Below are 57,128 nucleotides of genomic sequence, written 5' to 3' on the forward strand. Positions count from 1 at the left end.
AGTCCGTACTCACAAGCACCCACACGAATTGCTTGATTCAATTTGTTAAAGAGCGTTTGGTTAAGAGCTTTTCGTCTCAACCGAGGCGCGCATTCTACGCTTTCCTCAGAGCCTGTCAAGCGTTTATTTTGAAGTTTTTACCGAGAAACTCGTTTAGCTTCAAACACTTAACTCGCTGCGATCTCTCGTAGCGGGAGGTGAATCATACAGCGTTTAGAAGCGCTGTCAATCACCATTTCAACCGCTTGCGATCATTCGATCGTAGCCCTTGCAGCACCACCTTAACTACTTAACCCATTGAATCTCAAGGAGTTTGTCGTTCCGATGCCGCTGGAAGTGGGGCGCATTATAAGGGGATCTGGAAACGGGTCAAGGGTTAATTTCAGTTATTTGAAATATTCCCGGCGAAGGCCGTATCAAGACCACCAGGTGTCCGCCACAACACGTTCAGCGCTTTGGAGATCGAGCGCCGCCCGCGCGGCGCATCGCGGGCAAGCCCGCTCCTACATTTGTTGCAACGTGCCATGGCCTGATAGGGGATAGTTGTCAGCCTTGTTGGCACGGCGTGATATTTCGGCTGGCGCTGCCGGCGCCCCACTCGTCTTCAGCCATGCGCCAAAGCGGACAACCATGGCCTGACTGGAATGGCACGTTGCAACAAATGTAGGAGCGGCTTTAGCCGCGATGCGCCGCGCGGGCGGCGCTCGATCTCAAGGGCGCCGAATCCTCAAAGCCAAGCACCTCTCAGCCCACCCACAAAACAAAGCGGGGAGGCCTTTCGGCCTCCCCGCTTCTATATAGCTACATAGCTACACCAACAGGCAATCACTCTGCCTTGAGGGTAACCCGGGCAAACGACTTCTTGCCTGCCTGGCACACATGGGTCGCGCCAATCGCAAACACAAAGTCACGATCAACCACCGCACCGTCGACCTTCACCGCACCACCATTGAGAAGATCACGCGCCATTGCCGAGTTTTTCACCAGGCCCGCCCGATTCAGCACAGCAGCGATCGGCAAGCTTTCAGCCGCCGCCACTTCGACCTCAGGCAGGTCTTCCGGCAACTCACCCTCCTTCATGCGGTTACCCGCCGCACGGTGGGCATTGGCCGCCGCTTCTTCACCGTGGAAACGCGCAACGATCTCTTCCGCCAGCTTGATCTTGATATCACGCGGGTTCGCGCCATTGGCGACATCGGCACGGAACTGATCGATCTCATCCATCGAACGGAAGCTCAGCAGTTCGAAATAGCGCCACATCAGCGTGTCCGGGATCGACACCAGCTTGCTGTACATCACCCCCGGCGCTTCCTGGATACCGACATAGTTGCCCAACGATTTGGACATCTTCTTCACGCCATCCAGCCCTTCGAGCAAAGGCATGGTCACGATGTTCTGCGCTTCCTGGCCGTAGGAGCGCTGCAACTCGCGCCCCATCAGCAGGTTGAATTTCTGGTCAGTACCGCCCAACTCAACGTCAGCGTTCAGTGCCACCGAGTCGTACCCCTGCACCAGCGGGTACAGGAACTCGTGGATAGCAATCGGCTGGTTGGTGGTGTAACGCTTGTCGAAGTCATCACGCTCAAGCATGCGCGCCACAGTGTACTGCGACGCCAGGCGAATGAAGTCGGCCGGGGTCAGCGCGTCCATCCAGGTGGAGTTGAAGGCGACTTCGGTCTTGGCCGGGTCGAGAATCTTGAACACCTGCTGTTTATACGTCTCGGCGTTCTCCAGCACCTGCTCACGGGTCAGCGGTGGACGTGTGGCGCTCTTGCCGCTCGGGTCACCGATCATCCCGGTGAAGTCACCGATCAGGAAGATGACCTGATGGCCCAGCTCCTGGAACTGGCGCAGCTTGTTGATCAGCACGGTGTGCCCCAGGTGCAGGTCAGGCGCAGTCGGGTCGAAACCTGCCTTGATACGCAGAGGCTGGCCGCGTTTGAGCTTCTCCACCAGTTCCGACTCGACCAACACTTCTTCCGCACCGCGCTTGATAAGCGCCAGCTGCTCTTCAACCGACTTCATAGACAGACCCGCAAGGCTCAGATTCAAGGGGAGCCAACCATACAAGATCGGCCATCAAATACAAGTTTCGCAATGGAATGTGACCTGACCGCAGGCTTGCGGCGTCTACGCGCCCTTGCGTGAAAATGGATTTGGTTATATTTTATACAGTTATTTCATCTTCATCATGTCATTCATCTTTTCCATATTCATTTTTCTTCAAAAGTCACCTACCTATGACCAACGAAACGCCTAAAGCGCCCCCGCTTTATCCGAAAAGCCATCTGTTGGCCGCCAGCGGCATCGCCGCCCTGCTCAGCCTGGCCCTGCTGGTATTCCCGTCCAGCGAAGTCGAAGCCAAGAAGACCACCCTCAGCCTCGAACTGGAAAGCCCGGCCGAGCAGCTGAAGGACGAGTCCCAGGCCGCACCTCTGGTGCAGGGCCAAGCCGACCACGGTTCACCTTTCGCACAGATCGAAGGCGGCGAAACACAGACCGAGCAAGCAGCCCAGGCAGCCCCAACCCCCGAAAAGAAGCCCGAGGCCAAGGAGCCTGGGCATCGCGAAGTTACCGTGGCGCGTGGCGATACCCTTTCAACCCTGTTCGCCAAGGTAGGCCTGCCCGCCAATGCGGTGCACGACCTACTGGCCAGCAACAAGCAGGCCAAGCAGTTCAGCCAACTGAAGCATGGCCAGGTGCTGCAGATCGAACTCGACAAGGACGGTCAGCTTGCCAGCCTGCATAGCAAGGTCAGCAACCTTGAAACCATCCGCCTGACCAAGACCGCCAAGGGTTATACCTTCGATCGTGAAATCAGCAAGCCGGTGGTACGCACTGCTTACGCCCACGGTGTGATCAAGAGCTCGCTGTCCGCCTCGGCCCAACGCGCCGGCCTGTCGCACAGCATGACCATGGACATGGCCAAGGTGCTTGGCTACGACATCGACTTCGCTCAGGACATTCGTCCAGGCGACGAATTCGATGTCGTCTACGAGCAGAAGGTCATGGACGGCAAGGTGGTTGGCACCGGCAATATCCTGTCTGCCCGCTTCACCAACCGCGGCAAGACCTACACTGCGGTGCGCTACACCAACAAGCAGGGCAACTCCAGCTACTACACGGCCGACGGCAACAGCCTGCGCAAGGCGTTCATCCGTACCCCGGTAGATTTTGCCCGCATCAGTTCGCGCTTCTCCGCTGGCCGCAAACACCCGATCCTGAACAAGATCCGCGCGCACAAGGGTGTCGATTACGCGGCCCCGCGCGGCACGCCGATCAAGGCAGCCGGCGACGGCCGCATCGAGCTCGCCGGCCGCCGCGGTGGCTACGGCAACACCGTGATCATCGCCCACGGCAATAGCTACAAGACGCTCTACGGGCACATGCAGGGCTTCGCCAAAGGCATCAAGACCGGCAGCAGCGTGAAACAGGGCCAGATCATCGGCTACATCGGCACCACCGGCCTTTCCACCGGCCCGCACCTGCACTATGAGTTCCAGGTCAACGGCGTGCACGTAGACCCACTGAGCCAGAAAGTACCGATGTCCGACCCGATCGCCAAAGCCGAGCGCCAGCGTTTCCTGCAGCAGAGCCAGCCACTGATCGCGCGTATGGATCAGGAAAAGGCCACCATGCTCGCAGCGAACAAGCGCTGACGTATGCCGCTTTACCTGGGGGTAATGTCAGGCACCAGCCTCGATGGCCTGGACATCGCCTTGATCGAACAAGGCGAGCAGCTCGAACTGCTCGCCACGCATTACGTGCCGATGCCAAGCGACCTGCGTCAGCAATTGCTTGCCTTGTGCGCCAGCGGCCCTGACGAGATCGCGCGTGCCGCACTGGCGGAAAACCGCTGGGCCAACCTGACGGGCGAAGGTATTCAGCAATTGCTGGCAAAGCAGGGTCTACCGGCTCATGCCATTCGCGCCATCGGCAGCCACGGCCAGACCATTCGCCATGAGCCTGCCCGAGGCTTCACCGTGCAGATCGGCAACCCGGCACTGCTCGCCGAGCTTACCGGCATCAGCGTGGTAGCCGACTTCCGCCGCCGCGATGTGGCGGCGGGCGGCCAGGGCGCACCGCTGGTGCCAGCTTTCCACGAGACGCTGTTCAACCACCTCGGCCAGCGCCTGGCTGTCCTTAATGTTGGCGGCTTCAGCAACCTCAGCCTGATCGAGCACGACAAGCCGGTACATGGCTTCGACTGCGGCCCAGGCAACGTGCTGCTGGATGCCTGGATCGAGCGCAAGCACGGCCAGGCTTATGATGCCGATGGTGCCTGGGCTGCCAGTGGCATTGTGCAGGCCGACCTGCTCAGCACCCTGCTGAGCGACCCGTTCTTCGCGGGCAGCGGCCCGAAGAGTACCGGCCGCGAAGTGTTCAACCTGGCCTGGCTGGATGGCCACCTCGCTCGGCTGCCGCACTACCGTGATCAGGATGTCCAGGCCACCCTGCTGGAGCTGACCGCGCAAAGCATCATCGAGTCCTTGCGTAACGCCCAACAAAGCACCGAAGCGCTACTGGTGTGCGGTGGCGGCGCGCGCAATGGTGCGTTGATGGCCCGCCTCGGCGCGCTGCTGCCCGATGCGCAGGTCGCCAGCACCGGGGCGCATGGCGTGGACCCGGACTGGGTCGAAGCCATGGCCTTTGCCTGGCTTGCCCATTGCTGCCTGGAAGGTATTCCCGCTAACCGCCCCAGCGTGACGGCAGCCAAGGGGTTACGCGTTCTCGGCGCGATCTACCCGGCCTGACCTTGCAAGGACAGTGCAGGCCGCAATGCAAAACGCCGCGCAATTGCGCGGCGTTTTCGTTCAACGCGGCGTCAAATCGAGAAAGACGACCCACAACCACAGGTAGTGGCTGCGTTAGGGTTCTTGATCACGAAGCGAGAACCTTCCAGGCCTTCCTGATAGTCCACCTCGGCGCCCGCCAGGTACTGGTAGCTCATGGGGTCAACCACCAGCGACACACCTTCGCGCTCGACGATGGTGTCATCTTCGGCCACATCCTCATCGAAGGTGAAACCGTACTGGAAGCCCGAGCAGCCACCGCCGGTCACGAAAACACGCAGTTTCAGACGATCATTGCCTTCCTCGGAAACCAGGGTCTTCACCTTTTGCGCGGCGCCGTGAGTGAATTCCAAAGCCGTGGGGGTGAAGGTTTCGACGCTCATGTTGATTCTCCCGGCGCAGTAGCCGCCATAAAACTCGATGACGCGCATTATCCGCTTCTCCGAGAAAATCGGTCAACAATTGTGCGGCTTTAGTCGCGGCAAACAAAAAGGCCCGCACGCGGCGGGCCTGTTCAACCGGCAATCGCTTACGGCAGCAGACCAGCGTGGGACAGCCCCATGCGCTCGTCAAGGCCGAACAGGATGTTCAGGTTCTGCACGGCCTGGCCGGACGCGCCCTTGACCAGGTTGTCGATGACCGACAGCACCACCACCAGGTCACCCCCCTGCGGGCGATGAACGGCAATCCGGCAGACGTTGGCGCCGCGCACACTGCGGGTTTCCGGGTGGCTGCCAGCAGGCATCACGTCGACGAACGGTTCGTCTGCATAACGCTTTTCGAACAGTGCCTGCAGGTCGACCGACGTGTCGGCGACGGTGGCGTACAGGGTCGAATGGATCCCGCGGATCATGGGGGTCAGGTGTGGCACGAAGGTCAGGCCGATGTCCTTGCCGGCAGCCAGGCGCAGGCCTTGGCTGATTTCCGGCAGGTGACGGTGACCTTTGACCGCATAGGCCTTCATGCTCTCGCCTGCCTCACAGAACAGCGAGCCCACGGCAGCACCACGGCCAGCGCCACTGACGCCCGACTTGCAATCGGCGATCAGGCGCGACGGGTCGGCAAGGCCGGCTTCGAGCAGCGGCAGGAAACCGAGCTGGGTCGCGGTCGGGTAACAACCCGGCACGGCAATCAGGCGCGCCTGGCGAATCTTCTCGCGGTTGACTTCAGGCAGGCCGTAGACCGCATCCTTGAGCAGCTCTGGGGCACCGTGCGGCTGGCCGTACCACCTGGCCCACTCGTCAGCGTCCTGCAGACGGAAGTCAGCCGACAGGTCGATGACCTTGGTGCCAGCAGCCAGCAACTCACCCGCGAGGGCATGGGCGACACCGTGCGGGGTAGCGAAGAACACCACGTCGCAGGCAGCCAGAGCCTTGCTGTCGGGCACACTGAATGCCAGGCCGTCATAGTGGCCGCGCAGGTTCGGATACATGTCGGCGACCGCCACGCCCGCCTCGGAACGCGAAGTGATGACCGCCACTTCGGCCTGTGGATGCTGTGCCAGCAGACGCAACAGTTCGACGCCGGTGTAACCCGTGCCGCCGACGATACCGACCTTGATCATAACGCTTGCCCCTTATCAACGAGCCGTCTGGAAAGCGCACGATAATAGGGGCGCAAGGCGCCTGTAACAACTCTTCGGGTGACCCTTCGGGTGCTTGGCCTCTACTATCTGACGACCGTGAATACCTGAAGGAACTCTCTCCATGCTTTACCTATGGATCAAAGCGCTGCACATCGTCAGCGTGGTCTGCTGGTTCGCCGGCCTGTTCTACCTGCCGCGGCTGTTCGTCTACCACGCCCAGAGCCAGGACAGCATCAGCCAGGAACGCTTCACGACCATGGAGCGCAAGCTGTATCGCGGCATCATGAACCCGGCGATGATCGCCACCTATGTGTTCGGCGCCTGGATGCTCTACCTCACCCCGGGCTGGCTGAGCCAAGGCTGGCTGCACGCCAAGCTCACACTGGTAATCCTGCTCACCGGCTACCATCACATCTGTGGCGCCCAGCGCAAACGCTTCGCCAACGGCACCAACACCCGCAGCCATGTGTACTACCGCTGGTTCAACGAGGTCCCGGTGCTGATCCTGCTGGGCATCGTAATTCTCGTGGTGGTCAAACCGTTCTGACGATAACCATCCTGCACCGGAGACTCGCCCATGTCCCTGCCCGCCTCGCTTGAACAACGCCTGCGCTTGCCCGTCGTAGCTGCGCCGATGTTCCTGATATCCAACCCCGGGTTGGTCCTGGCCTGCTGCGGCAGCGGCGTTGTCGGCAGCTTCCCCGCCCTGAACCAGCGCGACAGCGCCGGTTTCAAGGCTTGGCTTGAAGAGATCGAAGCGGGCCTGGCGCAGTTGCAGGCGCCAGCACCGTATGCGGTCAACCTGATCGTCCATCCCACCAACCCGCGCCTGCAGGCTGACCTGGCACTGTGCGTCGAGCATCGCGTGCCGATTGTCATCACCAGCCTCGGCGCCGTGAAGGAGGTGGTGGATGCCGTCCACAGCTATGGCGGCCTGGTGTTCCATGACGTAACTACCCGGCGCCATGCCGAGAAAGCCGCCGAGGCGGGTGTCGATGGTCTGATCGCCGTTGCGGCGGGTGCCGGTGGGCATGCGGGCACCCTGAGCCCGTTCGCCCTGGTAGCTGAAATACGCCAGTTCTTCGACAAGACATTGCTGCTGGCCGGTTGCATCAACCATGGGCATGAGGTTCTTGCCGCTCAATTGCTGGGGGCGGACCTTGCGTACATGGGTACCCGCTTCATCGCTACCCAGGAAAGCCATGCGCAGGATGCCTATAAACAGATGCTGCTCGGCGCCCATGCTGCGGACATTGTCCACACCCCGGCGGTGTCGGGCATCCCGGCCAGCTTCCTGCGCCCGAGCCTGGAACGTGCCGGCTATGACATGGCCGCACTGAAAAACGCCACTGAGCAGGGCAAACTCAAACCCATCGACGATGAAGCCAAGGCCTGGAAGACGGTATGGTCCGCTGGCCAAGGTGTCGGCGATATCCATGACCTGCCCTCTGCCACGGCGCTGATCGAGCGCCTGCACGGCGAGTACCAGTCAGCCCTGAAACACAGCAAATCGATGTGCACCAAGGCCTCGTAGCAAAACGCAACACCTTGCTTGGCCAAGCTGTACACTAGGCGCCCTCTTTAGCCCCCAGGAGCCTTGCATGACCCGTTACGCCATGATCACTGGTGCTTCCAGCGGCCTGGGCCTGGCCCTGGCGGAAGCCCTGGCGCGGCGCGGGCGCAACTTGATCCTGGTGGCACGCCATCGCGAAACGCTTGAACCCGTGGCCATCGAGCTGACCCAGCGCTTCGGCGTCGAAGTACTGTTCCGCGCTTGCGACCTGAGCCAGCCGCTGCGCCTGTCCGGCTTTGTGCTGGAACTGGAAGAAGGCGAGCGGCGCATCGACCTGCTGGTCAACTGCGCCGGCCAGCGAACCTATGGCCCGTTCCTCGCCCACGAATGGGCAGACGAGCAAGACCTGCTGGAGGTCAACATCCTTGCCATGAGCCGGCTGTGCCATGCCATCGGCAACCTTATGGCGGTCCAGGGCGGCGGGCAGATCCTCAATGTCGCAGGCCTGGCCGCCTTCGCACCCGGCCCCTCGATGGCCACCTATGCTGCCAGCAAAGCTTACGTGCTGAACTTCAGCGAAGCCTTGCGCGAAGAGCTCAAGCCCACCGGCATCAGGGTTTCGGTCCTGTGCCCCGGCCCGGTGCGCGCTTCGCGCCGGCCCATTCCCAGGCTCGATGGCAACAGCCGCTGCCTGAGCCCTGAGGAAGTGGCGCTGTATACCGTACGCGCGCTGGCCAAGAACCGTGCGCTGATCATGCCGGTGCGGCGTAACCAGTGGCTGGCCTTCGCTCCGCGCCTGCTGCCCCGCTGGCTGACGCGCAAGCTTGCAGGCTTCATCCACCGCCGCTACTGCCCGGTCGGAATGGAATAGCCACTGGGCGAGTGGCGCCTGGCTCAGTACACTCGGCCGGGACCCTCACCATGGAGCAAGTGCTGTGGACGATTTATTCATCAAGATCATCAACCGGGAGATCCCGGCCAAGATCATCTACGAGGACGACCAGGTTCTGGCGTTCCACGATATCGCGCCCCAGGCGCCGGTGCATTTTCTGGTCATCCCGAAAAAACACATCCGTACCCTCAATGACCTGACCGAGGACGACAAGGGCCTTGCCGGTCATATCCTGTTCACCGCCCAGCGCCTGGCCAAGGAACTTGGCTGCGATGATGGCTTCCGCGTGGTCATGAACTGCAACGAGCAAGGTGGGCAGACCGTCTACCACATCCATATGCACGTGCTCGGCCAACGCCAGATGCACTGGCCACCGGGCTGACCCAAGGCAAGCCCGCCTCGGGCGATTGAGGTAAACTGTCGGGCATCACTTCAGCGGAGGTGCCCGATGGCTACCGAACGTCACTATTCGCCGCTCGACCGCTTGTTGCTGCAGGCCGATACCGCCATGCGCACCTTGCTGCCTTTCAGCGGCCAACCGTCCCGGCCGTCGCCGGCCATCGTCCAGCCGGACGTCGAACTGGACGACAGCCAGACCCGGCACATTGCCGGGCTCATGCGCATCAACCATACCGGCGAAGTCTGCGCCCAGGCGCTGTATCAGGGCCAGGCCCTGACCGCCAAATTGCCGCAGGTGCGCAAGGCAATGGAACACGCTGCCGAAGAAGAAATCGACCACCTGGCCTGGTGCGAACAGCGCATCCGCCAGCTAGGCAGCCACCCGAGCGTCCTCAACCCTTTGTTCTACGGGATGTCGTTCGGCATCGGCGCCCTCGCCGGCCTGGTCAGCGACAAGGTCAGCCTGGGCTTCGTCGCTGCCACTGAGCATCAGGTGTGCAAACACCTGGACGAGCACCTGGAGCAAATCCCCGACGAGGACGAGAAGTCCCGCGCCATTCTCGAACAGATGCGGGTGGATGAAGAGCAACATGCCGAGTCGGCCCTCGAAGCCGGCGGTTATCGCTTCCCCGCGCCCGTCCGCTTTGGCATGAGCATGCTGGCCAAGGTCATGACCAAGAGCACCTACCGCATCTAAGGGCACGCCCATGACGGACCGTATCGACGCCAAGGACCTGGCGCGCGCCGTGCAAGCCGGCATTCTCCAGCCGGGCCAGGATCAGGCCCTGCTGGACTTTCTGCGCCAGCAGCCAGCCACGCGAGGCAGTTTCCAACTGAGCCACGTCGCTTTCTACTTCGGCGCCCTGCTGATCATGGGAGCGATGGGCTGGCTACTCACCGAAGCCTGGATGCGCATCGGCGATTGGGCACTGCTGGGCACGGCCGCGCTTTACATCGCCCTGCTCACCACCTTCGCCCTCAGCCTGCAAAGGCGCCAGCAGCCTATCGCCGCTGGCGTGTTGGCGGCGGTTGCGGTGAGCATCGTGCCTTTGGCGGTCTTCGCCATCGAGCGCCTGGCCGGATGGTGGCCGCTGGATGATCGGCAAACGGACTATCACCAGTATTACACCTACGTGCAGGGCGGCTGGCTGGTGATGGAAGCGGCCACGGTGGTCGCCGGTCTGCTGATGCTGCGCTTGATCCCGTACCCGTTCATCGTGATGCCGATTGCCATCGCGCTGTGGTTCATGTCGATGGACCTTAGCGAATGGGTGTTCGGCTCGCCGTTCAGCTGGGAGCAGCGGCGCACGGTTTCGCTGTGGTTCGGGCTTGGGCTGCTGCTGGTGTTTCTGGTGGTCGACGGCCGTACCCGTGAGGACTATGCCCACTGGGGTTACCTGGCAGGGCTCGCGGCGTTCTGGGGTGGGCTGACAATGATGGAAAGCGACAGTGAACTGGGCAAGGCGTTGTATTGCCTGGTCAACCTTGCGCTGATGGCCATGGCGGTGCTGCTAAGCAGGCCGCTGTTCATGGTGTTCGGAGCGTTGGGGGTGGCGGCTTATCTGGGCTATCTGTCTTACGAGGTGTTTGCCGAATCGCTGCTGTTCCCGGTGGTGGTGACGCTGATCGGGCTGGGGGTCATCGGTTTGGGGCTGGCGTATCAGAAGCGCCGGGAGCACTTGAGCCAGTCAGTGCGACGTCGCGTACCAAGCTGGTTGATGGCCGCTCTGCCTGCCTTGCGCAACTGAGGATCGCCGGGGCCACTGCGCGGCCCCGGACAAGCGGAGTCAACCCAGCTCTACAATCTCGTAGCCGTGGGTAATTTCCACACCGGCGCGCTCCAGCATGATCGACGCCGAGCAGTACTTCTCGGCCGACAGCTCCACCGCACGCTTGACCTGCGCTTCTTTCAGCGCACGGCCCTTCACCACGAAATTCATGTGGATCTTGGTGAACACCTTCGGGTCTTCGCTGGCGCGCTCGGCTTCCAGGAAGGCTTCACAGCTTTCCACGGCCTGGCGCGATTTTTTCAGGATGCTCACCACGTCGAAGCTGCTGCAGCCACCCAGGCCGAGCAAGAGCATTTCCATAGGGCGCACGCCCAGGTTACGACCGCCAGCTTCGGGCGGGCCATCCATCACCACGACGTGGCCGCTCCCCGATTCGCCGAGGAACATCGCTTCACCGGCCCACTGGATGCGTGCCTTCATCTGTCCATACTCCTGGATTTCGCAAAAGGGTGTCAGCTTAAGCCTTGTATGGCTGTCGGAAAAGCTCAACACGCGTCGCATTTGTGCCGAAACATCCTGCAGTGTCTGATAAGCTGGCGCCAATTGACTGACGCGTCGCGTCAGCCAACCTCAAACAAGAGCCTATGCGTCGCATCGAACAGGATTTCGTGATGGTTGCCTCAGCCCTACCCGCCAAGATCAAGAACATCGACAAGCTGCTGGTGCACTGCCAGCGCCGCCGCTACACCGCCAAGAGCAACATCATCTGCGCCGGTGACCGAGCCGAAACGCTGTCGTTCATCCTCAAGGGTTCAGTCACCATCATCATCGAAGATGACGAAGGCCACGAGATGATCATCGCCTACCTCAACAATGGCGATTTCTTTGGTGAGCTAGGCCTGTTCGAAACGGCGGGCAGCGACCAGCAACGCAGCGCCTGGGTGCGCGCCAAGACCGAATGCGAAGTGGCGGAAATCAGCTACGACAAGTTCCGCGACCTGGCCCGGCAAGACCCGGACATCCTCTACGCCCTCGGCAGCCAGATGGCCCAACGCCTGCGCAACACCACACGCAAGGTCGGCGACCTGGCCTTCTTCGACGTGACTGGCCGGGTTGCCCGCTGCCTGCTTGACCTGTGCAAACAGCCGGACGCCATGACCCACCCGGACGGCATGCAAATCAAGATAACCCGTCAGGAAATTGGCCGTATTGTCGGTTGCTCGCGGGAAATGGTCGGCCGCGTCCTCAAGGACCTCGAGGAACGCAGCCTGGTCCAGGTCAAGGGCAAGACCATGGTGGTCTACGGTACCCGTTAATCTTTTGGCAGGTTCGCCAGTACTTCTTCGTAGGCCTGCGACAGGCGCTCGAACCAGGGCGCCTGGGGTGCCACTTCATGCAGGGCGATGTGGCTGTCGGCACGGCAGCGCTGCTCCAGTTCGCAACACTCATTGAAACTGTTGACCGCAGCCACCATCGACTCTCGCTCGTTATCCAGCAACAACGCACCGTGCACCAGTACCACCGGCCGCTTGCCACCCAGGCCCTGGCGCCAGCGCTGGGCGGTGCCGACCAACTTGCGGCCATTGAGGTTGACGTTGAAGCGGCCATCGCAGAAGGCACCGTCGATTTCGCCGACCGAAGCCACACCCCCCCACTCGCGCAGCACATCGCACAACGGCAGGCACAGGCGCTCGTAAGCGTTTTCGATGCGGCCGTGGTCGCCCTCGCTGCGCGGCGCTACGTACACCAGCGCCACATTCACCGTGGCATGCGACTGCGGCACCGGCTCGCCACCGGTTTCGCGAAGCAGCACTGGCCAGCCAGCGATCGCCAGCTCCGAACAGGCCGCTTCGAAGTTGTCCAGCCGGCTCATGCGCCGGGGCATGACCAGGGCATGGTCAGTCGGGCGCCAAAACAACACGCCGTAGTCGCGTTCACCGCGGCATACCGCTGCCAGCAGGTCCTGTTCGGCGTGCAGACCTTGTTCGACGGTCAAAGCCAGGGGTTGGTCAGTCATTGGCCACCTTTGATTCAGGCAAACAAAAAAGCCGGCAAAAGCCGGCTTCGTCTTGATCAGTCCAGTTGCTGAACAGTCTTCTTCACCTGGTCCGGGAAGAACAACCGCTGCAATTCCAGCCCCGGTTGCTCCGCCCGCATAAACGCCTCACCCACCAGGAACGAATAGACCTCGTTGATCGCCATCAATTCGACATCAGCACGGTTCAGAATGCCGCTCTCGGTAATGGCCAGGCGGTCACGTGGGATGCGTGGCAGCAGGTCGAGTGTGGTGTCCAGGCTGACTTCGAACGTATGCAGGTTGCGGTTGTTGACACCCACCAGTGGTGTGTCGAGGGTTTTCAACGCACGCTCCAGTTCATCGCCATCGTGCACTTCAACCAGTACATCAAGGCCGACATCCTTAGCCGTAGCAGCCAGCTCGGCCATCTTCACGTCGTCCAGCGCCGATACGATCAGCAGCACACAGTCGGCACCCAGGGCACGGGCTTCGACGATCTGGTAAGGGTCGACCATGAAGTCCTTGCGGATCACAGGCAGCGAAACAGCGGCACGTGCCTGCTGAAGGTACTCATCCGCCCCCTGGAAGTAGTCCACGTCGGTCAGCACCGACAGGCAGGTCGCCCCGCCCTTCTCATAGCTGACGGCAATTTCCGACGGCACGAAGTTCTCGCGGATGACACCCTTGCTCGGCGAGGCCTTCTTGATTTCGGCGATCACTGCAGGCTGCTTGCGCTTGGCCTGCTCGATCAACGCATTGGCGAAGCCGCGTGGCGCATCGGCCTGCTTGGCAAGCTGCTCCAGCTCGGCAAGGCTGACGCGCGCGCTGCGCTCGGCCACTTCCTGAAACTTGCGGGCGATGATCCGTTCCAGCACCGTCGGGACACTCATGCTTCGTTCTCCACCTTGAATACCGCCGTAAATGCACCCAGCTCCTGCAGCTTCTCCCAGGCCAGCCCGGTATGCAGTACGTCGTGGGCGAGTTCAACACCCTGCGCCAGGGTCATTGCATGGTCGGCGGCATACAGGGCCGCGCCCGCGTTGAGCACGATCATTTCTGCAGCCTTCTGGCCGTTTTCGGTCTTGCGCCGGCCCAGCGCATCACGGATCAGCTCCAGCGATGCCTGTGGGTTCTCGACCGCCAGGCCATGCAGGCTCTGGCTCTTCATGCCGAGGTTTTCCGGCTCGACCCAGTATTCAGTGATCTGGTCATTTTTCAGCTCAGCGACGAAGGTGGGTGCCGCCAGGCTGAATTCGTCCAGGCCATCCTTCGAATGCACCACCAGCACATGCTTGCTGCCCAGGCGTTGCAGCACTTCGGCCAGAGGGCGGCACAGCGCCTGGCTGAACACGCCAACCACCTGGTGCTTCACACCGGCCGGATTCGTAAGCGGGCCAAGCATGTTGAACAGGGTGCGCAGCCCCAGGTCGCGACGCGGGCCGGCGGCATGTTTCATAGCGGAGTGATGGCTCTGGGCGAACATGAAACCGATGCCCAGGCTGTCGATGCAGCGCGCGACCTGTACCGGCGTCAGGTTCAGGTAGATGCCGGCGGCTTCCAGCAGGTCGGCACTGCCGCTCTTGCCGGATACCGCGCGGTTACCATGCTTGGCCACGGTGCAGCCCGCCGCCGCCAGGACGAACGAGGAGGCAGTGGAAACGTTGAAGATGTTGGCACCATCACCGCCGGTGCCAACGATGTCGACGACGCCATCGAGGCTTTTCAGCTCGACCTTGTCGGCCAGTTCGCGCATCACCGACACCGCACCGACGATCTCATCGATGCTTTCGCTTTTCATGCGCATGCCCATGAGGAAGGCACCGATCTGCGCCTCGCTGCACTGGCCGGTCATGATCTGGCGCATGACGTCGCGCATTTCTTCGGTGGAAAGGTCCAGTTGGCCGACGATACGGCTCAACGCGCTCTTGATATCCATGCTCGGTCCTTAGCGGCGGCCGCCGGTCTGCTTGAGGAAGTTGGCGAACAGCTCGTGGCCCTGCTCGGTCAGGATGGACTCGGGGTGGAACTGCACCCCTTCAATATTCAGGGTCTTGTGACGCAGGCCCATGATCTCGTCGACCGAACCGTCGTCATGGGCTGTCCAGGCGGTCACCTCCAGGCAATCAGGCAGCGTTTCGCGCTTGACCACCAGGGAATGGTAGCGGGTTACGGTAAGTGGGTTGTTGAGGCCGGCGAACACGCCCAGGTCACGGTGGTATACCGGGCTGGTCTTGCCATGCATCACCTGGCGGGCCCGGACGACCTCACCACCAAAGGCTTGGCCAATGGACTGGTGGCCCAGGCATACACCAAGAATCGGCAGCTTGCCGGCGAAATGCAGGATGGCTTCGATTGAAACACCGGCTTCGCTCGGTGTGCACGGGCCAGGCGAGACGACAATGCGCTCAGGGTTGAGGGCTTCGATCTCGGCAACGGTGATTTCGTCGTTGCGCATGACCTTGACGTCGGCACCCAACTCGCCAAGGTATTGCACGACGTTGTAAGTGAATGAGTCGTAATTGTCGATCATCAGTAACATCAGGCTAAACCTCTAGAATCTACTGACTTTAAAAGTCGAACCTTCCTACGCCATAAACAGACACGGCGCTGCCACTAAGGGCGCTCGAAATCGGACAGGAAGGCATACAGGGACGGGCCGGGCGGGCCGGCAAGAGATAAAGTCAGGCGCGCCAACGCCAACGGGCGTGGGCCTTGATAACGCGCATCAAGAGTTTGCTGACGATCAACACGGGATAGGTCTCGCTCATACTTGCAGGCACAGTAGCCTACCGGGGCGGCGGGCGCAATATCCCGGTAAACACACGAAACGAATGGACTTGGGAGCTATGCCCCGCGATTTGCTATGGTCGCTCGAGTTGTTCTCATAAAAACAATGAAAAGGATGTTCATCGATGCGAAAACCACCGTTATTGCGCTTTACCGTGGCTACATTGGCGCTGGCGTGCAGCCAGGCGTTCGCTGCCCCCTCCCCTTACTCGAGCATGATCGTGTTCGGTGACAGCCTGGCCGATGCCGGGCAGTTTCCCGACCTGAGCGGCGGTACGGCGGGCATGCGGTTTACCAATCGTGACGAGAATGGCAACTTCGCACCTGTCTCACCGATGATTCTTGGCGGGCGATTGGGCGTAAGCCCGGATGATCTGAACCCGTCCACGTCACTAGGGATACGCCCCGATGGCAACAACTGGGCCGTGGGTGGCTACACTACCCAGCAGATTCTCGACTCCATCACGCAGACTTCCCAGCTCGTCGTTCCTCCCGGCACCAACGGTGCTGGAGCCGTACTTCGAGAGCGCCCCGGCTACCTGGCAAACGGCCTGCGCGCCGACCCCAACGCGCTCTATTACCTGACCGGCGGTGGTAACGATTTTCTGCAGGGCTTGGTAAACAGCCCTGCCGACGCCGCGGCCGCAGGCTCACGCCTGGCCGCCAGCGCCCAGGCCTTGCAACAAGGTGGGGCGCGCTACATCATGGTCTGGCTGCTCCCGGACCTTGGCCAGACACCGAACTTCAGCGGCACCCCGCAACAAAACCCGCTGTCGCAGCTGTCCGCCGTGTTCAACCAGGCATTGGTCGGCCAACTGGGCCAGATCGACGCCGAGATCATCCCGCTGAACATTCCGGTGCTGCTGAGCGAAGCCGTGGCCAACCCGACGCAGTTCGGCCTGGCCAGCGGCCAGAACCTGATCGGCACTTGCTACAGCGGCGACAGTTGCGTGGAAAACCCGGTGTATGGCATCAACGGCAGCAACCCCGACCCAACCAAGCTACTGTTCGATGATTCGGTGCACCCGACCATCGCCGGCCAGCAGTTGATTGCGGACTATGGCTACTCGATCCTTTCCGCCCCTTGGGAGCTGACGCTGCTGCCGGAAATGGCCCACGCCAGCCTGCGCGCGCACCAGGACGAGCTGCGCAACCAGTGGCAGGCACCCTGGCAAGCGGTCGGCCAATGGCAGGCCTTTGTCGCCACCGGTGCGCAAGACCTGGATTTCGACAGCCAGCGCAGTGCGGCCAATGCCGACGGGCGCGGCTATAACCTGACCCTGGGGGGCAGCTACCGGCTCAACGACGCATGGCGGGTCGGGCTTGCCGGTGGTGTCTATCGGCAGAAACTGGAGGCAGGTGAACAGGACTCGGACTATAAGCTCGACAGCTACTTGGCCAGCGCCTTCGCCCAGTTCCGTCACGACCGTTGGTGGGCCGACGCTGCGCTGAGCGCCGGGCACCTGGATTACCGCGACCTCAAGCGCACGTTCGCACTGGGTGTGAATGACCGCAGCGAGAAAGGCGACAGCAATGGCGAAGCCTGGGCGGTGACGGGCCGGCTGGGCTATAACCTGGCGCCCGACAGCAGCACCTGGCAACTGGCGCCATTCGTCAGTGCCGACTATGCGCGGGTCAAAGTCGATGGCTATGACGAAAAGAGTGGGCGCTCCACGGCGCTGGGCTTCGACGACCAGGAGCGCACCTCGCGGCGCTTGGGCGCAGGCCTGCTGGGCAGTGTGCAGCTGGTGCCGGGTACGCGGGTGTTCGCCGAGGTGGCGCGCGAGCATGAGTTCGAGGATGACCAGCAGGACCTGACGATGCACCTGACGACACTGCCGGACAATGACTTCACGCTTACCGGATATACGCCAAACAGCAATCTGACCCGCGCCAGCCTGGGGCTGAGCCATGAGCTGGTGGCCGGGGTGCATTTGCGAGGGAACTACAGCTGGCGCAAGAGTGATGAGTTGACCCAGCAAGGGGTCAGCCTGGGGATAACCCTGGATTTCTAAGCCAACCTGTTACGGCCCCTCGCCGGCAAGCCGGCTCCCACCCTGCCGGCAGTGCCGCTCCGACAAGCCCTGCGCGATACCTGTGGGAGCCGGCTTGCCGGCGATTGGGCTGCAAGGCAGCCCCTGCGCTCTACTCGGCAGGCGTCTGCTCGGCCAGCGCCACTGCGCGGAACATTGCCCGGCGCTTGTTGATGGTTTCTTCCCATTCCAGCGCCGGCACCGAGTCGGCGACGATACCGCCACCGGCCTGCACATGCAGTTCGCCGTCCTTGATCACCGCTGTGCGAATAGCAATCGCGGTGTCCATGTTGCCGTTCCAGGCAAAGTAGCCCACCGCACCACCGTATACGCCACGCTTGACCGGCTCCAGCTCGTCGATGATCTCCATCGCACGGATCTTCGGCGCACCCGACAACGTGCCCGCTGGCAGAATCGCCCGCAGGGCGTCCATGGCGGTCAGGCCCTCAGCCAGCTGGCCGGTGACGTTGGAAACGATGTGCATGACGTTCGAGTAACGCTCGATCACCATCTTCTCGGTCAGGCGCACGCTACCGGTGGACGACACACGGCCCACATCGTTGCGGCCCAGGTCGATCAGCATCAAGTGCTCGGCAATTTCCTTGTCGTCCGACAGCAGGTCGTCTTCCAGCGCACGGTCCGCCTCTTCGGTAGCCCCGCGCGGGCGGGTGCCGGCAATCGGGCGTACGGTAACCAGATTGTCTTCCACCCGTACCAGCACTTCAGGCGAACTGCCGACCACGTGGAAGTCACCGAAGTTGAAGAAGTACATGTACGGCGTCGGGTTGAAACAACGCAGCGCACGGTACAAGTCGATGGGCGCCGCCTTGAAGTCGATCGACATGCGCTGGGAAGGCACCACCTGCATGCAGTCGCCGGCCAGGATGTATTCCTTGACCGTGTCCACCGCCCGCTCGTAGTCACCCTGAGTGAAGCTGGAGCGGAAGGCCGGCTCAGCGGCCATCGGGCGGCTCAGGTCCAGGCCTCGGCGCGGGGTGATCGGCTCACGCAGCTTGGCCAAAAGGCCTTGCAGGCGTGCCTGGCCCTGTTCGAAGGCCTGCTCCTCTGACGGGTCGACCAGGACGATCGCGTGCATCTTGCCGGCCAGGTTGTCGAACACCACCACGGCATCCGAGACCATCAACAGGATGTCCGGCACGCCCAGCGGGTCCGGGTTCGGGCAGGCGCCCAGGCGTTTTTCCACATAACGCACACAGTCGTAGCCGAAGTAACCGACGAGGCCGCCATTGAAGCGCGGCAGGCCAGCGATGTCGGCGACCTTGTAGCGGTCCTTGAAGGTTTCGACGAAGGCCAGTGGGTCTTCCACATCGTGGCTTTCGACTTCTTCGCCATCCTGCAGGATGCTCACGTGGTAACCATGCACCCGCATAACCGTACGAGAAGGCAGGCCGATCATCGAATAACGGCCCCACTTCTCGCCGCCCTGTACGGATTCGAGCAGGTACGAGTTGGCCTGGTCGGCAAGCTTCAGGTAGATGGACAGGGGGGTATCGAAGTCGGCCAGGGTTTCACAGGCCAGGGGGATGCGGTTGTAGCCGGCAGCAGCCAGGCGCAGGAATTCTTCGCGGGTCATGAGTAGCCTCGGGGCAACAGTAAGAGTCAGGCAAACGGACGGGCCGGCAGGCGCCGGCGGGTAGAAGTCAGGCGCGCCAACGCCAACGGGCCAGGGCCTTGATGACTTTCATCCAGAATTTGCCAGTAACCACCACGGTGGGCTCTCTGTCTTGTGAGGCTTGAAGGTCCGCCAACGTTATCCCAGTGTCGGTGACTACGCAACCAGGCAGCAACAGGCGCAAGTCGCCGATTACCAGGGTGGGCGACTCTTCATCGATAGGCCGGCCATGGTTGTAGCCATAGCTCAAGCCAACGCACTGCACACCGGCAGCCTTGGCCGCCAGCACGTCACTGCGCGAATCGCCGACAAACAGCGCCTGGCCTGGCTCGACGCCCGCCATTTTCATGACGAACAGCAAGGCGGCAGGGTCGGGCTTTTTCTGTGGCAGGGTGTCACCGCCGATGATCCAGCGGAAATAGCGGCCGATCTTCATCTGGTCGAGCAACGGGGCGACGAAGCGCTCCGGCTTGTTGGTGATCAGCGCCATCTCCACACCCTGCTTGCGCAACCAGCGCAGCGTGTCGTGCACACCGGGGTAGACCACTGTCAGTTCATGGCTTTCGGCGTACGCCTCCATGAACAGCGCCAGGCCACGTTCGGCCAGTTCGTCATCGACTGCCGAGTGATCGAGGCCACCGGCAAGCGCACGGCGCACCAGCACCGGTGCGCCGTTGCCGACCCAGTGCCGCACGGCATCGAGCCCTGCGGCCGGTCGGCCCAATTCGAGCAGCATGCGGTCGACGGCTGCAGCCAGGTCGGGGACCGAATCGATCAGGGTACCGTCCAGATCGAACATCACCAGCCTGGGCAGCGTCCCCGGGAACAGCTGCTCGAAGCCGCTCATGGGCGCGCCTGAGCCAGTTCGTCGCGCATTTTGGCGATGACTTCACGGTAGTCCGGCGCATTGAAGATGGCCGAGCCAGCCACGAACGTATCGGCGCCAGCGGCAGCGATTTCACGGATATTGTTGACGTTGACCCCACCGTCGATTTCCAGGCGAATGTCACGGCCGCTGGCGTCGATCAGCGCGCGGGCTTCGCGCAGCTTGTCGAGGGTGCCAGGGATGAACTTCTGCCCACCGAAGCCTGGGTTGACGCTCATCAGCAGCACCATGTCGACCTTGTCCATCACGTACTTCAGCGCGTCCAGGCTGGTGGCCGGGTTGAACACCAGGCCGGCCTTGCAGCCACCGTCCTTGATCAACTGCAGCGAGCGGTCGATGTGCTGCGAGGCTTCCGGGTGGAAGGTGATGTAGCTGGCACCGGCTTCGATGAAGTCGCCGATGATGCGGTCGACCGGGCTGACCATCAGGTGCACGTCGATCGGCGCAGTCACGCCGTACTTGCGCAGCGCTGTGCAGACCATCGGGCCGATGGTCAGGTTGGGTACGTAGTGGTTGTCCATCACATCGAAGTGGACGATGTCGGCGCCCGCTTCCAGCACGGCATCGACATCGGCACCCAGGCGGGCGAAATCGGCGGACAGAATGGAGGGGGCAATAGCGTAGGGCTGCATGGCGCACCTGTTGGCAGAATCACGGTGGCGCGCATTGTAACCGTTTTAACCTGTTCCGGCCTCTTCGCGGCTAAAGCCGCCCACACAGATTCTGTGCAAGCTGGCGACCTGCGCAATCCCTGTGGGCGCGGCTTTAGCCGCGAAGGGGCCGGCGCAGGCAGCCCATCATCAGGCGGGCTGTTGAGTCCTGAGCTTCTCGCTGCGCCCGCGTAGCCACTCCAAGGTCAGCAACAGCACCACCGAGAAGGCGATCAACAACGTCGCCGCCGCCGCAATCGTCGGGCTCAGGTTTTCGCGGATGCCGCTGAACATCTGCCGAGGCAGGGTGGCCTGCTCAGGCCCGGCGAGGAACAGCGTCACCACCACTTCATCGAACGAGGTGGCAAAGGCGAACAGTGCCCCCGAGATCACCCCAGGCGCGATCAGCGGCAACGTCACCTTGCGAAAGGCCAGCAACGGCGAGGCGCCCAGGCTGGCCGCCGCACGCACCAGGTTGTAATTGAAACCCTGCAGCGTGGCCGACACGGTGATGATGACGAACGGCACACCCAGCACCGCGTGCACCAGGATCAGTGAGATGAAGCTGTTGCCCATGCCCAGCGGGGCGAAGAACAGGTAGCTGGCCACCCCGATGATCACCACCGGCACCACCATTGGCGAAATCACCAGCGCCATCACCAGCGACTTGCCGGGAAAGTCCCCGCGGGTCAGGCCGATCGACGCCAATGTGCCGAAGACCATCGCCAGCACCGTAGCCGCGGGGGCGACGATGATGCTGTTCTTCAGCGCACGCATCCACTCGGCCGAGGCGAAGAAATCCTGATACCACTGCAGCGAGAAGCCCTGCAGCGGGTAGACCAGGAAACTGCCACTGTTGAACGACAGCGGCACGATCACCAGCACCGGCAACACCAAAAACAGCAGGATCAGGCCGCACAGAATCCGCAGGCTGTAGAACCACACCCGCTCCACGGGCGACATGTAGGGGCTAAGCATCACAAGGCTCCTCAGCTCAGGCGCAGGCGGCTGGCGCCAACCAGCCAGCTATAGATCAGGTACAGCAGCACGGTCGCCAGAAGCAGAAGGCCGCCCAGCGCGGTGGCCATGCCCCAGTTGATGCTGGTGTTGGTATAGAAGGCAACGAAGTAGCTGACCATTTGGTCGTTCGGGCTGCCGAGCAGCGCCGGGGTGATGTAGTAGCCGATGGCCAGGATGAACACCAGCAGGCAACCCGCGCCAACGCCTGCGTAGGTCTGCGGGAAGTACACCCGCCAGAAGCTGGCGAACGGGTGGCAGCCCAGCGAGATGGCGGCGCGCATGTAGCTCGGCGAAATACCTTTCATCACGCTGTACAGCGGCAGGATCATGAACGGCAGCAAGATGTGCACCATCGAGATGTACACGCCGGTGCGGTTGAACACCAGTTCCAGCGGCTGGTCGATGATGCCCATCGCCATCAGCGCGCTGTTGATCAGGCCGCCTGACTGCAGCAGTACGATCCACGCCGCCACCCGCACCAGGATCGAGGTCCAGAACGGCAGCAACACCAGGATCATCAGCAAGTTGCTCTGCCGGGTCGGCAAGTTGGCCAGCAGGTAGGCCAGCGGGTACGCCAGCAGCAGGCAAATGACGGTGATCACTACACCCATCCACAGGGTACGGGCGAAGATGTCCAGGTAGATGGCCTGGTCGGGGGTGGCCTTGGCCAGTTCGCCGAGATCGTCGATACGGTGGTCGACCGACGCCAGCAGGTAATAGGACGTGACGCTGCTGGTGTTGCGGCGCACCGCCTGCCAGTACGCAGGGTCCCCCCAACGTTCGTCAAGGGCCTGCAGCGCTTCCTTGTAGGAAGCAGGTTCGGCCTTGAACGGCAGCGCCCGGGCAGTCTTCGACAACAGGCTGCGATAACCGGCCAGTTCCATGTTCAAGCGCTTGGACAGGTCGCCCAGCGACTGGTTCTTGCGCGCCTCAGGCAGGTCAAGGCTCAGCGCTTTGTACACGTCCTCGCCCGGCAGCCCTTTGCCATCCCACTGTTGCACCGCTTCGACGGTGCGAGGCAGGCCAGCGACCACTTCGGGGTTGCCGACGCTTTTGTACAGCAGCGCCGCAATCGGCACCAGGAACACCAGCAGCAGGAACAGCGCCAGCGGCGCGATCAACGCCTGCGCCTTCCAGCGGTTGATGCGCTCGGCATGCTTGAGGCGCTGTTTCAGATTTGGACCTGCGCCTTCGGTGAGGGGCACTGCAATGGCCATGGTGGACTCCGCAAAACAGGCTGTAATTGGGGCTGCTGCGCAGCCCATCGCCGGCAAACCGGCTGCCACACCCCCAGGCTTTCACCTCACCTGTGGGGGCCGGCTTGCCGGCGATGAGCCGCGTAGCGGCACCCAGTGTTTACTTCTTCGCCGCCCAGGCGTTGAAGCGTTGCTCCAGCTGCTCGCTGTTGTCCGCCCAGAACGCCACGTCGATCTGCACCTGATTGGCGATGTTGTCAGGCGTGGTCGGCATGTCCTTCTTCACGGCATCCGCCAGCAGCGGGACGGCCTTGGAGTTGGCCGGGCCATAGGCGATGTTCTCGGAGTAGGTCTTCTGCTGCTCAGGCTGGACGGTGAAGGCAATGAACTTCTTCGCCGCTTCCACATCCTTGGCGCCTTTCGGGATGGCCCACGCGTCGAAGTCGTAGATCCCACCGTTCCACACCACCTTGAGGTTGCTCTCTTTCTGCACGGCGGCGATGCGGCCGTTGTAGGCGGAACTCATGACCACGTCACCCGACGCCAGGTACTGTGGCGGCTGGGCGCCAGCTTCCCACCACTGGATGCTTGGCTTGAGTTCGTCGAGTTTCTTGAAGGCGCGGTCCTGGCCTTCTTTGGTGGCCAGCACTTTGTAGACTTCCTTCGGCGCGACCCCGTCGGCCATCAAGGCGAACTCCAAGGTGTACTTGGCGCCCTTGCGCAGGCCACGCTTGCCCGGGAACTGCTTGGTATCCCAGAAATCGGCCCAACTGGTGGGCGCAGTCTTGAGCTTGTCGGCGTTGTAGGCCAGCACCGTGGACCAGACGAAGAAGCCGACACCGCAGGGCTGGATTGCACCCGGTACATAGTCGTCCTCGCTCCCGAACAGCGCCGGGTCGAGCTCTTCGAACATGCCCTCGTCGCAACCGCGCGCCAGCTCTGGCGACTCTACCTCGACCAGGTTCCAGGAGACGCTCTTGGTATCGACCATGGCTTTGACCTTGGCCATCTCACCGTTGTACTCACCGGCGACGATCTTGCCATTGCCGGCCTTCTCCCAAGGCTCGTAGAACGCCTTGACCTGGGCTGCCTTGTTGGCGCCGCCGAAGGAAACCACGGTCAGGTCTGCCGCCATGGCCTGGCCGGCGGCGAACAGGCCGAGGGCCAGGGCGGTCAGTTTCAGCTGCTTGCGCATTATTATTCTCTCCACAGTACAGGGTTGGTGAAGCAATCCATCAGTGGGCTTCGGCAATCGGATCGAGCGCGCGCGCGTGCTCCACTTCCCAGCCGAGCGGTACCACATCACCCACGGCCAGGGCCGGGTCAAGTTCGGCAATCGGCTGCTTCACGAAGAAGTCGGCCTTGCCGCAGACTTCCAGGCGCACCCGCACGTGGTCGCCCAGGTAGATGAATTCGGCCACACGGCCCGAGAAGCGGTTGACGCAATTTTCGCTGTGGCCATTGAGGCGCACGCGCTCCGGGCGCACCGACAAGGTCACCGGGTCGCCGGCCTGGCCAACGTTCACCGCCAGTGCCTCGACCCGCTCCCCACGGGCCAGTTGCACCTGGCAACGGTTGCCGTCGCTGGCCAGCAAGGTGCCGTTGATGCGGTTGTTCTCGCCGATGAAGTTGGCGACGAAGGTGTTGCGTGGTTCTTCATAGAGGGTGCGAGGGTCGGCGATCTGCTGGATCTCGCCCTGATGGAACACCGCCACGCGGTCAGACATGGTCAGCGCTTCGCCCTGGTCATGGGTCACGTAGACCACCGTCACGCCAAGGCGCTGGTGGATGTGCTTGATCTCCATCTGCATGTGTTCACGCAACTGCTTGTCGAGCGCGCCGAGTGGTTCGTCCATCAGCACCAGTTGCGGCTCGAACACCAGCGCCCGGGCCAGGGCCACACGCTGCTGCTGGCCGCCGGACAACTGGCCGGGGTAGCGCTTGGCGAACGCATCGAGCTGGACCATGCCCAGCACGCGCTTGACCCGCTCACTGATGTCGGTCTTGCTGAGGTTGCGCACGCTCAGCGGGAAGGCGAGGTTTTCGGCCACGGTCATGTGCGGGAACAATGCGTAGTTCTGGAACACCATGCCGATGTCACGCTTGTGTGGCGGCACGTTGTTGATGGAGCGCCCGGCCAGCTGGATCTCACCGGCGGTAGGTGTCTCGAAACCGGCCAGCATCATCAGGCTGGTGGTCTTGCCCGACCCGGAGGGGCCGAGCAGGGTGAGGAACTCACCTTTGCGAATGTCCAGGTTGAGGTCTTTGACGATCAGCGATTCGCCGTCGTAGCTCTTCTGCACACCACGGAAGCTGACCAGCGTCTCGCCGGTGGTCGCGTTCGAAATCGCCTCGCTCATGCCTGCACCTTCTTGTTGGAATGACTGCGTAGGCAAAGACTAAAGAAGGCGCAAGCGCCCGGAAATCGGGGGTGCGGAGAGAATGCCATCATCCGGATGGAAGACTTGCTGTAGGGATCGCCCTACACGGATGTCGGGATTGGGATGCAACGTGTGGGCGGGCACTATTACTGGGCTTGCCTGCGAATGCGTCGGCCCCTACCGCGCTCAGCAGGTCGGGCCCTTCGCGGGCAAGCCCGCTCCTACACCAGCTTGTGCTCCATGGCGTACTTCACCAGTTCCGCCAGCGAGTGGACCTTGAGCTTCTGCATCAGCCGCGCCTTGTGGGTGCTGATGGTCTTGCTGGACAGCGCCAGCTGCTGGGCAATGTCGTTGACGTTGGCACCTTGGGCCAAGCGCTCGAACACCGAGAACTCCCGCTCTGACAGTAAAGTGTGCAAAGGCCGCGTCTCGGTCAGGCCCACCTCGAAGACCATACGGTCGGCCAGTGCCGGGTCGATGTAGCGCCCGCCGCCCGCCACCCGGCGGATCGCCGTCAGCAGCAAGGCTGGGTCACTGTCCTTGGTGGCATAGCCGGCAGCGCCAGCCTTGAGTGCACGCGCGGCCATCTGCGCTTCGTCGTGCATCGACAGCATCAGGATCGCCGGCGGGCTGTGCAACGCGCGTATCCGCGGGATCGCCTCCAGGCCATTCACGCCGGGCATGGAGATATCCAGCAACACCACTTCGCAGGGGGTGTGGCGCAGGGCTTCGAGCAATTGCTCGCCATTGCCGGCCTCCCCCACCACCTGCATGTCCTTGGCCAGGCCAATCAACTGCTTGATGCCTTCGCGGACAATGGTGTGGTCTTCGGCCACCAGCACTCGAATCACGATCGCTCTCCTACTCCAACGCAATGGTCACGCTCAGGCTGGTGCCTTCGCCGGGTTCGCTGTGCAACGCCATGCTGCCACCGAGCATCAACACCCGCTCGCGTACGCCTACCAGGCCGAACGAGGTCGGCCGGGCCCGGTCGAGGCAAAAACCGCTGCCGTCGTCACTGACGGTCATGCGCAGCTTTTCGCCCTCGCGCACCAGCTCTATCTCCACGCTGTGCGCCTGGGCATGGCGCATGACGTTGGTGAGCGCCTCCTGAAGAATACGAAACAACCCGGTGGCCTTGGCATCACTCAATGCTGGCAGATTATCCGGCACCAGCACCAGGCAAGGTATCTGCGTGCGTGCTTCGAAGCGCCGGGCTTGCCACTCGACGGCCGAAGCGATGCCGGCGTCGAGAATGGGCGGGCGCAGTGCGGTGGCCACGTCACGGACCAGCTGGAACAACTGGGCGATCAGGCGCTTCATGCTGGCCAGGCGCTCGTTGAGGGCCGGGTCCAGTTCAGCGAAGGCCAGTTCGCACATCGAGACTTCCAGCTTGAGCACGGTCAGCATCTGCCCCAGCTCATCATGCACTTCACGGGCGATGCGGGCCTTTTCTTCCTCGCGCACGCTCTCCAGGTGCGCCGACAGTTCGCGCAGCTGCTCCTGGGACTTTGCCAGCGCCAACTCCGCGCGCTTGCTCTGGGTGATGTCCCAGACGATACCGTCCCAGACCACCCGGCCATTGGCCAGGCGCCGGGTACTGGCCTTGATGTCGGCCCACCGCTGTTCACCTGCGCGGGTCAGGATACGCCCCTGCCATGACCAGTCGCGGTCGCGGGCTATGGCCAGGTCCTGAACCTGGTGATAGTCCGCCCGGTCATCTGGATGCACCAGGTTGCGCAAGCCCATCTGCGGGTGCTGGATCTGTGCCGGCGTATAGCCGACCAGCGCCTCGCTGCCCTCGCTGATGTAGGGGAACTCCGGGTCCCCCTCGGCGGGCGCAGGCTCCAGGCGGAACACCAGCCCCGGGACATTGCCGGCAATACCCTTGAGCCGCGCTTCGCTTTCGCGCAATGCCGCCAGAGCGCGATGGCGTTCGGTGACATCGGCGAGGTACACCACCAGGTACTCGGCGTCACGAAAGCGCAGGAAGCTCAACGACAGTTCCACCGGTAACAAGCTGCCATCGGCGCGCAGGCACTGGGTTTCGAACTGCCGCGCCCCGGCCTCACCGGCACGCGCGCCCTTCCATAGCTGCAGCCAGCGGTCCATGGTCAGGTTCGGCTCGAAGTCGATCAACGGGCGTTCCAGCAGTGCTGCTTCGGCATAACCGAGCATGCGCCCCACGGCATGGTTGGCGTAACGCACATGGCTGTCCCAGTTGACCCAGAGAATACCCACCGTGCTCTGGTCGATCGCGAACTGGCTCAGGCGCAGCGCCTCTTCGCGCACTTGCCGCTCTGTCAGGGTGTCCCGTGCCGCCAGCAGGCTACGCTCGAGCTGGCGCTGCTGACGACGTTGCCACACCAGCGTGGCCAGGGCGCACAGCAGCAACATGCCGAACAGCAAGGCAAGGTTCTGCCAGAAACCGGTCGAATCACTCAGGCGTGGGTATTTGGGCTGCAACCAGCGCTGATGGAGTTGCTCCAGCGCCTTGGCCGGCATGGCCTGCAGGCCACGTTCCAGCACCTCGGCCAGCAGCGGCCAGTCCCGTCGCGACCCCACTCGCAGCAACTGCGGCAGGCCGATGTCGCCCACCACCGCCAGCTCACCGAACTCGCTTTCACGGGACAAGCGGCTGAGCTGCGCTTCGTCCAGCACGGCATAGCTGGCCTGGCCACCGACGACCAGTTGCAAGGCCTGGCGCTCGTCGGGCACGCCCTGCACATTGAGGTTGGCGTAGTTGCCGCGCAGGTAGTCGGCCAGCACGCTGGGCATGCGCACTGCGACGCGCTCGTCCTCGGCGAGCTTTTCAAGGTCTACGGCCAAGGCGCCGGTGCGCGGCCCGACCACCAGTTGCGGCACCCGCATGTAGGGGTCGCTGAACAGCCACAGGCGTAGGCTGGCCGGGGTTTGCGTAAGCCCGGGGGCAAAATCGATTTCGCCCTGCTGCAGCGCATGTTCGAGGCTGGCCTGGTCGCTGAAGTTGCGCCACGTCAGGTCCAGCTTGAGCGCCTGGGCAAGCGCGTTGACCAGCTCGACATTGGCCCCATAGAGTTGCTGCAAGCGGCGGTCGAACTGGGCATAGGGCGCCTGCAGCACCAACCCCACCCGAAGGCTGCGGTGGGCATCCAGCCACTGCTGCTGAGCAGGCTCAAGCACCACTGTCGACGATACCTCGGGCCCTGCCAAGGCAATCAAGGGCAGCCACAAGCAGCCGATAACCAACAGGCGACGCAATCGCTTCATCTACACGCTCGTCTTGGCAAGGGCGGCCATGCAGCATGGCCGTCACGGGCAAATACCATTACGCTGCCGGTATCATTCTGGCCTTGGGTTGATTCATGTCCACACTTTATCGCACGACGCTGGCATTGTGCTGCCTGGCCTCGCTCCTGCCAGTCGGCGCCTCGGCCGCCGACCCCGAGCAACCCGCGGCGGCCGCAGAAACGCCTGCTTCCACCGCGCCACGCCCACCCTTGCTGGAGCGCAGCCAGGAAGATGCGCAGGCCCTTGAACGCCGGGTGCCAAAGGCTGAACAGCAGACGCTGCAAGCTGGCACCGACAGCTTTCTGGCCCTGTGGAAACCGGCCAACGACAGCGACCCGCAGGGCACCGTGATCATCGTCCCCGGTGCCGGTGAAACCGCCGACTGGCCCAACGCGGTCGGCCCACTGCGGCACAAGTTCCCCGATGTCGGTTGGCACAGCCTGAGCGTCAGCCTGCCTGACTTGCTCGCCGTCAGCCCACAAGCGCGGGTCGAGGCCAGCCCGGTTGCCGAAGCGAAGCAAGACAAAGGCGAGACGGCGCCTGCCAAGGACACGCCGGCCGATGCCAACGCCAACGTCGCCCAGGCCACAGCAGCCGATGCCGATGCCGCTGAAAGCACCGACGCCGTGCAAGCCAGCGACCAGAATGACCAGGCCGATGCCGAGCGCATCTTCGCCCGCCTGGACGCGGCAGTGAGCTACGCCCAGCAGCACAACTCGCGCAGCATCGTGCTGATCGGCCACGGCAGTGGTGCCTACTGGGCAACACGCTACCTGAGCGAGAAGCAGCCGCCGCAGGTGCAAAAGCTGGTGATGATCGCGCCGCAGACGCCTGCAAGGGTCGAACACGACCTGGAAAGCCTGACGCCAACCCTCAAGGTGCCGGCGGCCGACCTTTACTACGCGACCCGTACCGGCGACCGCAATGCGGCAGCGCAACGCCTGCAGGCCAGCAAGCGGCAGAAGGACAGCCAGTACAAGCAGCTTTCATTGATTGCCATGCCCGGGAACAAGGCGGCCGAGCAGGAACAGTTGTTCCGCCGGGTGCGGGGGTGGATGGCGCCCCAAGAATAAAAGCTGGCCGTCAGAGCCCCCGCCGCTTGCGGATCAGCGCGTAGGCCTGATGCAACTCGCGGGTCCGCTCCGTGGCCTCGCGCACCTGCATTTCACTCGCTCCGCTGCCCGCCAGCTTGTCCGGGTGATGCCGGCTGACCAAGCGCCGATACGCCTGCTTGACCCGGTCACCTTCGGTATCGGGTTCCACACCCAGCAGCCGCAATGCCGCCGCATAGGTCATGACCGCACTAGCCGCCTGCATCTTGCGCGGCTCGTACTCCAGTGACATGGCCTGCACCTGGCGCCGGCTCAGCCCAAGCTTCTGCCCCCAGTCCAGCAGCAACTCACGCTCGTGCTGGCCGGCTTTTCCATCGGCCCAGGCCATGCGCCAGCACGCCCGTAACGTGCCTTCGGCAGCGTGTGGCTGCAGGCGGATACGCCGAAGATGGCCAGCCAAACGGTCCTTGCCCGCCTTGCCCCGGTTGAACGCTGCAATCGCGCGCATCCTGGCGGTCTCTGCCAAGTCCAGGCGGACCATTTCCTGGCGGGCCTGCTGGATATGCTGCTCAGCCACCCGCCCATCACTCTTGGCCAGCCGCCCGAGCAGGACGAACAACAACTCTTCGTCGCGCAGGGCCGGGCGCCCGCTCAGCCGTTCGCGCAGGTCGTCCCAGCCCTGCACGCGCAGGCGCCGGTCCATTGCCTGGCCCAGCAAAGCGCCAAGCAGCGCGCCAGGAATACTGGCGACAGCAAAACCTGCGCCCAGCCCGATCACGGTACTTGGCCACCACATGTCAGGCGCGCCCCTCAATCAACTGCTCGGCCTCGGCCAGGCGCTGCTGGGTGCCAACGTCGACCCAGTGGCCGCGATAATGCTCGCCACTCACCTGGCCTGCCGTCATGGCTTGGCGCAGCAATGGCGCCAGCTTGAAGGCGCCCGCCTGGCAGCCTTCGAACAATGCTGGGTGCAGCACCGACACGCCACTGAACGTCAAGGTGCCGGGCGCATCGTCACCGTCCACGACCTGTTCGCCCTCCAGGCGAAAATCGCCACGCCCGTGATGGCCAGGGTTATCGACCAGTACCAGATGCGCCAGCCCCTGCAAGGGTGCGCGCAGGCGGGTGAAATCGTAGTCGGTCCAGACATCGCCGTTGATCAGCAAGAAGGGGGCATCACCCAGCAAAGGCAGCGCCTTGAAGATCCCGCCCCCCGTTTCCAGCGGCTCGCCCTCGGGCGAGTAGCGGATGCTCAGGCCAAAGCGGCTGCCATCGCCCAGGTGGTCTTCGATCTGCTGACCCAGCCATGCGTGGTTGATGACCACCTCGGTGAAACCTGCGGCCGCCAGGGCGCGCAGGTGGTACTCGATCAAGGGCTGGCCTGCCAGCGGCAGCAACGGCTTTGGGGTGTGCAGGGTCAGCGGGCGCATGCGCTCGCCCTTGCCTGCCGCGAGGATCATCGCTTTCATGCACGCGCTCCGGCTTTGAGCTCTGCGATCAGTTGCCCCAGTTCCGCGAGTTCGGGGCGGCGGCTTATCACCTCATCTATATAGGCGAAGAAACGCGGCACGTCGGCCAGGTAACGGGGCTTGCCATCACGGTGGCAGATACGGGCAAAGATGCCGATCACCTTCAGATGGCGCTGCACACCCATCAGGTCGCTGGCACGGTGGAAGTCCTCGAACGATGGCTGCACCGGGATACCAGCGGCCTGCGCCTTGCCCCAATAATGGTGCAACCAACCTTCGACGCGCGCCTGCGGCCAGCTGAGGAAGGCATCCTTGAACAGGCAGGTGATGTCATAGGTGACAGGGCCGTAGACCGCGTCCTGGAAGTCCAGAACGCCAGGGTTGGGCGTGCTCTGCATGAGGTTGCGCGGCATGTAGTCGCGGTGCACCAGCACTTTGGGCTGCGCCAGGGCACTGTCGATCAGCAGTTGGCTGATGCGCTGCCAGGCAGCTTGCTGCGCCTCATTGAAAGCCAGGCCAAGCTCGCGCCCGACGTACCACTCGGGGAACAGTTCGACCTCACGGCGCAGCAAGGCGTCGTCATAGCTTGGCAGCGGCGCGTTCATCGGCAGGCGCTGGAAGGCCAGCAATGCGTCTATGGCATCGGCAAACAACCCATCGGCATTATCGGCATCGATGACGTCGAGGTAGGTCTGGCGCCCCAGATCCCCCAGCAGCAGGAAGCCGCGATCCAGGTCTTCGGCATGAATCTGCGGCACATGCACGCCCGCACCTGCCAGCAGGTGGTCGATGGCGACGAACGGTCGGCAGTTTTCCTGCGGCGGGGGTGCATCCATGACCACGAACGTGTGGCCTGCGCCCTCCCAGCGGAAGTAGCGACGGAAGCTGGCGTCGCTGCTGGCGGCGGTCAGGCTGCCCTCAGGCACCTCCCCCCAGGCGTTGTTACGGAAAAGCACATTGAGCTGCTCGGCGAGCCAGACAGTCAGTTGTTGCAGGCGTACATCGTGTTCAGGCATTACAAGGGTCTCCGACGGCCCTAGCCGTCAAGCGGGTCATGCTTTATTATCCAGCATCTTTTTCAGACCATCGAGAGGCGTGCGGCCCCACACGCGGGCAGATGGCACGCAGGAAGCCCGGACTAATAAGATGGCATTGAAATCCCCCGCGTTTCGTAGAAAGTTTCCGTTGCTGGTGACCGGCGGTCTGCTGGCCCTGCAACCATTTGCCACCTCGTACGTGGTCGCAGCCGAGCAGTTCGACTGCCAAGTGTCCGCCTCCGGTGGTTGGGACTGCAAGCCCAAGACCCCAGCCAGCAACTTGCCTCCGCGCCCCGTGCACGAGGGTGCCGCACTCACGTCCGGCACCGAGGCCCCGTCGGCCGAGGCCGAGAGCGCTGACAAGCCGGTGCTGGTCACCGAGAGCAAAGGCCGTGGCCTGAAGTCGCGCAGCGAAGATTACAGCCACCTCGACTGGGTCTCACGTGACAAGCTCACCCCCGCGCAGCTGGCCGAAACCGGCCCGTACTGCGGCGGTGCGTATGTCGAGCCAACCCGCCCGGGCATGGCCGATACCACGCCCAAGGACGAGTCGCCGACCTACATCAACGCCAAGGTCTCCAAGTACCAGCAGGAGCAGCAGATCGCTACCCTCGCCGGTGACGTGGTCATGCGCCAGGGCAGCATGCAGGTCGAAGCCGACGAGGCCAACCTCTACCAGACCGAGAACCGTGGCGAGCTCAAGGGCAACGTCAAGATTCGCGACAACGGCTCGCTGGTGGTGGGTGACGAGGCGCAGATCCAGCTCGACACGGGCGCAGCCCAGGTCGACAACGCCGAATACGTGATGCACAAGTCGCACATCCGCGGCAGCGCCCTGTACGCCAAGCGTGGCGAAAACGCCATCATCCGCCTCAAGGATGGTACGTACACCACCTGCGAACCGGGCAGCAACGCCTGGCAGCTGAAGGGCAACAACATCACCCTGAACCCGGCGACCGGCTTCGGTACCGCGACCAACGCTACCCTTCGGGTCAAGGATTTCCCGGTGTTCTACACACCGTACATCTACTTCCCGATCGACGACCGTCGCCAGTCCGGCTTCCTGCCGCCTTCGTTCAGCAGCACCAGCGACACCGGCTTCATGCTGGTTACGCCGTACTACTTCAACCTAGCGCCAAATTATGACGCCACGTTGTACCCGCGCTACATGACCAAGCGTGGCTTGCTGATGGAAGGCGAATTCCGCTACCTGACCAAGTCCAGCGAAGGCCAGTTCGGCGGCGCGTACCTGAACGACAAGAACGACGATCGCAAAGACCAGACTGATTACAAAGAACAGCGCTGGATGATCAACTGGCAGCACAAAGGTGGCCTGGACGAGCGCCTGATGACTGAAGTTGACTACACCGACATCAGCGATCCGTTCTACTTCCAGGATCTGGAAACCGATCAGATCGGTGTCGAAAGCCATGACGTGGTGAACCAGCAGGGTGCACTGACCTGGCGTGGCGACAACTACACCGCTCGCCTGAATGCGCAAGCGTACGAGATGGCGACCCTGTCGCAGATCACGCCGTACAACAAGCTGCCACAGATCACCATCAACGGCATGTTGCCGTACCACCCGAGCGGGTTCGATTTCAGTTACGAGACCGAAGCGGTACGCTTCGATCGTGACCTGAAAGACGGCACTGTATTCAACGAAGACGGCGTCATCGACACCACCGCCGGTCCTGATGGGCGCAGGCTCGACCAGAACATCTTCGGTGTGGCGCGTGCCAACGGTACTCGCCTGAACCTCGCGCCGGCTATAAGCCTGCCGATGACCGCAAGCTACGGCTACATCACGCCGAAGCTGAAGTACGTGTACACCCACTATGACCTGGACCTGGATGGCAAGGGCAAGAACGACATCGCTCTCAACCCTGGCTCGGTGCCATTGAACGGCGAGTTCAACAGCAACCAGAACCGCGACATCCCGATCTTCAGCGTGGACAGCGGCCTGTACTTCGACCGTAACACTTCGATGTTCGGCACCAACTATCGCCAAACGCTCGAGCCGCGCCTGTACTACCTGAATGTTCCGTACAAGGACCAGGTTGACATCCCACTGTTCGACACCGGCGAAACGCTGTTCAACTTCGACTCGCTGTTCCGCGACAACCGCTTCAGCGGCACGGACCGCATCGGCGACGAAAACAAGCTGTCGCTCGGCGTGACCAGCCGCTGGATCGAAGAGAACGGCTTCGAGCGTCAGAACATCAGCCTCGGCCAGGCGTACTACTTCAAGGACCGCAAAGTCCAGCTGCCAGGCATCGACTACCGTACCCGCAAGGACGCGCAGTCCGACGTATCGCCATACGCGCTGGTGTATAACTACTACTTCAACCGCGACTGGCGCTTCAATTCGGACTTCAACTGGGACCCGGACAGCCGCAGCACCCGCTCGGGCAGCGCGATGTTCCACTACCAGCCTGAAGACAACCCGAACAAGGTGGTCAACCTCGGTTATCGCTACCGCAACGACACCATCGCCTACGACTCCACCACCGGTACGTGGAAAGTGGGCGGCGGCGACTATGGCAACCCGGGTGATCCGAACTACATCAAGGATTACTACAAGATCCAGCAGCACGACTTCTCGGTCATCTGGCCGATCGTGCCGCAATGGAGCGTGATCGCGCGCTGGCAGCATGACTACAACCGCAACCGCACCCTGGAAGCCATGGGCGGTTTCGAGTACGACAACTGCTGCTGGAAGCTGCGCCTGATCAACCGTTACTGGATCGACTACGACGACTTCAGCCAGGCGACTCCGCAGAACGAAAAAGGCGACCACGGCATCTTCCTGCAGATCGTGCTGAAAGGTCTCGGTGGCGTGGTAGGCAACAAGGTCGAATCTTTCCTCGACCAAGGCATTCAAGGTTACCGTGAACGTGAAGACCAAGCTTATTGATCGTCTGCGCCCAGTGTTGCTGGGCGCTGTATTGCTGAGTGGCGCGGTGCATGCCGCGGTGCAACCCCTGGACCGTGTGGTGGCCATCGTCGATAACGACGTGGTCATGCAGAGCCAACTGGACCAACGCGTCCACGAGGTGCAGCAGACCATCGCCAAGCGTGGCGGCGGCGTGCCGCCGACCGGCGCACTGGAGCAGCAGGTACTGGAACGCCTGATCGTCGAGAACCTGCAACTGCAGATTGGCGAACGTTCGGGCATCCGCATCACCGACGAAGAACTGAACCAGGCCATCGGCACCATCGCCCAGCGCAATGGCATGTCGCTGGAGCAGTTCCGCGCCGCGCTGGCCCATGACGGCCTGTCGTTCGACGACGCGCGCGAGCAGGTCAAACGCGAGATGATCATCAGCCGCGTGCGCCAGCGCCGTGTGGCCGAGCGTATCCAGGTATCCGAGCAGGAAGTGAAGAACTTCCTCGCCTCGGACATGGGCAAGATGCAGATGTCGGAAGAGTATCGCCTTGCCAACATTCTGATCCCTACCCCGGAAGCCGCCAACTCGGACGACATCCAGAAGGCTGCACGCAAGGTCGGCGACGTCTACCAGCAACTGCGTCAGGGCGCCGACTTCGGCCAGATGGCAATCGCCAACTCGCGCAGCGAAAACGCCCTGGAAGGCGGCGAGATGGGCTGGCGTAAAGCCGCCCAGCTGCCCCCGGAGTTCGCCAAGCTGCTCAGCGGCATGAACGTCGGCGACATCACTCAGCCCCTGCGCATCCCTAGCGGTTTCATCATCATCAAGCTTGAGGAAAAACGCGGCGGCAGCGAGAACGTGCTGCGTGACGAAGTGCATGTGCGTCACATCCTGATCAAGCCGAGCGAGATCCGCAGCGAAGCCGCAACTGAACAGCTGGCTGATCGTCTGTACGACCGGATCACCAATGGCGAAGACTTTGCCGAGCTGGCGAAGAGCTTCTCGGAAGACCCGGGTTCGGCGCTCAACGGCGGCGACCTCAACTGGGTCGACCCGAACAGCCTGGTGCCTGAGTTCCGCGAGCAGATGGCCAACGCGCAGCAAGGCGTAGTGACCAAACCGTTCAAGACCCAGTACGGCTGGCATGTCCTGGAAGTGCTGGGCCGCCGCGCCACCGACAGCACCGAACAGGCCCGTGAACAACAGGCCCTGAGCGTCCTGCGCAACCGCAAATACGACGAAGAGCTGCAGACCTGGCTGCGCCAGATCCGCGACGAAGCCTACGTTGAAATCAAGCTGCCTGGCGCTGACCAGGCCGTACAGTGAAGCCCCTGCGCTTTGCCGTCACCCCCGGCGAACCAGCCGGTATAGGCCCCGACCTGTGCCTGCTGCTCGCCGCCGACGCCCAGCCCCACCCCCTGATCGCCATCACCAGCCGTGACCTGCTCGCCGAGCGGGCCGCGCGGCTGGGGCTGGCCGTCAACCTGCTGCCGGTAGCACCGGGCCAGTGGCCCGACCTCCCTGCACCGGCGGGTAGCCTGTATGTCTGGGATACCCCCCTGGCCGCCTCAGTGGCGCCAGGTCAGCTGAATAAAGCCAATGCGGCTTTCGTCCTGCAGACCCTTACCCGGGCCGGGCAGGGCTGCCTGAGCGGTGATTTCGCCGGGATGATTACCGCCCCTGTACACAAGGGCGTGATCAACGAGAGCGGCATCCCCTTCTCAGGCCATACCGAATTCCTGGCGGAGCTGACTCACACTGCCCAGGTGGTAATGATGCTGGCGACCCATGGCCTGCGCGTGGCCCTTGTAACCACGCACCTGCCGCTGCGGGACATCGCCGACGCCATCACCCCTGAGCGCCTGGAGCGCGTCACCCGCATCCTGCATGCGGACATGCGCGACAAGTTCGGCATCGCCAACCCACGCATCCTGGTCTGCGGGCTCAACCCGCATGCCGGTGAAGGCGGCCACCTTGGCCGCGAAGAAATCGACATCATCGAACCGACACTGGTCCGCCTGCGCACCGAAGGCATGGACCTGCGCGGCCCGCTGCCGGCCGATACCCTGTTTACCCCCAAATATCTGGAGCACTGCGATGCAGTGCTGGCGATGTACCACGACCAGGGCCTGCCTGTACTGAAGTACAAAGGCTTCGGTGCCGCAGTCAATGTGACCCTGGGCCTGCCGATCATCCGCACGTCGGTCGATCACGGCACCGCCCTGGACCTGGCCGGTACCGGCAAGGTCGACACCGGCAGCCTGCGCGTGGCCCTGGAAACCGCCTACCAGATGGCCGAGAACCGACCATGAACGAGCAATACCAACACCGGGCGCGCAAGCGCTTCGGCCAGAACTTCCTGCACGACGCCGGCATCATCGACCGCATCCTGCGCGCCATCAACGCCAAGGCCGGCGAACACCTGCTGGAAATCGGCCCGGGCCAGGGCGCCTTGACCGAAGGCCTGCTGGGTAGCGGCGCACAGCTGGACGTCGTTGAACTGGACAAGGACCTGGTGCCGATCCTTCAGCACAAATTCGCCGGCAACGACAACTTCCGGCTGCACCAGGGCGATGCCCTGAAGTTCGACTTCAACCAGCTGGGCGTGCCTGCGCGGAGCCTGAAGGTGGTCGGCAACCTGCCCTACAACATTTCCACCCCGCTGATTTTCCACCTGCTCAGCCACGCCGGGCTGATCCGCGACATGCATTTCATGCTGCAAAAAGAAGTGGTCGAGCGCATGGCCGCAGGCCCAGGCGGTGGCGACTGGGGCCGGCTGTCGATCATGGTGCAGTACCACTGCCGGGTCGAGCACCTGTTCAATGTCGGCCCAGGTGCGTTCAACCCGCCGCCGAAGGTGGATTCGGCCATCGTGCGCCTGGTACCGCATGAAGTGCTGCCCTACCCGGCCAAGGATCACCTGCTGCTGGAAAAAGTGGTTCGCGAAGCCTTCAACCAGCGTCGCAAGACCCTGCGCAATACGCTCAAGGGCCTGCTCGACAGCCAAGCTATTGAAGCCGCAGGCGTAGATGGCAGCCTGCGCCCAGAGCAGCTGGACCTGGCAGCCTTCGTGCGCCTGGCCGACCAGTTGGCCGATCAGCAAGGCTGATAGCGCCTGCAGTGGCCTCTTCGCGGGTTTACCCCGCGATGAGGCCACTACTGCCCACCTCCCCTCATTGAGCTCCCTCCCGACACCACTGGCCCTCCCCCCCGCCAATGGCCTAGACTGCATGGATCGCCGTATTCGCTAGTTTGCCAAGGCCCTTGCATGTCCGATCCCCGTTACCAGATCGACGTCAGCGTCGTGACCCGTTACCTGAAAGACCAATCCGACCCCGAAAGCGATCGTTTTGCCTTCGCCTATACCATCACCGTACAGAACAACGGTTCGGTCAAAGCCAAGCTGATGTCTCGCCACTGGCTGATCACCAACGGTGACGGCGAGGTGGAAGAAGTGCGCGGCGCGGGCGTCATCGGCCAGCAACCCCTGATCGAGCCTGGCCAGAGCCACACCTATAGCAGTGGCGCAGTCATCAGTACCCGCGTCGGTACCATGCAGGGCAGCTATCAGATGTTCGCCGAAGACGGCAAACGCTTCGACGCCGAGATCGCCCCGTTTCGCCTGGCTGTTCCAGGGGCCCTGCACTGATGGCCACCTACGCCGTCGGTGACCTGCAAGGCTGCCTGCAACCACTCAAATGCCTGCTCGACCGGGTCCGCTTCAACCCGGCTGTCGACCGCCTGTGGCTGGTCGGCGACCTGGTCAACCGCGGCCCCGAGTCGCTGGAAACCTTGCGCTACCTCTATTCCATCCGCCAATCGCTGGTGTGCGTGCTGGGCAACCATGACCTGCACCTGCTGGCCGCCTGGCACAACGTCGAGCGCCTGAAAAAAAGCGACACCCTGCGCGAAATCATCGAAGCGCCCGACGCCGATCAACTGTTCGATTGGTTACGCCAGCAGAAGCTGCTGCACTACGACGAGCCCCGCGGCATTGCCCTGGTCCATGCCGGCATCCCGCCGCAGTGGACGCTGGGGCAGGCGCTGGAACTGGCCGCAGAAGTCGAGCAAGTGCTGCGCGACGACGGGCGCCTGAAGCTGTACCTCGATGGCATGTATGGCAACGAGCCCAACAAGTGGAGCAAGAAACTCGGCGGCATCGAGCGCCTGCGGGTTATCACCAACTACCTCACCCGCATGCGCTTCTGCACCGCTGAAGGCAAACTCGACCTCAAGAGCAAGGAAGGCCTGGATTGCGCACCAAAAGGCTACAAGCCTTGGTACGCACACAAGGGCCGCCGCTCACGGCACGTCAAGATCATCTTCGGCCACTGGGCCGCCCTTGAAGGGCGGGTCGACGAGCCAGGCATCATCGCCCTGGACACCGGCTGCGTGTGGGGTGGCGCCATGACCCTGTACAACGTCGACAGCGGCGAATACCACCGCTGCGACTGCGCCGACGACGGCACCGTCCGCTCGCCGGCGCAACCGACTAAACTCAACGATCACCCCTGAAGGAAAGCCCTACCCATGAGCGAATTCAAACGCATCCCTCCCGAGCAGGCCCTGGCCCTGCGCGCGCAAGGTGCGGTCGTCGTCGACATTCGCGACCCGCAGGCATTTGCCGCCGGCCACATCACTGGTGCCACGCATCTGGACAACCATTCAGTTGCCGACTTCATCCGCAACGCCGACCTGGATGCCCCGACCCTGGTGGTCTGCTATCACGGCAATTCCAGCCAGAGCGCAGCCGCCTACCTGGCAGGCCAGGGCTTCTCGGAGGTGTACAGCGTCGATGGCGGCTTCGAGCTGTGGCGCGCCACCTACCCTGCCGAGACCGCCCAAGGCTCTGCTGAATAATATTTTTCATTTTTACTGCAGCCCGCGCCCCACGCGGGCTTGCGCCTCACCTGACGAACGGTCGTTCGCAACTTCTCCGCCGCTTGCCCTTGACCTTGCGGATAACCAACTATTCTTAAGCGCAGGCCATCCAAAAAAAGGGGAGAGCCGGTACACCGGCGTGCGGGTCATCGGTAGCGTTACAGGGTGTTCTGGGGGGTATACAGCAATCGGGAAGCCGATTGCATGCCAGCATCAGCTGACTGATCCGGCGTCGTCTCCACGTATCGAGCGAGGTGACGTCATGAGTATTTTTAGCCACTTCCAACAGCGTTTCGAGTCCACCCGCCAGGAAGAACTATCGCTGCAGGAGTACCTGGAGCTGTGCAAGGAGGATCGCAGCGCCTACGCATCGGCGGCTGAACGGCTGTTGCTGGCCATCGGTGAACCGGAGCTTGTCGACACCTCCAACAATTCCAGGCTTTCGCGGATATTTTCCAACAAAGTCATTCGGCGCTACCCGGCCTTTGAAGACTTCCACGGCATGGAAGAATGCATCGACCAGATCGTGTCGTACTTCCGCCATGCCGCTCAGGGGCTGGAAGAGAAGAAACAGATCCTCTACCTCCTGGGCCCGGTAGGCGGCGGCAAGTCGTCGCTTGCCGAAAAGCTCAAGCAACTGATGGAAAAGGTGCCCTTCTACGCCATCAAGGGCTCACCTGTATTCGAATCGCCACTGGGCTTGTTCAACGCCACCGAAGATGGGGCCATTCTCGAGGAAGAGTTTGGCATCCCTCGGCGCTACCTGAACACCATCATGTCGCCTTGGGCTACCAAGCGCCTGCAGGAGTTTGGCGGCGATATCTCCAAGTTCAAGGTGGTCAAACTCTACCCGTCGATACTCAACCAGATCGCCATCGCCAAGACCGAACCGGGCGATGAGAACAACCAGGACATCTCCGCCCTCGTGGGCAAGGTGGATATCCGCAAGCTCGAGGAATACCCGCAGAACGACGCCGATGCCTACAGCTACTCGGGCGCGCTGTGCCGGGCCAACCAGGGCCTGATGGAATTCGTCGAGATGTTCAAGGCGCCGATCAAGGTCCTGCACCCCTTGCTTACGGCGACCCAGGAAGGCAACTACAACAGCACCGAGGGGCTGGGGGCAATTCCCTACACCGGTATCCTGCTTGCCCACTCCAACGAATCGGAGTGGCACACCTTCCGCAACAACAAGAACAACGAGGCGTTCATCGACCGGATCTACATCGTCAAGGTGCCGTACTGCCTGCGCGTCAGCGACGAAATCAAGATCTACGACAAACTGCTGGTCAACAGCTCGCTGTCCAAAGCCCATTGCGCACCCGATACGCTCAAGATGCTCGCCCAGTTCACTGTACTGTCGCGCCTCAAAGAGCCTGAAAACTCCAACATCTACTCGAAGATGCGCGTCTACGACGGCGAAAACCTCAAGGATACCGACCCGAAAGCCAAGTCGATCCAGGAGTACCGCGATTCGGCAGGCGTCGATGAAGGCATGAACGGCCTGTCGACCCGCTTTGCGTTCAAGATCCTGTCCAAGGTCTTCAACTTCGACCCCCACGAAATTGCGGCCAACCCCGTTCACCTGCTGTATGTGCTGGAACAGCAGATCGAGCAGGAGCAGTTCCCGGCGGAAGTGCGCGAACGTTACCTTCGCTACCTCAAAGAATACCTGGCACCGCGCTACATCGAGTTCATCGGCAAGGAAATCCAGACCGCCTACCTCGAGTCCTACAGCGAGTACGGGCAAAACATCTTCGATCGTTACGTGCTGTACGCCGACTTCTGGATCCAGGACCAGGAGTATCGCGACCCGGAAACCGGCGAAATCCTCAACCGTATCGCCCTCAACGAAGAGCTGGAGAAGATCGAGAAGCCGGCCGGTATCAGCAACCCGAAAGACTTCCGCAACGAGATCGTCAACTTCGTACTGCGCGCACGCGCCAACAACAACGGCAAGAACCCAAGCTGGCTGAGCTATGAAAAGCTGCGGGTGGTGATAGAGAAGAAAATGTTCTCCAACACCGAAGACCTGCTGCCGGTCATCAGCTTCAATGCCAAGGCCAGCAAAGAAGACCAGAAGAAACACAACGACTTCGTCACCCGAATGGTGGAGCGTGGTTACACCGACAAGCAGGTTCGGCTGCTGTCGGAATGGTACCTGCGGGTCAGGAAATCGCAATAAAGCGGCAAGCTACAAACCGCGCGCCCAAGGCTGCAGTGGCAGCCGCGGGCGGCGGCAGCTGCTTTTACGCGCAGCTCGTAGCTTGAAGCGTGCAGCTGTTCCCAGCTACCGGAGGGACCATGAGCTACGTAATCGACCGACGCCTGAACGGCAAGAACAAGAGCACGGTCAACCGCCAGCGTTTTCTGCGGCGCTACCGTGACCACATCAAGAAGGCCGTCGAAGAGGCTGTGAGCCGCCGCTCCATCATGGACATGGAGCATGGCGAGCAGATCAGCATTCCAGGACGGGACATCGATGAACCGGTATTGCACCACGGTCGTGGCGGCAAGCAGACCATCGTGCACCCCGGCAACAAGGAATTTACCGCCGGCGAACACATCCCCAGGCCCCAGGGTGGTGGCGGCGGCGGTGGCCGCGGCAAGGCAGGCAATTCTGGCGAAGGGATGGATGAGTTTGTCTTCCAGATCACTCAGGAAGAGTTTCTCGAGTTCATGTTCGAAGACCTCGAACTGCCCAACCTGGTCAAACGCCACCTGACTGGCGCTGACACCTTCAAGACCGTACGTGCCGGTATCGCCAATGAAGGCAACCCGTCACGCATCAACATCGTTCGTACCCTGCGTTCGGCCCATGCCCGGCGCATTGCCCTGACTGGCAGCAGCCGCGCCTTGCTGCGCGAGGCGCAGAAAGAACTGGACCGGTTGAAAGTCGAGGAACCAGACAACTTCACCGATATCCAGGAAGTGGAGCAAGAGATCGATCGCCTGAAGGCACGCATCAATCGCCTGCCCTTCCTCGACACCTTCGACCTCAAGTACAACCTGCTGGTCAAACAGCCCAACCCCAGTTCCAAGGCCGTGATGTTCTGCCTGATGGACGTGTCTGGCTCGATGACACAGGCCACCAAAGACATCGCCAAACGGTTCTTCATCCTGCTGTACCTGTTCCTCAAGCGCAATTACGACCGCATCGAGGTGGTGTTCATTCGCCACCACACCAGCGCTCGCGAAGTGGATGAGGAAGAGTTCTTCTACTCACGCGAGACTGGCGGCACCATCGTTTCCAGCGCGCTCAAGATGATGCAGGAGATCATGGCCGAACGTTACCCGGCCAGTGACTGGAACATCTACGCTGCACAGGCCTCCGACGGCGACAACTGGAACGACGACTCGCCCATTTGCCGGGAGATCCTCTCCAAACAGATCATGCCGCATGTGCAGTACTACACTTACGTCGAGATCACCCCGCGTGAGCACCAGGCGTTGTGGTACGAGTATGAGCGGATCGGCGAGGCTTTCCCCGACACATTCGCCCAGCAGCAGTTGGTATCGGCCGGCGATATCTACCCGGTCTTCCGTGAACTCTTCCAGCGCAGGTTAGCCACATGACCGCCAGAGCACAGAGACGCCAACCCATATCCACCGGGTCAGAGTGGACGTTCGAGCTGATCCAGACCTACGACCGGGAAATCAGCCGCCTGGCCGAACGCTATGCCCTGGATACCTACCCCAACCAGATCGAGGTGATCACTGCCGAGCAGATGATGGACGCGTACGCCTCCGTCGGCATGCCGCTGGGTTATCACCATTGGTCCTATGGCAAGCAGTTCCTGAGTACCGAGAAATCCTACAGCCGCGGCCAAATGGGCCTGGCGTACGAGATCGTGATCAATTCGGACCCGTGCATCGCTTACCTGATGGAAGAAAACACCATGTGCATGCAGGCACTGGTGATCGCCCATGCCTGCTATGGCCATAACAGCTTCTTCAAGGGCAATTACCTGTTCCGCACCTGGACCGATGCCAGTTCAATCATCGACTACCTGGTGTTTGCCAAGCAGTACATTGCACAGTGTGAAGAGCGCCACGGGATCGATGCCGTCGAAGACCTTATCGACTCGTGCCATGCCTTGATGAACTACGGCGTGGACCGCTACAAGCGCCCTTACCCGATTTCCGCCGAGGAAGAGCGGCGTCGGCAGAAGGAGCGTGAAGAACACTTGCAGCGCCAGATCAACGACCTGTGGCGCACTATCCCCAAAAGTGCCGAGAAAGGTGGCGAACGCGATGATGCGCGGTTCCCCGCCGAACCCCAGGAAAACATCCTTTATTTCATTGAAAAGAACGCACCACTGCTCGAACCCTGGCAGCGTGAAGTGGTGCGCATCGTGCGCAAGATTGCTCAGTATTTCTACCCGCAGCGCCAGACCCAGGTCATGAACGAAGGCTGGGCTACATTCTGGCACTACACGCTGATGAACGACCTGTACGACGAGGGCCTGATCACCGAAGGTTTCATGATGGAGTTCCTTCAGTCGCACACCAGCGTGGTCTACCAACCTGGTTTCGACAGCCCCTACTACAGCGGCATCAACCCCTACGCCCTGGGTTTTGCCATGTACACCGACATCCGTCGCATCTGCGAGAACCCCACCGAGGAAGATCGCCGCTGGTTCCCCGACATTGCTGGCAGCGACTGGCTATCGACCATCAAGTTCGCCATGAGCAGCTTCAAGGATGAAAGCTTCATCCTGCAGTACCTGTCACCCAAGGTGATCCGTGACCTCAAGCTGTTCAGCATCCTCGACGACGATCAACGCGACGACCTGCTGGTACCCGCCATCCATGACGAGGCCGGCTACAGGGTCATCCGCGAGCTGCTGGCAGCTCAATACAACCTTGGCAATCGCGAACCCAACGTGCAGATCTGGAGCATCGACCGCCGTGGCGACCGCTCGCTGACCCTTCGCCACCAACAGCACAACCGCAAACCGCTGGGCGATTCCACCGAAGAAGTACTCAAGCACCTGCACCGCCTGTGGGGCTTCGACATCCATCTGGAAACCGTGCAAGGCGATCAAGTGGTCAAGACCCACCACATGCCGCCCCGGGGCGAACACGGCGATAGCGGCGACTATGGCCGCATGGACCTCGCCGTCATCCATCACCTCTAGCTTGTACGCCACCCATTACTGCCGACAGGGTATCCTGTCGTCAGTAATGGAGGCTGCACATGCACATCTACAAAGTCGGCGGCGCAGTACGCGACCGCCTGCTCGGGCGCCCGGTCAGCGATATCGACTGGCTGGTGGTCGGCGCTACCGTCGAAGAAATGCACGCCAAGGGCTTTCGCCCGGTCGGTGCCGACTTCCCGGTTTTCCTGCATCCCAAAACGGGCGAGGAATATGCCCTTGCGCGCACCGAGCGCAAGAGCGGGCGGGGCTATGGTGGTTTCACCTTCCATGCAAGCCCCGACGTCACGCTGGAAGAAGACCTCATCCGTCGCGACCTCACCATCAATGCGATGGCTGAAGACGAACAAGGCAATGTGCTGGACCCGTATCAGGGTCAAGCCGACCTCGAAAATCGCCTGCTGCGCCATGTTTCCCCGGCATTCGCCGAAGATCCCCTGCGCGTCTTGCGTGTCGCCCGCTTCGCTGCGCGCTACGCGCCGCTGGGGTTCAAGGTGGCAGATCAAACCCTGGAGCTGATGCGACGCATCAGTACTTCGGGCGAACTGCAGGCGTTGACTGCAGAACGGAGCTGGAAGGAGATCGAGCGGGCACTGATGGAAGACGAGCCTCAGGTGTTCATCCAAGTGTTGCGCGACTGCGGGGCCTTGAAGCAGCTCATGCCTGAGCTTGAGCAGGGCTCAACCTCACTGGCTGCGCTCACCCAGGCCGCCAGGCATCATCAGCCCCTGCACGTGCGCTGGGCATGCCTGCTGCACGGCTTGGATCAAGCCTCGATCAAAGCACTCAACCAGCGCTTCAAGGCGCCGCGTGAATGCCAGGAGCTATCCACGCTGGTGGGTGAGTTTGGCGGGCAGGGACGCCGGGCTTTCGAGCTCGAGCCCGAGACGTTGCTGGAGCTGCTGCAGAAGTTCGACGTTTACCGGCGCCCGCAGCGGTTCGAGGACTTTATCAACGCGTGTGAAATGGAAGCACTGGGCAAAGAGGTTCACGCTTATCCACAAGCTGACTACCTGCGTGGTGCGGCATCAGCAGCCAGGGCGGTGGATGTGAAGCCGCTGGTGGAGGCAGGCCTGAAGGGCCAAGGGCTGGGCGAGGCGCTAAAGCAGAAGCGACTTGAAGCGCTCATAGCGTACACAACCCGCTGACCAACCCGTCCTGTGGGAGCGTTCCTGCCGGGGCGCCCCACGAAAGGGGCGCGAAAGGCCGTCAAGCCTGGGTCAGCTGCAACCCCCGCCACTCGAACGCTACTGGCGCCAGGACCTGGTCAATATGCGCCTGCTGCCACAACTGCCCCATGGTCTGCCCTACACCGGGGTGCACCAGCTCAGGCGCAAGCAACGACAACGGCCACAGCACGAACGCATTCTTCAGAATCTCCGCCCGGGGCAGCACCAGGCCTTCGAAACTGCCCAGCAAGCTGTCGTACATCAGCACGTCGATGTCCAGCGGCAAACCCTTGCGGTCAGGCGCATAGCGACCGTTTTCCGCCTCGATGAACTTGAGCCGACGGCCCAGTTCCATCAACGGCAAATCGGTCTTGCCAGTCACCACAAAGTTGATGAACGGACCACTCTTGATCCCTACCGGCTGGCTCTCGAACGCAGGAGAACAGCGCATTTCGGTGAGGATAGCCGCCAACGCATCGAGCCCTGCACACAGGTGCGTGTGACGGTCGATGTTGCTGCCAAGGCCCAGGTAAACCGTGCTCAGAGACATCCGCGCTCGATCTCCACGCCTACACCGCCACGGGCCGCAGGGACCGCGCCCGGCTTGGTCAGCTTGAGGCGCACCCAGGGAATGTGGAACTCTGCCATCAAGGTGGCCACCAAGCGCTCGGCGAATGTCTCCACCAGCTCGAAGCGCGCCTGCTCGGCAAAGGCCTGGATACGCGCCGAAACGCTGGCGTAGTCCAGCGCCAGGTTCAGGTCATCGCCGGCCGCTGCCGGGCGATTGTCCCAGGCAAAACTCAGGTCCAGGCGCAGGCACTGGCGAATATCCCGTTCCCAGTCATAGGCACCGATGACGGTATCGACTTCCAGGCCTTCGATGAACACTCTGTCCAAGCACTTCTCTCCACAGCACGACAAGGGCGACTGGCGCCGTTAGAATCAGGGCGTCCTCGCCCGGAATAGTTAGCATGTTTTGGTTACTGGCGCTGCTCGCCTACCTGCTCGGCTCGCTGTCCTTTGCCATCGTCCTAAGCCGCCTTTCGGGCAGCCCGGACCCACGTTCCAGCGGTTCGGGCAATGCCGGCGCCACCAACATGCTACGCCTGGCGGGCCGTAAAATGGCGATCCTGACCCTGCTTGGCGACCTGTGCAAGGGCTTGTTGCCCGTATTGATCGCACGCGGAGCCGGGCTTGACCTGCAAGCGCAGGGCTGGGTCGGCGTCTGCGCCGTGCTTGGCCACCTGTTCCCCGTGTACTTCCGCTTCCAGGGCGGCAAGGGCGTAGCGACTGCGGCAGGCATGCTGATGGGCCTTTATTTCCCCGCCGCACTGCTGGCGATCAGCGCCTGGCTACTGACCTTCTACCTCAGCCGTACCAGTTCGCTGGCGGCGCTCATCGCAACACCTCTGACCCTACCACTGCTGGCCTGGCGCGAGCCCGAGGCGCTGCTGCCGATCAGCGTGCTCACCCTGATGATCGTCTGGCGGCATCGCAACAATCTGCGCGACCTGTTCGCCGGGCGCGAACGTCACTTCTGACATTCGCGTAGGCTCATTCACAGCGGCGGCAACTGCTCCATCGGCCAGCGCGCCTGCACGCTGATCGCCAGGTCCTGCTGCTGCCCGGCCAATAGCCGTTGGCAACCCGCGTAGGCGATCATCGCGCCGTTATCGGTACAGAACTGCGGGCGGGCGTAGTACACATTGCCTTTGATGCTCGCGAGCATGTCCTCGAGGGACAGGCGCAGCGCTTTGTTTGCGCTCACGCCACCGGCAATCACCAAGCGCTTGAGGCCCGTCTGCTTCAGTGCGCGCTTGCACTTGATGGTCAGAGTGTCCACCACCGCCTGCTGGAAGGCCAGGGACACGTCGCAACGGGTTTGCTCATTGTCGTCGCCAGCATCGCGGCATTGCTGCCAAGTGTTCAGGGCGAAGGTCTTGAGCCCGCTGAAGCTGAACGCCAGGCCCGGGCGGTCGGTCATTGGCCGCGGGAATACGAAGCGCCCCGGTACGCCTTTCTCGGCAAGCCGAGCGATTTCCGGGCCGCCTGGGTAATTCAGGCCGATCAGCTTGGCAGTCTTGTCGAATGCTTCACCTGCAGCGTCGTCCAGGCTCTCGCCCAGCAGTTCGTATTGGCCGATGCCATCGACGCGAACCAGCTGGGTATGTCCGCCAGACACCAACAAAGCGACGAACGGAAATTGCGGAGGGTTTTCCTCCAGCATGGGGGCCAACAGATGGCCTTCCATGTGGTGTACACCGATCGCCGGGATGTCCCAGGCAAAGGCTAACGCCTGCGCGCACGAAGCACCGACCAACAGGGCACCGACCAGGCCAGGACCCGCGGTGTAGGCGATGGCGTCGATCTCGGTGGCCACGCACCCCGCCTCCTCCAGCACCTGGCGGATGAGGGGCAGCATGCGCTTGACGTGGTCACGCGAGGCAAGCTCGGGCACTACCCCACCAAACACGCGGTGCAGGTCGATCTGGCTGAACAGCGCGTCAGCTAACAAACCGCGCTCACTGTCGTATAATGCGACGCCGGTTTCGTCGCAGGATGTTTCCAATCCCAGTACTAGCATGGGCTCGTCCCTTGTGGGGGCTGAATTCGAAGCCGCGCATGATAGTCCCCGTGCCGGGTGCCGACCAGCGGTTTTCGATCAGAGGCTTTGCATTCCGGCGTACTAAGGGTTAACATCCGCAACCCTTGAAAACCGACGTTCTCCAGCACACCTTTGTTTTGCCAGGAGCACGTCTACCCCGGTAATGAATTAAGGTAGCCCTGGATGCCAGCCGTCAAAGTTAAAGAGAACGAACCCTTCGACGTAGCTCTGCGTCGTTTCAAGCGCTCCTGCGAAAAAGCCGGTGTACTGGCTGAAGTTCGTAGCCGCGAGTTTTACGAGAAGCCGACCGCCGAGCGTAAGCGTAAAGCAGCTGCTGCTGTTAAGCGTCACGCCAAGAAAGTTCAGCGCGAACAGCGCCGCGCCGTTCGCCTGTACTAATACAGTACAAGCGTTCTACGCAAAGCTTCTGCCCTGCCCGGCTACCGCCGGGCCGTTGGCAGCGGTTTGTTTCAAACCTTGAGCAGCTAGCACAAGGCGTCCGCCGCACCTGTAGCGGGCAAAATGTTACAAACGTCAGAGCTGGTCCCCACCAGTCGTGCACGTCCTGACTGACGAACCTCCGGTTTACCTGGCGGTTACCGACGAGCACATATTCCCTCGCACTTCCCCTAGCAGCACTCCACCCAAACGGCGCGCTAGCGATTAGACTTGCCAGTTGCCAGATGACGAGACTGCCATGGCCGGGCTGATTCCCCAAAGCTTCATTGATGACCTGATCAACCGCCTCGACATCGTCGATGTGGTGAGTTCGCGCGTCCAGCTGAAAAAGACCGGCAAAAACTACTCGGCCTGCTGCCCGTTCCACAAGGAGAAAACCCCCTCCTTCACGGTCAGCCCCGACAAGCAGTTCTACTACTGCTTTGGCTGCGGCGCCGGCGGCAATGCCCTCGGCTTCGTCATGGACCACGACAACCTGGACTTCCCCCAGGCCGTCGAGGAACTGGCCCGTGCCGCCGGCATGGAAGTGCCCCGCGAGGAGGGGCGACGCTCGCAGAAGCCACGCCAGCCGACCGACTCCCCGCTTTATCCGCTACTGGACGCCGCCTCGGAATTCTATCGCCAGGCGCTGCGTAGCCACCCGACCCGCAAGGCGGCTGTGGATTACCTCAAGGGTCGCGGCCTGTCGGGCGAGATTGCCCGCGACTTCGGCCTGGGCTTCGCGCCACCGGGCTGGGACAACCTGCTCAAACACCTGGGTGCCGACACGCTGCAGCAGAAGGTGATGATCGACGCCGGCCTGCTGATCGAGAACGCCGAGAGCGGCAAACGCTACGACCGCTTCCGCGACCGGGTGATGTTCCCGATACGCGACAGCCGCGGGCGCATCATTGCCTTCGGCGGCCGCGTGCTGGGGGACGACAAGCCCAAGTACCTGAACTCGCCCGAAACCCCGGTCTTTCACAAGGGCCAGGAACTGTACGGGCTATACGAGGCGCGCAAGCACAACCGCAACCTCGACGAGATCATCGTCGTCGAAGGCTACATGGACGTCATTGCCCTGGCCCAGCAAGGCCTGCGCAATGCCGTAGCCACCCTGGGCACCGCCACCAGCGAAGAGCACCTCAAGCGCCTGTTCCGTGTGGTGCCCAGCGTGCTGTTCTGCTTCGACGGCGACCAGGCCGGGCGCAAGGCCGCCTGGCGCGCCCTGGAGTCGACCCTGTCGGCCCTGCAGGACGGGCGCCGCGCGCGCTTCCTGTTTCTGCCCGAAGGCGAAGACCCGGACAGCCTGGTGCGCGCCGAAGGCACCGATGCCTTCATGGCTCGCATCAACCAGCATGCCCAGCCGCTGGCGGACTATTTCTTCGAGCAACTGAGCGCGGAGGCCGACCCCCGTTCGCTGGAAGGCAAGGCGCACATGGCGACCCTGGCTGTACCGTTGATCGAAAAGGTCCCGGGCGCCAACCTGCGCCAGCTGATGCGCAATCGCCTGAAGGAAATCACCGGCCTCGACCCGCAACAGGTAGAACAGCTGGCCCAGCAGGCCCCTGCCGCAACCAGCGTGCCGGACTACGACCCTGGCTACGATTACGACGCCATGGCCAGCTACACCCCCGACTACGGCGACATACCGCAGCACGATTACGCGCCGGCACAACAAGAGCCGCAGTGGAAGCCCAACAAGGGTGGCGGCAAGAAGCCGTGGAGCGACAAGCCCTGGGACAAGAACCGCAAAGGCGGCAAGCCCTGGCAGCAACGAGACGAGGCACCACCACGCACGCCGGCACCGGTCGAGCCCCCGACGCTCGCAGCCTTGCGCACGCTTCTTCACCACCCGCTGCTGGCCGGCAAGGTCGAGGACGCCAGCCACTTCGCCGGCGAAGAACACCTCTACAGCCAATTGCTGGTAGCGCTGATCGAAGCCGCGCAGAAAAATCCTGGGCTAAGCTCAATGCAGTTGATCGCACGCTGGCACGGCACCGAACAGGGCCGCCTTTTGCGGGCGCTGGCGGAAAAGGAATGGCTGATCGTGGCCGACAACCTTGAACAACAGTTTTTCGACACTATAACTAGCTTGACCGCCCGCCAACGCGAGCGAAGCCTGGAACAACTGCTCAGGAAATCACGTCAAAGTGAATTGACCAGCGAGGAAAAAACCCAGCTTCTCGCCTTGCTGAGCCGGAATGTTCCCGCACAAACGCCGACCTCATCTGGCGCGTGAGGCCCATGCTCGGGTATAATCCTCGGCTTGTTTTTTGCCCGCCAAGACCTTCAGTGGATAGGGTGTTATGTCCGGAAAAGCGCAACAGCAGTCTCGTATCAAAGAGTTGATCACCCGCGGTCGTGAGCAGGGCTACCTGACTTACGCGGAGGTCAACGACCACCTGCCTGAGGATATTTCAGATCCTGAACAGGTGGAAGACATCATCCGCATGATCAACGACATGGGGATCAACGTATTCGAGAGTGCTCCGGATGCGGATGCCCTTCTGTTGGCGGAAGCCGACACCGACGAAGCCGCGGCCGAAGAAGCCGCAGCAGCGTTGGCGGCCGTTGAAACCGATATCGGCCGCACGACCGACCCAGTGCGCATGTACATGCGCGAAATGGGCACCGTCGAGCTGCTGACCCGCGAAGGCGAAATCGAAATCGCCAAGCGGATCGAGGAAGGCATCCGTGAAGTCATGGGCGCCATCGCTCACTTCCCGGGTACTGTCGACTACATCCTCAGCGAATATGAACGCGTCACCACCGAAGGTGGCCGTCTGTCCGATGTTCTCAGCGGTTATATCGACCCTGACGACAATATCGCCGCTCCGACCGAAGAAGTGCCGATCCCTGGCGCCAAGGCCGCAGCTGCGAAGGAAGAAGACGACGACGAAGAAGAAAACGCCGAAAGCAGTGATGACGAGGAAGAGGCCGAAAGCGGTCCGGACCCGGTCGTCGCAGCCCAGCGTTTCGGTGCCGTATCCGATCAGCGCGACATCACCCTCAAGGTGCTCAAGAAGCATGGTCGCGACCATGCCGAGAGCATCGGGGCGATGCAGGCTCTGGCCGATCTGTTCATGCCGATCAAACTGGTACCGAAGCAATTCGAAGTACTGGTCGAGCGGGTACGTGATGCATTGAGCCGTCTGCGTCAGCAAGAGCGTGCGATCATGCAGCTGTGCGTACGTGATGCGCGCATGCCGCGTGCCGACTTCCTGCGCCTGTTCCCGGGCAACGAGACCGACCAGACCTGGAGCGGTGACCTGGCCAAGCGCAGCACCAAATGGGCTGCTGCCCTGGGTGAGAAGGACGCCGCCATTGTCGCTTGCCAGCAAAAGCTGATCGACCTCGAGACCGAGACCGGCCTGACCGTCGTCGAAATCAAGGACATCAACCGTCGCATGTCCATCGGTGAGGCCAAGGCCCGCCGCGCCAAGAAAGAAATGGTCGAGGCGAACCTGCGTCTGGTGATTTCCATCGCCAAGAAATACACCAACCGTGGCCTGCAGTTCCTTGACCTGATTCAGGAAGGCAACATTGGCTTGATGAAGGCGGTGGACAAGTTCGAATACCGTCGCGGCTACAAGTTCTCGACCTATGCCACCTGGTGGATTCGTCAGGCGATCACCCGCTCGATCGCCGACCAGGCACGCACCATCCGTATTCCGGTGCACATGATCGAGACGATCAACAAGCTCAACCGCATTTCCCGCCAGATGCTGCAGGAAATGGGTCGCGAACCGACCCCGGAAGAGCTCGGTGAGCGCATGGAGATGCCTGAGGACAAGATCCGCAAGGTGCTGAAGATCGCCAAAGAGCCGATCTCCATGGAAACACCGATCGGTGACGACGAAGATTCGCACCTGGGCGACTTCATCGAGGACTCAACCATGCAGTCCCCGATCGATGTAGCCACGGTCGAAAGCCTCAAGGAAGCGACCCGCGACGTGCTCTCCGGCCTCACCGCACGCGAAGCCAAAGTGCTGCGCATGCGTTTCGGTATCGACATGAACACCGACCACACCCTTGAAGAAGTCGGCAAGCAGTTCGACGTGACCCGTGAACGGATCCGTCAGATCGAAGCGAAGGCGTTGCGCAAATTGCGCCACCCGACGCGCAGCGAGCACCTGCGATCCTTCCTCGACGAGTGATGACAAACCCCGGCCCAGGCCGGGGTTTTTCTTATGTGACAGATGGTCATGGCAACTAGCTACCCACCGAGCTGAATGCCCGTCTACACTCGACTTCAGACCATCTGAATGCGAGGCTGCCATGCCGCCAATGCCGGCCATTCTGTTGCTGCTCCTGATCCTGTGGAACACAACGGCCGGCGCCCTGACCCTGACAGACGAGGAAAAAACCTGGCTGGCTGCCCACCCGCAGTTGAAGCTGGGCGTCGACGCCTCCTGGCCACCATTCGAGTTTCGAAACCAGGAAGGCCGGTACCAGGGATTGGCCGCCGATTACATCGCCGTGCTCCAGGAACGCCTGGGTGTGACGCTCAAGCCCATCGAGCCCAGCAGCTGGACCGAGGTGCTGACGCAGGCGCGCGAAAGCCGCATCGACCTGCTGCCCGGCATCATGTCGACGCCCGAACGCCAGGGTTACCTGGCTTTCACCCGCCCCTACCTGGATTTTCCGATCGTCATTCTTGCCCATGAAGGTGGCCCGCAACCGCACACCCTCAAAGACCTGTACGGCCTGAAAATCGCCGTGGTAGAGAACTATGCCCCCCACGAGTTGCTGCGTACCCATCACCCAGACCTCAACCTGGTGGCCCTGCCCAACGTCAGCTCGGCGTTGCAGGCGCTGGCTACCGATGAAGTGGATGCCGTGGTCGGTGACCTCGCCTCGAGCATCTGGAGCCTTCGCCAACTCAAGCTCGACGGTTTGTACGTCAGCGGCGAAACGCCCTACCGTTACCAGTTGGCCATGGCCGCGCCGCGCGACAAGAAGGTCCTTGTCGGCATTCTCGACAAGGTCATGGCCGACATGTCCAGCGAGGAAATCAGCCAGATCCAGCAACGCTGGGTGGGCAACGTAGTGGACCAGCGCACCTTCTGGCACGACATGCTGATCTATGGCCTGCCCGCCGTCCTGCTGCTCATCGCCATCCTCGCGGTGGTGATCCGCATCAATCGCCGGCTCAGCTCGGAGATTTCCAGGCGTATCGCCCTGGAACAGGAACTGCGCAGCAGCGAGTACCACTACCGCGGCCTGATCGAAAGCCTGTCCGCCATTGCCTGGGAGGCCGACGCCAACGATTTCACGTATAGCTACGTCTCGCCCCATGCCGAAGACCTGCTGGGCTACCCTTTGCATGATTGGCTCAAGCCGGGTTTCTGGCGCAGCATCCTCCACCCGGAGGACGCGCTCTGGGCCCAGGCCTACTGTGAAAGCGAAACAGCCGCCGGCCGCGACCACAGCCTTGATTACCGAGTGATGCGCGCCGATGGCCAACCCCTCTGGGTGCGCAACATCGTCAGCATGATCGAGCACGGGCACCGACCGCTGATGCGCGGGCTGATGATCGACATCAGCGAAACCAAGCGCACCGAAGATGCCCTGCGCCTGTCGGAACAGAAATTCGCTTCGGTGTTCCAGCAATGCCCTGACATCCTGCTGATCGCCCGCCATAGCGACGGCTGCCTGCTGGAGGTCAACGAAGCCTTCGAGGAGCAGATCGGCCTGAGCCCCGGGCAAGTGATTGGCCGCACCGCCACCGAGCTTGACCTGTGGGGCGTGCAAGATACCGGGCCAATACTGCTGGAGCGCCTGCACCAAGGTGGCATCCGTAATCTGGAGATGAGCTTCCGGCGCAGCAATGGCCAACTGTTCACAGGCCTCACCTCAGCAGAAACCTTCGAGCTCGACGGCACCCTGGCCTTTGTCGTGGCGGTGCGGGATATCAGCCAGCTGAAGGAAACCCAGCAGCAATTGCAAACGTCCGAAGAGAAGTTTGCCAAAGCCTTCCATGCCTCACCTGACGGGCTGTTGCTGTCGCGCCAGAGTGATGGCCTGCTGGTCGAGGTCAACGAAGGGTTCTGCCGCCTGACCGGCTACGACCTCAACCCGACCATTGACCAGACCTCGTTCGACCTGGGGATCTGGGTGGACCTCAACGAACGCAAACGGCTGATCGACCAGCTTGCCCGCGATGGCTTCGTGCGCGACTTCAGCTGCCACATCCGCCGCAGCGACGGGCAGATCCGCCTGTGCGAGCTGTCTGCCCGGCCGCTGCCGATTGCTGGCGTCGACTGCATGCTGACCATTGCCCGCGACATCACCGAGCGCCACCTGATGCAGGAAAAACTGCAACTGGCTGCCACCGTGTTCGAAAACACCGCCGAAGGCGTGCTGATCACCGACATCGACCAGCGCATCAGCGCGGTCAATCGCGCGTTCAGCGAGATCACCGGCTACAGCGAAATCGAAGCCCTCGGCCAGACCCCGCGCCTGCTCTCTTCCGGCCAGCACGACAGCGCCTTCTACGCCGCCATGTGGCACCAGCTCACCGCCGAAGGTCACTGGCAAGGTGAGATCTACAACAAACGCAAGAATGGCGAACTCTACCCGGGCTGGCTGACCATCAGCGCCGTGCGCAACAGCGACCGCGAGATCACGCATTTCGTCGCCGTATTTGCCGACATTTCCAGCATCAAGCACGCTCAGGCCAAGCTTGACTACCAGGCCCACCACGACCCGCTCACTGGCTTGCCCAACCGCGCTCTGTTCGAGAACCGCCTGCAGTCCGTGCTCACCTGCTCACAGGTCTCCAACCGCCAGGGCGCGGTGCTGTTCCTCGACCTCGACCGTTTCAAGCACATCAACGACAGCCTTGGCCACCCGGTCGGCGACTTGCTGCTCAAAGGCATCGCCCAACGCCTCAAGGAGCAAGTTCGCGATGTCGACACCGTGGCCCGCCTGGGTGGTGACGAGTTCATCATCCTGCTCCCCGGGCTGCACAAACCCAGCGACGCCAGCGCCATCGCCAACAAGTTGCTGGCCTGCTTCAGCGCGCCGTTCCAAGCGGGCGAACACGAGTTCTTCACCAGCGCCAGTATCGGCATCAGCCTGTACCCACAGGACGGCACCGACGTCGCCACGCTCATACGCAACGCCGACGCCGCCATGTACCGCTCCAAGGCCAAAGGCCGCAACCGGGTTGAAGCCTACACCCGCGACCTGACGGCCCAGGCCAGCGAGCGCATCGCCCTGGAACACGAATTGCGCCGCGCCGTCGAGCGCAACGAGATGAGCCTGTGCTACCAGCCCAAGTTCAGCCTCAAGACCCAGACCCTGGTCGGCGCTGAAGCGTTGATTCGCTGGAGCCACCCGACCTTCGGTGAGGTGCCGCCGGAACACTTCATTCATCTCGCAGAAGAAAACGGCACCATCCTGCAACTGGGGGATTGGGTACTGGAGCAGGCCTGCCGGCAGATGCACCACTGGAAGATGGACTACCAAGGCTTCGGCCCCTTGTCGATCAACCTGGCTGGCGCGCAGCTGCGCCACCATGGCCTGGCCAAACGCATCGAGCAGTTGCTCAAGACCTACCAGCTCAAGGCGGGCGACCTGCAACTGGAAATCACCGAAAACTTCATCATGAGCCAGGCCGAAGAAGCACTGGCCG

General features: G+C 62.1%; 50 protein-coding genes (1 of these 50 running past the window's edge). 27 read left to right on the plus strand and 23 right to left on the minus strand.

Going from position 1 to position 57,128, the window contains the following annotated elements; genetic code table 11:
- Positions 1-825: 825 nt before the first annotated feature.
- Positions 826-2,025, minus strand: coding sequence for a tyrosine--tRNA ligase (tyrS, locus tag ACNQPL_RS15025; RefSeq protein ID WP_416467144.1), 1,200 nt, complete (start codon positions 2,023-2,025; stop codon positions 826-828).
- A gap of 215 nt (positions 2,026-2,240) precedes the next feature.
- On the opposite strand from tyrS, the gene ACNQPL_RS15030 reads away from it, so the two are divergent.
- Together ACNQPL_RS15030 and ACNQPL_RS15035 are read left to right on the plus strand one after the other, a co-directional pair.
- Positions 2,241-3,659: a peptidoglycan DD-metalloendopeptidase family protein gene (locus ACNQPL_RS15030; RefSeq protein ID WP_416467145.1), complete on the plus strand. Its 1,419-nt coding sequence runs from the start codon at positions 2,241-2,243 to the stop codon at positions 3,657-3,659.
- Between the two features lie 3 nt (positions 3,660-3,662).
- Positions 3,663-4,754: an anhydro-N-acetylmuramic acid kinase gene (locus ACNQPL_RS15035; RefSeq protein ID WP_416467146.1), complete on the plus strand. Its 1,092-nt coding sequence runs from the start codon at positions 3,663-3,665 to the stop codon at positions 4,752-4,754.
- A 71-nt stretch (positions 4,755-4,825) separates the two neighbouring features.
- On the opposite strand, the gene erpA is transcribed toward ACNQPL_RS15035, so the two are convergent.
- Positions 4,826-5,176 (minus strand): iron-sulfur cluster insertion protein ErpA, encoded by a 351-nt coding sequence (gene erpA / locus ACNQPL_RS15040; protein WP_346613689.1) that lies wholly within the window; start codon positions 5,174-5,176, stop codon positions 4,826-4,828.
- 146 nt (positions 5,177-5,322) lie between these two features.
- Positions 5,323-6,357, minus strand: coding sequence for an N-acetyl-gamma-glutamyl-phosphate reductase (gene argC, locus ACNQPL_RS15045; protein WP_346613688.1), 1,035 nt, complete (start codon positions 6,355-6,357; stop codon positions 5,323-5,325).
- A gap of 142 nt (positions 6,358-6,499) precedes the next feature.
- On the opposite strand from argC, the gene hemJ reads away from it, so the two are divergent.
- The 6 genes from hemJ to ACNQPL_RS15075 all read left to right on the plus strand — a co-directional run bounded on the left by hemJ (position 6,500) and on the right by ACNQPL_RS15075 (position 10,930).
- The gene (hemJ, locus tag ACNQPL_RS15050; protein ID WP_346613687.1) at positions 6,500-6,925 is read left to right on the plus strand and encodes a protoporphyrinogen oxidase HemJ; all 426 of its coding nucleotides are present in this window, start codon (positions 6,500-6,502) and stop codon (positions 6,923-6,925) included.
- A gap of 30 nt (positions 6,926-6,955) precedes the next feature.
- Positions 6,956-7,912, plus strand: a complete 957-nt coding sequence (locus ACNQPL_RS15055) for an NAD(P)H-dependent flavin oxidoreductase (RefSeq protein ID WP_416467147.1) — start codon at positions 6,956-6,958, stop codon at positions 7,910-7,912.
- A gap of 67 nt (positions 7,913-7,979) precedes the next feature.
- Positions 7,980-8,762: an SDR family NAD(P)-dependent oxidoreductase gene (locus tag ACNQPL_RS15060; protein WP_416467148.1), complete on the plus strand. Its 783-nt coding sequence runs from the start codon at positions 7,980-7,982 to the stop codon at positions 8,760-8,762.
- Positions 8,763-8,826: 64 nt separating this feature from the next.
- On the plus strand, positions 8,827-9,165 hold the full coding sequence (locus tag ACNQPL_RS15065) for a histidine triad nucleotide-binding protein (protein WP_341797412.1): 339 nt from the start codon (positions 8,827-8,829) through the stop codon (positions 9,163-9,165).
- A 66-nt stretch (positions 9,166-9,231) separates the two neighbouring features.
- Positions 9,232-9,879, plus strand: a complete 648-nt coding sequence (coq7, locus tag ACNQPL_RS15070; RefSeq protein ID WP_346613683.1) for a 2-polyprenyl-3-methyl-6-methoxy-1,4-benzoquinone monooxygenase — start codon at positions 9,232-9,234, stop codon at positions 9,877-9,879.
- A gap of 10 nt (positions 9,880-9,889) precedes the next feature.
- Complete coding sequence (locus ACNQPL_RS15075) at positions 9,890-10,930, plus strand: DUF2157 domain-containing protein (protein ID WP_416467149.1); 1,041 nt, start codon at positions 9,890-9,892, stop codon at positions 10,928-10,930.
- Positions 10,931-10,969: 39 nt separating this feature from the next.
- On the opposite strand, the gene ACNQPL_RS15080 is transcribed toward ACNQPL_RS15075, so the two are convergent.
- Positions 10,970-11,392 carry an OsmC family protein gene (locus tag ACNQPL_RS15080; RefSeq protein ID WP_016715792.1) on the minus strand — a complete coding sequence of 141 codons (423 nt, stop codon included), beginning with the start codon at positions 11,390-11,392 and terminating at the stop codon, positions 10,970-10,972.
- Positions 11,393-11,583: 191 nt separating this feature from the next.
- Here ACNQPL_RS15080 and crp point away from each other — a divergent pair, with 191 nt between their 5' ends.
- Entirely contained in the window at positions 11,584-12,228 is a 645-nt protein-coding gene (gene crp / locus ACNQPL_RS15085; RefSeq protein WP_346613681.1) for a cAMP-activated global transcriptional regulator CRP, read from the plus strand.
- Here the strand turns inward: crp and ACNQPL_RS15090 are convergent.
- From ACNQPL_RS15090 to ACNQPL_RS15105, 4 genes are read right to left on the minus strand one after another with little or no spacing between them, the layout of a single operon-like run.
- On the minus strand, positions 12,225-12,929 hold the full coding sequence (locus ACNQPL_RS15090; protein WP_416467150.1) for a lipoate--protein ligase family protein: 705 nt from the start codon (positions 12,927-12,929) through the stop codon (positions 12,225-12,227). The genes crp and ACNQPL_RS15090 overlap by 4 nt on opposite strands.
- A 56-nt stretch (positions 12,930-12,985) precedes the next feature.
- Positions 12,986-13,819, minus strand: coding sequence for an indole-3-glycerol phosphate synthase TrpC (trpC, locus tag ACNQPL_RS15095; RefSeq protein WP_416467151.1), 834 nt, complete (start codon positions 13,817-13,819; stop codon positions 12,986-12,988).
- Positions 13,816-14,865 carry an anthranilate phosphoribosyltransferase gene (gene trpD / locus ACNQPL_RS15100; RefSeq protein WP_416467152.1) on the minus strand — a complete coding sequence of 350 codons (1,050 nt, stop codon included), beginning with the start codon at positions 14,863-14,865 and terminating at the stop codon, positions 13,816-13,818. The genes trpC and trpD overlap by 4 nt, the downstream gene beginning before the upstream one ends.
- Before the next feature lie 9 nt (positions 14,866-14,874).
- Positions 14,875-15,468 carry an aminodeoxychorismate/anthranilate synthase component II gene (locus tag ACNQPL_RS15105; protein WP_416467153.1) on the minus strand — a complete coding sequence of 198 codons (594 nt, stop codon included), beginning with the start codon at positions 15,466-15,468 and terminating at the stop codon, positions 14,875-14,877.
- A 373-nt stretch (positions 15,469-15,841) separates the two neighbouring features.
- Here ACNQPL_RS15105 and estP point away from each other — a divergent pair, with 373 nt between their 5' ends.
- Complete coding sequence (gene estP, locus ACNQPL_RS15110; protein WP_416467154.1) at positions 15,842-17,731, plus strand: esterase EstP; 1,890 nt, start codon at positions 15,842-15,844, stop codon at positions 17,729-17,731.
- Positions 17,732-17,861: 130 nt separating this feature from the next.
- Here the strand turns inward: estP and trpE are convergent, their stop codons facing one another.
- From trpE to ACNQPL_RS15155, 9 genes are all read right to left on the minus strand, one after another.
- Entirely contained in the window at positions 17,862-19,343 is a 1,482-nt protein-coding gene (gene trpE, locus ACNQPL_RS15115) for an anthranilate synthase component I (protein WP_346613675.1), read from the minus strand.
- Between the two features lie 67 nt (positions 19,344-19,410).
- On the minus strand, positions 19,411-20,229 hold the full coding sequence (locus tag ACNQPL_RS15120) for a phosphoglycolate phosphatase (protein ID WP_346613674.1): 819 nt from the start codon (positions 20,227-20,229) through the stop codon (positions 19,411-19,413).
- Positions 20,226-20,900, minus strand: coding sequence for a ribulose-phosphate 3-epimerase (gene rpe, locus ACNQPL_RS15125; protein ID WP_346613673.1), 675 nt, complete (start codon positions 20,898-20,900; stop codon positions 20,226-20,228). Before rpe ends, ACNQPL_RS15120 begins: the two co-directional genes overlap by 4 nt.
- A 168-nt stretch (positions 20,901-21,068) precedes the next feature.
- Complete coding sequence (locus tag ACNQPL_RS15130) at positions 21,069-21,896, minus strand: ABC transporter permease (protein WP_346613672.1); 828 nt, start codon at positions 21,894-21,896, stop codon at positions 21,069-21,071.
- 11 nt (positions 21,897-21,907) lie between these two features.
- The gene (locus tag ACNQPL_RS15135) at positions 21,908-23,155 is read right to left on the minus strand and encodes an ABC transporter permease (protein ID WP_346613671.1); all 1,248 of its coding nucleotides are present in this window, start codon (positions 23,153-23,155) and stop codon (positions 21,908-21,910) included.
- 139 nt (positions 23,156-23,294) lie between these two features.
- Entirely contained in the window at positions 23,295-24,329 is a 1,035-nt protein-coding gene (locus ACNQPL_RS15140) for an ABC transporter substrate-binding protein (protein WP_416467155.1), read from the minus strand.
- 40 nt (positions 24,330-24,369) lie between these two features.
- A complete protein-coding gene (locus ACNQPL_RS15145) occupies positions 24,370-25,494 on the minus strand; it encodes an ABC transporter ATP-binding protein (protein WP_346613669.1) in 1,125 nt (374 codons plus the stop codon).
- 242 nt (positions 25,495-25,736) lie between these two features.
- Positions 25,737-26,369, minus strand: a complete 633-nt coding sequence (locus tag ACNQPL_RS15150; protein ID WP_346613697.1) for a response regulator transcription factor — start codon at positions 26,367-26,369, stop codon at positions 25,737-25,739.
- Positions 26,370-26,376: 7 nt separating this feature from the next.
- Positions 26,377-28,764: a PAS domain-containing sensor histidine kinase gene (locus ACNQPL_RS15155; RefSeq protein WP_346613668.1), complete on the minus strand. Its 2,388-nt coding sequence runs from the start codon at positions 28,762-28,764 to the stop codon at positions 26,377-26,379.
- Between the two features lie 95 nt (positions 28,765-28,859).
- Here ACNQPL_RS15155 and ACNQPL_RS15160 point away from each other — a divergent pair, with 95 nt between their 5' ends.
- Positions 28,860-29,858, plus strand: coding sequence for an alpha/beta hydrolase family protein (locus ACNQPL_RS15160; protein ID WP_346613667.1), 999 nt, complete (start codon positions 28,860-28,862; stop codon positions 29,856-29,858).
- A 10-nt stretch (positions 29,859-29,868) separates the two neighbouring features.
- Here the strand turns inward: ACNQPL_RS15160 and ACNQPL_RS15165 are convergent, their stop codons facing one another.
- Genes ACNQPL_RS15165 through ACNQPL_RS15175 form a run of 3 tightly spaced genes read right to left on the minus strand, consistent with a single transcriptional unit; the run spans position 29,869 to position 32,322 of the window.
- A complete protein-coding gene (locus ACNQPL_RS15165; RefSeq protein WP_416467156.1) occupies positions 29,869-30,633 on the minus strand; it encodes a TerB family tellurite resistance protein in 765 nt (254 codons plus the stop codon).
- Position 30,634: 1 nt separating this feature from the next.
- Positions 30,635-31,306 (minus strand): N-acetylmuramate alpha-1-phosphate uridylyltransferase MurU, encoded by a 672-nt coding sequence (gene murU / locus ACNQPL_RS15170; RefSeq protein WP_416467157.1) that lies wholly within the window; start codon positions 31,304-31,306, stop codon positions 30,635-30,637.
- Positions 31,303-32,322, minus strand: coding sequence for an aminoglycoside phosphotransferase family protein (locus tag ACNQPL_RS15175; RefSeq protein WP_416467158.1), 1,020 nt, complete (start codon positions 32,320-32,322; stop codon positions 31,303-31,305). Before ACNQPL_RS15175 ends, murU begins: the two co-directional genes overlap by 4 nt.
- Positions 32,323-32,452: 130 nt before the next feature.
- On the opposite strand from ACNQPL_RS15175, the gene ACNQPL_RS15180 reads away from it, so the two are divergent.
- The 11 genes from ACNQPL_RS15180 to ACNQPL_RS15230 all read left to right on the plus strand — a co-directional run bounded on the left by ACNQPL_RS15180 (position 32,453) and on the right by ACNQPL_RS15230 (position 46,422).
- Positions 32,453-35,260, plus strand: coding sequence for an LPS-assembly protein LptD (locus tag ACNQPL_RS15180; protein WP_387530468.1), 2,808 nt, complete (start codon positions 32,453-32,455; stop codon positions 35,258-35,260).
- Positions 35,235-36,560, plus strand: a complete 1,326-nt coding sequence (locus tag ACNQPL_RS15185) for a peptidylprolyl isomerase (RefSeq protein ID WP_346613662.1) — start codon at positions 35,235-35,237, stop codon at positions 36,558-36,560. The genes ACNQPL_RS15180 and ACNQPL_RS15185 overlap by 26 nt, the downstream gene beginning before the upstream one ends.
- Positions 36,557-37,546, plus strand: coding sequence for a 4-hydroxythreonine-4-phosphate dehydrogenase PdxA (gene pdxA / locus ACNQPL_RS15190; protein WP_346613661.1), 990 nt, complete (start codon positions 36,557-36,559; stop codon positions 37,544-37,546). Before ACNQPL_RS15185 ends, pdxA begins: the two co-directional genes overlap by 4 nt.
- Positions 37,543-38,343: a 16S rRNA (adenine(1518)-N(6)/adenine(1519)-N(6))-dimethyltransferase RsmA gene (rsmA, locus tag ACNQPL_RS15195; RefSeq protein ID WP_346613660.1), complete on the plus strand. Its 801-nt coding sequence runs from the start codon at positions 37,543-37,545 to the stop codon at positions 38,341-38,343. Before pdxA ends, rsmA begins: the two co-directional genes overlap by 4 nt.
- Positions 38,344-38,502: 159 nt before the next feature.
- The gene (gene apaG / locus ACNQPL_RS15200) at positions 38,503-38,883 is read left to right on the plus strand and encodes a Co2+/Mg2+ efflux protein ApaG (protein WP_346613659.1); all 381 of its coding nucleotides are present in this window, start codon (positions 38,503-38,505) and stop codon (positions 38,881-38,883) included.
- On the plus strand, positions 38,883-39,749 hold the full coding sequence (locus tag ACNQPL_RS15205; protein WP_346613658.1) for a symmetrical bis(5'-nucleosyl)-tetraphosphatase: 867 nt from the start codon (positions 38,883-38,885) through the stop codon (positions 39,747-39,749). Before apaG ends, ACNQPL_RS15205 begins: the two co-directional genes overlap by 1 nt.
- 15 nt (positions 39,750-39,764) lie before the next feature.
- Positions 39,765-40,094 carry a thiosulfate sulfurtransferase GlpE gene (gene glpE / locus ACNQPL_RS15210; protein ID WP_346613657.1) on the plus strand — a complete coding sequence of 110 codons (330 nt, stop codon included), beginning with the start codon at positions 39,765-39,767 and terminating at the stop codon, positions 40,092-40,094.
- 283 nt (positions 40,095-40,377) lie between these two features.
- Positions 40,378-42,300: a PrkA family serine protein kinase gene (locus tag ACNQPL_RS15215; protein ID WP_346613656.1), complete on the plus strand. Its 1,923-nt coding sequence runs from the start codon at positions 40,378-40,380 to the stop codon at positions 42,298-42,300.
- Between the two features lie 119 nt (positions 42,301-42,419).
- Positions 42,420-43,691: a YeaH/YhbH family protein gene (locus ACNQPL_RS15220; RefSeq protein WP_346613655.1), complete on the plus strand. Its 1,272-nt coding sequence runs from the start codon at positions 42,420-42,422 to the stop codon at positions 43,689-43,691.
- Positions 43,688-45,256 carry a SpoVR family protein gene (locus ACNQPL_RS15225; protein WP_346613654.1) on the plus strand — a complete coding sequence of 523 codons (1,569 nt, stop codon included), beginning with the start codon at positions 43,688-43,690 and terminating at the stop codon, positions 45,254-45,256. Before ACNQPL_RS15220 ends, ACNQPL_RS15225 begins: the two co-directional genes overlap by 4 nt.
- A 59-nt stretch (positions 45,257-45,315) precedes the next feature.
- Positions 45,316-46,422 (plus strand): multifunctional CCA addition/repair protein, encoded by a 1,107-nt coding sequence (locus tag ACNQPL_RS15230; RefSeq protein WP_346613653.1) that lies wholly within the window; start codon positions 45,316-45,318, stop codon positions 46,420-46,422.
- A gap of 61 nt (positions 46,423-46,483) precedes the next feature.
- Here ACNQPL_RS15230 and folK read toward each other — a convergent pair whose 3' ends face one another.
- On the minus strand, positions 46,484-46,993 hold the full coding sequence (gene folK / locus ACNQPL_RS15235; protein ID WP_346613652.1) for a 2-amino-4-hydroxy-6-hydroxymethyldihydropteridine diphosphokinase: 510 nt from the start codon (positions 46,991-46,993) through the stop codon (positions 46,484-46,486).
- On the minus strand, positions 46,984-47,340 hold the full coding sequence (gene folB, locus ACNQPL_RS15240; protein ID WP_346613651.1) for a dihydroneopterin aldolase: 357 nt from the start codon (positions 47,338-47,340) through the stop codon (positions 46,984-46,986). Before folB ends, folK begins: the two co-directional genes overlap by 10 nt.
- A 74-nt stretch (positions 47,341-47,414) precedes the next feature.
- Here folB and plsY point away from each other — a divergent pair, with 74 nt between their 5' ends.
- Positions 47,415-47,984, plus strand: a complete 570-nt coding sequence (gene plsY / locus ACNQPL_RS15245; RefSeq protein WP_346613650.1) for a glycerol-3-phosphate 1-O-acyltransferase PlsY — start codon at positions 47,415-47,417, stop codon at positions 47,982-47,984.
- 17 nt (positions 47,985-48,001) lie between these two features.
- On the opposite strand, the gene tsaD is transcribed toward plsY, so the two are convergent.
- A complete protein-coding gene (gene tsaD / locus ACNQPL_RS15250; RefSeq protein WP_416467159.1) occupies positions 48,002-49,027 on the minus strand; it encodes a tRNA (adenosine(37)-N6)-threonylcarbamoyltransferase complex transferase subunit TsaD in 1,026 nt (341 codons plus the stop codon).
- A 204-nt stretch (positions 49,028-49,231) separates the two neighbouring features.
- Here tsaD and rpsU point away from each other — a divergent pair, with 204 nt between their 5' ends.
- From rpsU to ACNQPL_RS15270, 4 genes are all read left to right on the plus strand, one after another.
- On the plus strand, positions 49,232-49,447 hold the full coding sequence (gene rpsU, locus ACNQPL_RS15255) for a 30S ribosomal protein S21 (RefSeq protein ID WP_003255575.1): 216 nt from the start codon (positions 49,232-49,234) through the stop codon (positions 49,445-49,447).
- Between the two features lie 298 nt (positions 49,448-49,745).
- Positions 49,746-51,728: a DNA primase gene (gene dnaG, locus ACNQPL_RS15260; RefSeq protein WP_416467160.1), complete on the plus strand. Its 1,983-nt coding sequence runs from the start codon at positions 49,746-49,748 to the stop codon at positions 51,726-51,728.
- A gap of 67 nt (positions 51,729-51,795) precedes the next feature.
- The gene (gene rpoD, locus ACNQPL_RS15265; RefSeq protein ID WP_346613647.1) at positions 51,796-53,646 is read left to right on the plus strand and encodes an RNA polymerase sigma factor RpoD; all 1,851 of its coding nucleotides are present in this window, start codon (positions 51,796-51,798) and stop codon (positions 53,644-53,646) included.
- Positions 53,647-53,767: 121 nt separating this feature from the next.
- Positions 53,768-57,128: the 5' portion of an EAL domain-containing protein gene (locus tag ACNQPL_RS15270; RefSeq protein WP_416467161.1), read on the plus strand. It continues 383 nt past the right edge of the window; 3,361 of the gene's 3,744 nt are visible here — the first part of the coding sequence; the start codon lies at positions 53,768-53,770; the stop codon falls past the right edge of the window.

It is taken from the genome of Pseudomonas sp. LFS044, from assembly GCF_047978245.1.
GTDB lineage: Bacteria > Pseudomonadota > Gammaproteobacteria > Pseudomonadales > Pseudomonadaceae > Aquipseudomonas.

Excerpts from the sequence above, each read along its gene's own strand:
- trpE (WP_346613675.1), bottom strand. The coding sequence starts at position 19,343 with ATGACCCGCGAAGAATTCCTGCGCCTGGCTGCTGCCGGCTACAACCGC.
- rpe (WP_346613673.1), bottom strand. The coding sequence starts at position 20,900 with ATGCAGCCCTACGCTATTGCCCCCTCCATTCTGTCCGCCGATTTCGCC.
- ACNQPL_RS15155 (WP_346613668.1), bottom strand. The coding sequence starts at position 28,764 with ATGAAGCGATTGCGTCGCCTGTTGGTTATCGGCTGCTTGTGGCTGCCC.
- ACNQPL_RS15160 (WP_346613667.1), top strand. The coding sequence starts at position 28,860 with ATGTCCACACTTTATCGCACGACGCTGGCATTGTGCTGCCTGGCCTCG.
- ACNQPL_RS15225 (WP_346613654.1), top strand. The coding sequence starts at position 43,688 with ATGACCGCCAGAGCACAGAGACGCCAACCCATATCCACCGGGTCAGAG.
- tsaD (WP_416467159.1), bottom strand. The coding sequence starts at position 49,027 with ATGCTAGTACTGGGATTGGAAACATCCTGCGACGAAACCGGCGTCGCA.
- tyrS (WP_416467144.1), bottom strand. The coding sequence starts at position 2,025 with ATGAAGTCGGTTGAAGAGCAGCTGGCGCTTATCAAGCGCGGTGCGGAA.
- hemJ (WP_346613687.1), top strand. The coding sequence starts at position 6,500 with ATGCTTTACCTATGGATCAAAGCGCTGCACATCGTCAGCGTGGTCTGC.
- ACNQPL_RS15120 (WP_346613674.1), bottom strand. The coding sequence starts at position 20,229 with ATGAGCGGCTTCGAGCAGCTGTTCCCGGGGACGCTGCCCAGGCTGGTG.
- ACNQPL_RS15075 (WP_416467149.1), top strand. The coding sequence starts at position 9,890 with ATGACGGACCGTATCGACGCCAAGGACCTGGCGCGCGCCGTGCAAGCC.
- ACNQPL_RS15230 (WP_346613653.1), top strand. The coding sequence starts at position 45,316 with ATGCACATCTACAAAGTCGGCGGCGCAGTACGCGACCGCCTGCTCGGG.
- argC (WP_346613688.1), bottom strand. The coding sequence starts at position 6,357 with ATGATCAAGGTCGGTATCGTCGGCGGCACGGGTTACACCGGCGTCGAA.
- rsmA (WP_346613660.1), top strand. The coding sequence starts at position 37,543 with ATGAACGAGCAATACCAACACCGGGCGCGCAAGCGCTTCGGCCAGAAC.
- ACNQPL_RS15180 (WP_387530468.1), top strand. The coding sequence starts at position 32,453 with ATGGCATTGAAATCCCCCGCGTTTCGTAGAAAGTTTCCGTTGCTGGTG.
- dnaG (WP_416467160.1), top strand. The coding sequence starts at position 49,746 with ATGGCCGGGCTGATTCCCCAAAGCTTCATTGATGACCTGATCAACCGC.
- ACNQPL_RS15205 (WP_346613658.1), top strand. The coding sequence starts at position 38,883 with ATGGCCACCTACGCCGTCGGTGACCTGCAAGGCTGCCTGCAACCACTC.
- crp (WP_346613681.1), top strand. The coding sequence starts at position 11,584 with ATGGTTGCCTCAGCCCTACCCGCCAAGATCAAGAACATCGACAAGCTG.
- trpC (WP_416467151.1), bottom strand. The coding sequence starts at position 13,819 with ATGAGTGTCCCGACGGTGCTGGAACGGATCATCGCCCGCAAGTTTCAG.
- ACNQPL_RS15140 (WP_416467155.1), bottom strand. The coding sequence starts at position 24,329 with ATGCGCAAGCAGCTGAAACTGACCGCCCTGGCCCTCGGCCTGTTCGCC.
- apaG (WP_346613659.1), top strand. The coding sequence starts at position 38,503 with ATGTCCGATCCCCGTTACCAGATCGACGTCAGCGTCGTGACCCGTTAC.
- ACNQPL_RS15215 (WP_346613656.1), top strand. The coding sequence starts at position 40,378 with ATGAGTATTTTTAGCCACTTCCAACAGCGTTTCGAGTCCACCCGCCAG.
- glpE (WP_346613657.1), top strand. The coding sequence starts at position 39,765 with ATGAGCGAATTCAAACGCATCCCTCCCGAGCAGGCCCTGGCCCTGCGC.
- erpA (WP_346613689.1), bottom strand. The coding sequence starts at position 5,176 with ATGAGCGTCGAAACCTTCACCCCCACGGCTTTGGAATTCACTCACGGC.
- ACNQPL_RS15145 (WP_346613669.1), bottom strand. The coding sequence starts at position 25,494 with ATGAGCGAGGCGATTTCGAACGCGACCACCGGCGAGACGCTGGTCAGC.
- ACNQPL_RS15035 (WP_416467146.1), top strand. The coding sequence starts at position 3,663 with ATGCCGCTTTACCTGGGGGTAATGTCAGGCACCAGCCTCGATGGCCTG.
- ACNQPL_RS15060 (WP_416467148.1), top strand. The coding sequence starts at position 7,980 with ATGACCCGTTACGCCATGATCACTGGTGCTTCCAGCGGCCTGGGCCTG.
- ACNQPL_RS15105 (WP_416467153.1), bottom strand. The coding sequence starts at position 15,468 with ATGTTACTGATGATCGACAATTACGACTCATTCACTTACAACGTCGTG.
- coq7 (WP_346613683.1), top strand. The coding sequence starts at position 9,232 with ATGGCTACCGAACGTCACTATTCGCCGCTCGACCGCTTGTTGCTGCAG.
- folK (WP_346613652.1), bottom strand. The coding sequence starts at position 46,993 with ATGTCTCTGAGCACGGTTTACCTGGGCCTTGGCAGCAACATCGACCGT.
- ACNQPL_RS15220 (WP_346613655.1), top strand. The coding sequence starts at position 42,420 with ATGAGCTACGTAATCGACCGACGCCTGAACGGCAAGAACAAGAGCACG.
- ACNQPL_RS15030 (WP_416467145.1), top strand. The coding sequence starts at position 2,241 with ATGACCAACGAAACGCCTAAAGCGCCCCCGCTTTATCCGAAAAGCCAT.
- plsY (WP_346613650.1), top strand. The coding sequence starts at position 47,415 with ATGTTTTGGTTACTGGCGCTGCTCGCCTACCTGCTCGGCTCGCTGTCC.
- ACNQPL_RS15090 (WP_416467150.1), bottom strand. The coding sequence starts at position 12,929 with ATGACTGACCAACCCCTGGCTTTGACCGTCGAACAAGGTCTGCACGCC.
- ACNQPL_RS15130 (WP_346613672.1), bottom strand. The coding sequence starts at position 21,896 with ATGCTTAGCCCCTACATGTCGCCCGTGGAGCGGGTGTGGTTCTACAGC.
- rpsU (WP_003255575.1), top strand. The coding sequence starts at position 49,232 with ATGCCAGCCGTCAAAGTTAAAGAGAACGAACCCTTCGACGTAGCTCTG.
- ACNQPL_RS15135 (WP_346613671.1), bottom strand. The coding sequence starts at position 23,155 with ATGGCCATTGCAGTGCCCCTCACCGAAGGCGCAGGTCCAAATCTGAAA.
- estP (WP_416467154.1), top strand. The coding sequence starts at position 15,842 with ATGCGAAAACCACCGTTATTGCGCTTTACCGTGGCTACATTGGCGCTG.
- murU (WP_416467157.1), bottom strand. The coding sequence starts at position 31,306 with ATGAAAGCGATGATCCTCGCGGCAGGCAAGGGCGAGCGCATGCGCCCG.
- ACNQPL_RS15055 (WP_416467147.1), top strand. The coding sequence starts at position 6,956 with ATGTCCCTGCCCGCCTCGCTTGAACAACGCCTGCGCTTGCCCGTCGTA.
- ACNQPL_RS15080 (WP_016715792.1), bottom strand. The coding sequence starts at position 11,392 with ATGAAGGCACGCATCCAGTGGGCCGGTGAAGCGATGTTCCTCGGCGAA.
- rpoD (WP_346613647.1), top strand. The coding sequence starts at position 51,796 with ATGTCCGGAAAAGCGCAACAGCAGTCTCGTATCAAAGAGTTGATCACC.
- trpD (WP_416467152.1), bottom strand. The coding sequence starts at position 14,865 with ATGGATATCAAGAGCGCGTTGAGCCGTATCGTCGGCCAACTGGACCTT.
- ACNQPL_RS15175 (WP_416467158.1), bottom strand. The coding sequence starts at position 32,322 with ATGCCTGAACACGATGTACGCCTGCAACAACTGACTGTCTGGCTCGCC.
- ACNQPL_RS15165 (WP_416467156.1), bottom strand. The coding sequence starts at position 30,633 with ATGTGGTGGCCAAGTACCGTGATCGGGCTGGGCGCAGGTTTTGCTGTC.